Origin of the sequence: Flavivirga spongiicola (assembly GCF_030540825.1) — a bacterium.
Classification (GTDB): Bacteria; Bacteroidota; Bacteroidia; order Flavobacteriales; family Flavobacteriaceae; genus Flavivirga; species Flavivirga spongiicola.
The window spans coordinates 1188428-1246098 of sequence record NZ_JAUOEO010000001.1 but is presented as its reverse complement, the minus strand read 5'-3'; the positions used below and the strand labels follow the sequence as shown (position 1 = coordinate 1246098).

General features: G+C 32.5%; 49 protein-coding genes (1 of these 49 cut by a window edge). 32 read left to right on the top strand and 17 right to left on the bottom strand.

What is annotated here, in order from left to right:
• Positions 1-450 precede the first annotated feature (450 nt).
• The 5 genes from Q4Q47_RS04775 to Q4Q47_RS04755 form a co-directional block, all read right to left on the bottom strand.
• Positions 451-759, bottom strand: coding sequence for a DUF6520 family protein (locus Q4Q47_RS04775; protein ID WP_303305506.1), 309 nt, complete (start codon positions 757-759; stop codon positions 451-453).
• Between the two features lie 85 nt (positions 760-844).
• The gene (locus tag Q4Q47_RS04770; protein ID WP_303305505.1) at positions 845-1987 is read right to left on the bottom strand and encodes a hypothetical protein; all 1143 of its coding nucleotides are present in this window, start codon (positions 1985-1987) and stop codon (positions 845-847) included.
• Between the two features lie 2 nt (positions 1988-1989).
• Complete coding sequence (locus Q4Q47_RS04765) at positions 1990-2439, bottom strand: MauE/DoxX family redox-associated membrane protein (protein WP_303305504.1); 450 nt, start codon at positions 2437-2439, stop codon at positions 1990-1992.
• Positions 2440-3155: 716 nt separating this feature from the next.
• The gene (locus tag Q4Q47_RS04760) at positions 3156-3281 is read right to left on the bottom strand and encodes a hypothetical protein (RefSeq protein WP_303305503.1); all 126 of its coding nucleotides are present in this window, start codon (positions 3279-3281) and stop codon (positions 3156-3158) included.
• Positions 3282-3541: 260 nt separating this feature from the next.
• Positions 3542-4162, bottom strand: coding sequence for a hypothetical protein (locus Q4Q47_RS04755; RefSeq protein WP_303305502.1), 621 nt, complete (start codon positions 4160-4162; stop codon positions 3542-3544).
• A 1117-nt stretch (positions 4163-5279) separates the two neighbouring features.
• On the opposite strand from Q4Q47_RS04755, the gene Q4Q47_RS04750 reads away from it, so the two are divergent.
• Together Q4Q47_RS04750 and Q4Q47_RS04745 are read left to right on the top strand one after the other, a co-directional pair.
• Entirely contained in the window at positions 5280-5561 is a 282-nt protein-coding gene (locus tag Q4Q47_RS04750) for a GIY-YIG nuclease family protein (protein WP_303305501.1), read from the top strand.
• Between the two features lie 36 nt (positions 5562-5597).
• On the top strand, positions 5598-5756 hold the full coding sequence (locus Q4Q47_RS04745) for a GIY-YIG nuclease family protein (RefSeq protein WP_303305500.1): 159 nt from the start codon (positions 5598-5600) through the stop codon (positions 5754-5756).
• Between the two features lie 3847 nt (positions 5757-9603).
• Here Q4Q47_RS04745 and Q4Q47_RS04740 read toward each other — a convergent pair.
• The 5 genes from Q4Q47_RS04740 to Q4Q47_RS04720 form a co-directional block, all read right to left on the bottom strand.
• A complete protein-coding gene (locus Q4Q47_RS04740) occupies positions 9604-12267 on the bottom strand; it encodes an outer membrane beta-barrel protein (RefSeq protein WP_303305499.1) in 2664 nt (887 codons plus the stop codon).
• 1048 nt (positions 12268-13315) lie between these two features.
• Positions 13316-14308 carry a helix-turn-helix domain-containing protein gene (locus tag Q4Q47_RS04735; protein ID WP_303305498.1) on the bottom strand — a complete coding sequence of 331 codons (993 nt, stop codon included), beginning with the start codon at positions 14306-14308 and terminating at the stop codon, positions 13316-13318.
• 286 nt (positions 14309-14594) lie between these two features.
• The gene (locus Q4Q47_RS04730; protein WP_303305497.1) at positions 14595-15581 is read right to left on the bottom strand and encodes a helix-turn-helix domain-containing protein; all 987 of its coding nucleotides are present in this window, start codon (positions 15579-15581) and stop codon (positions 14595-14597) included.
• Positions 15582-15674: 93 nt separating this feature from the next.
• Positions 15675-16055 carry a DUF7793 family protein gene (locus Q4Q47_RS04725; RefSeq protein ID WP_303305496.1) on the bottom strand — a complete coding sequence of 127 codons (381 nt, stop codon included), beginning with the start codon at positions 16053-16055 and terminating at the stop codon, positions 15675-15677.
• A 173-nt stretch (positions 16056-16228) separates the two neighbouring features.
• A complete protein-coding gene (locus Q4Q47_RS04720; protein ID WP_303305495.1) occupies positions 16229-16609 on the bottom strand; it encodes a DUF7793 family protein in 381 nt (126 codons plus the stop codon).
• 532 nt (positions 16610-17141) lie between these two features.
• On the opposite strand from Q4Q47_RS04720, the gene Q4Q47_RS04715 reads away from it, so the two are divergent.
• The 3 genes from Q4Q47_RS04715 to fsa all read left to right on the top strand — a co-directional run bounded on the left by Q4Q47_RS04715 (position 17142) and on the right by fsa (position 23140).
• Positions 17142-19562 (top strand): aminotransferase class I/II-fold pyridoxal phosphate-dependent enzyme, encoded by a 2421-nt coding sequence (locus Q4Q47_RS04715; protein ID WP_303305494.1) that lies wholly within the window; start codon positions 17142-17144, stop codon positions 19560-19562.
• Positions 19563-20210: 648 nt separating this feature from the next.
• Positions 20211-22262, top strand: a complete 2052-nt coding sequence (locus Q4Q47_RS04710) for a transketolase family protein (RefSeq protein WP_303305493.1) — start codon at positions 20211-20213, stop codon at positions 22260-22262.
• Positions 22263-22483: 221 nt separating this feature from the next.
• On the top strand, positions 22484-23140 hold the full coding sequence (gene fsa, locus Q4Q47_RS04705; RefSeq protein ID WP_303305492.1) for a fructose-6-phosphate aldolase: 657 nt from the start codon (positions 22484-22486) through the stop codon (positions 23138-23140).
• A 177-nt stretch (positions 23141-23317) separates the two neighbouring features.
• Here the strand turns inward: fsa and Q4Q47_RS04700 are convergent, their stop codons facing one another.
• On the bottom strand, positions 23318-23743 hold the full coding sequence (locus Q4Q47_RS04700) for a hypothetical protein (protein ID WP_303305491.1): 426 nt from the start codon (positions 23741-23743) through the stop codon (positions 23318-23320).
• 311 nt (positions 23744-24054) lie between these two features.
• Here Q4Q47_RS04700 and Q4Q47_RS04695 point away from each other — a divergent pair, with 311 nt between their 5' ends.
• Positions 24055-26427: a GAF domain-containing protein gene (locus Q4Q47_RS04695; RefSeq protein WP_303305490.1), complete on the top strand. Its 2373-nt coding sequence runs from the start codon at positions 24055-24057 to the stop codon at positions 26425-26427.
• A 124-nt stretch (positions 26428-26551) separates the two neighbouring features.
• Here the strand turns inward: Q4Q47_RS04695 and Q4Q47_RS04690 are convergent, their stop codons facing one another.
• Positions 26552-27112, bottom strand: coding sequence for a pentapeptide repeat-containing protein (locus Q4Q47_RS04690; RefSeq protein ID WP_303305489.1), 561 nt, complete (start codon positions 27110-27112; stop codon positions 26552-26554).
• Positions 27113-27130: 18 nt separating this feature from the next.
• On the bottom strand, positions 27131-28339 hold the full coding sequence (locus Q4Q47_RS04685; protein ID WP_303305488.1) for a Pycsar system effector family protein: 1209 nt from the start codon (positions 28337-28339) through the stop codon (positions 27131-27133).
• Positions 28340-28668: 329 nt separating this feature from the next.
• Between Q4Q47_RS04685 and msrB the strand changes: the two genes are divergently transcribed.
• The 12 genes from msrB to Q4Q47_RS04625 all read left to right on the top strand — a co-directional run bounded on the left by msrB (position 28669) and on the right by Q4Q47_RS04625 (position 41157).
• A complete protein-coding gene (msrB, locus tag Q4Q47_RS04680) occupies positions 28669-29130 on the top strand; it encodes a peptide-methionine (R)-S-oxide reductase MsrB (protein WP_303305487.1) in 462 nt (153 codons plus the stop codon).
• On the top strand, positions 29120-29659 hold the full coding sequence (gene msrA, locus Q4Q47_RS04675; protein WP_303305486.1) for a peptide-methionine (S)-S-oxide reductase MsrA: 540 nt from the start codon (positions 29120-29122) through the stop codon (positions 29657-29659). The genes msrB and msrA overlap by 11 nt, the downstream gene beginning before the upstream one ends.
• Before the next feature lie 60 nt (positions 29660-29719).
• Positions 29720-31126: an FAD-dependent oxidoreductase gene (locus tag Q4Q47_RS04670; RefSeq protein ID WP_303305485.1), complete on the top strand. Its 1407-nt coding sequence runs from the start codon at positions 29720-29722 to the stop codon at positions 31124-31126.
• 36 nt (positions 31127-31162) lie between these two features.
• The gene (locus Q4Q47_RS04665; RefSeq protein WP_303305484.1) at positions 31163-31651 is read left to right on the top strand and encodes a peroxiredoxin family protein; all 489 of its coding nucleotides are present in this window, start codon (positions 31163-31165) and stop codon (positions 31649-31651) included.
• 2 nt (positions 31652-31653) lie between these two features.
• A complete protein-coding gene (locus Q4Q47_RS04660; RefSeq protein ID WP_303305483.1) occupies positions 31654-32187 on the top strand; it encodes an N-acetyltransferase in 534 nt (177 codons plus the stop codon).
• Positions 32188-32203: 16 nt separating this feature from the next.
• Positions 32204-33766: a protein adenylyltransferase SelO gene (locus Q4Q47_RS04655; protein ID WP_303305482.1), complete on the top strand. Its 1563-nt coding sequence runs from the start codon at positions 32204-32206 to the stop codon at positions 33764-33766.
• Complete coding sequence (locus tag Q4Q47_RS04650) at positions 33766-33987, top strand: peptide methionine sulfoxide reductase (RefSeq protein ID WP_303305481.1); 222 nt, start codon at positions 33766-33768, stop codon at positions 33985-33987. Before Q4Q47_RS04655 ends, Q4Q47_RS04650 begins: the two co-directional genes overlap by 1 nt.
• Before the next feature lie 121 nt (positions 33988-34108).
• Positions 34109-35053: an aldo/keto reductase gene (locus Q4Q47_RS04645; protein WP_303305480.1), complete on the top strand. Its 945-nt coding sequence runs from the start codon at positions 34109-34111 to the stop codon at positions 35051-35053.
• A gap of 24 nt (positions 35054-35077) precedes the next feature.
• Positions 35078-35473 (top strand): hypothetical protein, encoded by a 396-nt coding sequence (locus tag Q4Q47_RS04640; RefSeq protein WP_303305479.1) that lies wholly within the window; start codon positions 35078-35080, stop codon positions 35471-35473.
• A 17-nt stretch (positions 35474-35490) separates the two neighbouring features.
• Positions 35491-36012: a peptide-methionine (S)-S-oxide reductase gene (locus Q4Q47_RS04635; protein ID WP_303305478.1), complete on the top strand. Its 522-nt coding sequence runs from the start codon at positions 35491-35493 to the stop codon at positions 36010-36012.
• 11 nt (positions 36013-36023) lie between these two features.
• Complete coding sequence (locus tag Q4Q47_RS04630) at positions 36024-37247, top strand: bifunctional alpha/beta hydrolase/OsmC family protein (protein WP_303305477.1); 1224 nt, start codon at positions 36024-36026, stop codon at positions 37245-37247.
• A 202-nt stretch (positions 37248-37449) separates the two neighbouring features.
• On the top strand, positions 37450-41157 hold the full coding sequence (locus Q4Q47_RS04625; protein WP_303305476.1) for a metallophosphoesterase: 3708 nt from the start codon (positions 37450-37452) through the stop codon (positions 41155-41157).
• Between the two features lie 172 nt (positions 41158-41329).
• Here the strand turns inward: Q4Q47_RS04625 and Q4Q47_RS04620 are convergent, their stop codons facing one another.
• Positions 41330-42172, bottom strand: a complete 843-nt coding sequence (locus Q4Q47_RS04620; RefSeq protein WP_303305475.1) for a hypothetical protein — start codon at positions 42170-42172, stop codon at positions 41330-41332.
• 48 nt (positions 42173-42220) lie between these two features.
• Here Q4Q47_RS04620 and Q4Q47_RS04615 point away from each other — a divergent pair, with 48 nt between their 5' ends.
• The 3 genes from Q4Q47_RS04615 to Q4Q47_RS04605 are packed head-to-tail and all read left to right on the top strand — an operon-like array spanning position 42221 to position 44443.
• Positions 42221-43432 (top strand): BaiN/RdsA family NAD(P)/FAD-dependent oxidoreductase, encoded by a 1212-nt coding sequence (locus Q4Q47_RS04615; RefSeq protein WP_303305474.1) that lies wholly within the window; start codon positions 42221-42223, stop codon positions 43430-43432.
• A gap of 59 nt (positions 43433-43491) precedes the next feature.
• Entirely contained in the window at positions 43492-43890 is a 399-nt protein-coding gene (locus tag Q4Q47_RS04610; protein ID WP_303305473.1) for an endonuclease domain-containing protein, read from the top strand.
• A 13-nt stretch (positions 43891-43903) separates the two neighbouring features.
• On the top strand, positions 43904-44443 hold the full coding sequence (locus tag Q4Q47_RS04605) for a DUF1697 domain-containing protein (RefSeq protein ID WP_303305472.1): 540 nt from the start codon (positions 43904-43906) through the stop codon (positions 44441-44443).
• Here Q4Q47_RS04605 and Q4Q47_RS04600 read toward each other — a convergent pair.
• On the bottom strand, positions 44440-44805 hold the full coding sequence (locus Q4Q47_RS04600) for a hypothetical protein (protein ID WP_303305471.1): 366 nt from the start codon (positions 44803-44805) through the stop codon (positions 44440-44442). The two genes, Q4Q47_RS04605 and Q4Q47_RS04600, sit on opposite strands and share 4 nt — an antisense overlap.
• Positions 44806-44972: 167 nt before the next feature.
• Between Q4Q47_RS04600 and mvaD the strand changes: the two genes are divergently transcribed.
• From mvaD to Q4Q47_RS04550, 10 genes are all read left to right on the top strand, one after another.
• Positions 44973-46064 carry a diphosphomevalonate decarboxylase gene (gene mvaD / locus Q4Q47_RS04595; protein WP_303305470.1) on the top strand — a complete coding sequence of 364 codons (1092 nt, stop codon included), beginning with the start codon at positions 44973-44975 and terminating at the stop codon, positions 46062-46064.
• 9 nt (positions 46065-46073) lie between these two features.
• A complete protein-coding gene (locus tag Q4Q47_RS04590; RefSeq protein ID WP_303305469.1) occupies positions 46074-46427 on the top strand; it encodes a four helix bundle protein in 354 nt (117 codons plus the stop codon).
• Between the two features lie 37 nt (positions 46428-46464).
• Positions 46465-47394: a mevalonate kinase family protein gene (locus Q4Q47_RS04585; protein WP_303305468.1), complete on the top strand. Its 930-nt coding sequence runs from the start codon at positions 46465-46467 to the stop codon at positions 47392-47394.
• Between the two features lie 52 nt (positions 47395-47446).
• Positions 47447-48349 carry a geranylgeranylglycerol-phosphate geranylgeranyltransferase gene (locus Q4Q47_RS04580; protein ID WP_303305467.1) on the top strand — a complete coding sequence of 301 codons (903 nt, stop codon included), beginning with the start codon at positions 47447-47449 and terminating at the stop codon, positions 48347-48349.
• The gene (locus Q4Q47_RS04575; RefSeq protein WP_303305466.1) at positions 48349-49314 is read left to right on the top strand and encodes a carbon-nitrogen hydrolase family protein; all 966 of its coding nucleotides are present in this window, start codon (positions 48349-48351) and stop codon (positions 49312-49314) included. Before Q4Q47_RS04580 ends, Q4Q47_RS04575 begins: the two co-directional genes overlap by 1 nt.
• Before the next feature lie 795 nt (positions 49315-50109).
• Positions 50110-50565, top strand: a complete 456-nt coding sequence (locus tag Q4Q47_RS04570) for a hypothetical protein (protein ID WP_303305465.1) — start codon at positions 50110-50112, stop codon at positions 50563-50565.
• 287 nt (positions 50566-50852) lie between these two features.
• Positions 50853-51698, top strand: a complete 846-nt coding sequence (locus Q4Q47_RS04565; RefSeq protein ID WP_303305464.1) for a pseudouridine synthase — start codon at positions 50853-50855, stop codon at positions 51696-51698.
• A gap of 452 nt (positions 51699-52150) precedes the next feature.
• Complete coding sequence (locus Q4Q47_RS04560) at positions 52151-52519, top strand: hypothetical protein (protein ID WP_303305463.1); 369 nt, start codon at positions 52151-52153, stop codon at positions 52517-52519.
• 672 nt (positions 52520-53191) lie between these two features.
• Positions 53192-53470 carry a hypothetical protein gene (locus Q4Q47_RS04555; RefSeq protein ID WP_303305462.1) on the top strand — a complete coding sequence of 93 codons (279 nt, stop codon included), beginning with the start codon at positions 53192-53194 and terminating at the stop codon, positions 53468-53470.
• 25 nt (positions 53471-53495) lie between these two features.
• Positions 53496-53726 carry a hypothetical protein gene (locus tag Q4Q47_RS04550; protein WP_303305461.1) on the top strand — a complete coding sequence of 77 codons (231 nt, stop codon included), beginning with the start codon at positions 53496-53498 and terminating at the stop codon, positions 53724-53726.
• Here Q4Q47_RS04550 and Q4Q47_RS04545 read toward each other — a convergent pair.
• Positions 53690-55123, bottom strand: a complete 1434-nt coding sequence (locus tag Q4Q47_RS04545; protein WP_303305460.1) for a mannosyltransferase — start codon at positions 55121-55123, stop codon at positions 53690-53692. The two genes, Q4Q47_RS04550 and Q4Q47_RS04545, sit on opposite strands and share 37 nt — an antisense overlap.
• A gap of 111 nt (positions 55124-55234) precedes the next feature.
• Between Q4Q47_RS04545 and Q4Q47_RS04540 the strand changes: the two genes are divergently transcribed.
• The gene (locus tag Q4Q47_RS04540) at positions 55235-56227 is read left to right on the top strand and encodes a hypothetical protein (protein ID WP_303305459.1); all 993 of its coding nucleotides are present in this window, start codon (positions 55235-55237) and stop codon (positions 56225-56227) included.
• A gap of 69 nt (positions 56228-56296) precedes the next feature.
• On the opposite strand, the gene Q4Q47_RS04535 is transcribed toward Q4Q47_RS04540, so the two are convergent.
• Positions 56297-57671, bottom strand: partial view of a cellulose synthase family protein gene (locus Q4Q47_RS04535; RefSeq protein WP_303305458.1) — the 3' portion only. The gene runs 116 nt beyond the window's last position; the window shows 1375 of its 1491 coding nt (coding positions 117-1491); the start codon falls outside the window, past its right edge; the stop codon is at positions 56297-56299.

Below are 57671 nucleotides of genomic sequence, written 5' to 3'. Positions count from 1 at the left end.
TTAAAGAGGTTAAGAACTCAAGAACATCCTTTCCTTTTTTGAAATAGGGCGGGTATGTACGTTAAAAAATGATCTGACGGATTATTTTGGTGAAAAATCCAAATAATAGTCTATGGATTAGAAGAAAATAAGCATAGATTAAATGATTCTAAATCTTTTTTACAATTAATTGTTGTTTTTGAATTAGTCATTTATAGAGACAACTTTTTTGAGGTAAAGCATGGGTAATTGCTATTATAATTTGATTGATCATGTTTTTTAGTCGATAGATTATACTTTTACTCCGAAAAGAGCTCTTTGACGCTCTGTCTCAGAACTTCCTTTTTCTTTTTTAAATTAAAATAAAAATAAAGGAATTTGTCGAAGTATGTCGCTATGGTTTTGCCTTCGTTGGTTTTTAGTAAATAAGGTGCCCAAAAGGGGCACCTTATTCTCAAATTTTTATAAAATTTAAGATCCTATCCTAAATAATACTCTAAGGTTATCACATTGGTTATCCGCATAAATAGTTTTAAGCCCTTGACCTGGTATAAAAAGAGTGCAAACGTCAGCACCTGATGTTTGACAGTTTACATCAGATCCAGGAGGAGTTGTAATAACTTTTGTACAAACAGGAGGCGTATCGTTATTCAGATACCATCCTTCTAAAGGGGTTTGCTCTGCTGCGTCATTTTCTACAGATGTAAAAGCAAGAGAAGCTGTGATAGCTAACATAAGAGCAAAAGCAGGTAAAACGATTTTAAAAATTTTAGATTTCATAATATAGATATTTAAAAATTAATGACCTACTCTTTTTTACAGGTTTTCGGTCTTAGCCCTGACTGCAGTATTTTTTACCGATATTTCAGTGTTTATTTTTTTTGGTATTGGAGTTTAAGTTTTGGGTTTTTTGTTTATTGTTTTGATTGGTTAAGGAAGAAGGTTTTATGTTATTAAAAAGATTCCTTAATTGATAAATAACAATATGATTCCCAATGAGACCTATAAATTTATCATCCAGTACATAAAATGATTTAAGTTTGTTTTCCCCGATATCCTCCACATGAAAGCTAAATTTATAGCTATTATCCACAATATTGTACACATCAATGACAGATGATTTTTTCCATAATATCAGAGATTCTCTGTTTCCAAGCAGTTTGGAATTTACAAATAGGTAATTCCCAGAGGTCGCACTGTATTTATTCACCTTAAGAGCAGGTGCTGCCATTTTTTGTTGATTTTTAGAAGATATAGTACCTATTTTTATTTGAGCTTGGCTAATGGTATCTATAGTCTTTCCAAGAAATTGTAATTCCAGACTGTCATTAGCCACAATATATTGATTGCGATAGCGGTAGGTGTATATCAACTGCTTTCTCTGTCGATTGTATTGAAGAGTGCCATCGACATCAAAAATACCATCTACTTGTTTTTGTAAAAGTTTATGGGAGAGCGTCATTTTAGATGAGTCTGAAAGATGTATGGTACCCAGAGTAAATTCTTGAGTCTTCTTACTTATGGTTCGTATGGCTAAAGTAGTCGAGTCTATGGGTTCAGCATTGGTGAAATAAAGTCGGTTTTCCAATATGGAATAAGCTTTCCAATCTGTAGTGTTTCCTCTAAGGACATAAGGAATGGTGCCGTCCATCAAAAAGAAATAAGGTGATATCACCCGTACCTGTGGAGAGCGAAGTGGCAGGCTATCCTGATCTATAGTTAAATGAATTTCCTGTTTATTTTGGAGTGCTGTGTCTATTGCTATGAGATATAATGGAGACTTTGTGTTGCTCAGGTAAATCTTGTCCTCGGCAGTTCCGGCAATATAATAACCGTTGTATTCGAGATCTAGTTGATGGACTTTGTTTGGAGGGGTAGGCAAGAATCCACGAAGAAAGCTAGTGTCTCGCTGTAGTTCTTTTTGTGTAAAGGCAAATAAAAGAGTCATAAGACCTATACTACCAATGGTGCAAATTAAAAGAGATATATAAAGCTTTTTTTTTGTCATTATTAAGCAAATTTTGGGGTTGGATAATTTTTTTGTCCGTTTATAATGAGTATCCCTGTAAAGGCTAAAAGAACAAAAGCGATGTTAAAGGTTAAATGTTCTGTCCATCCTAGTTTTTCAAGAACCCCCCCACAAGAACAGGGAATATCATTGCTAAAGTTTAAAATAATAAAAATATAAGCGGTGAACATAACCATAAGACTAAAGGCAGCATACATTCCTAATAACCTAAACCGTGGAATAAGTATTAGTAAGGAGATCAGGATCTCAAGGGAGGGTATCACCCAGGCTACGATACCTACAAAAGGTGTAAGCATAGCAGATTGCCCTATCTGAATCTTAAACTCATCAAAAACCAGTAATTTACTCAATGCTGCATATACAAATAGGAGTATATACAGGAAACAAATAAATTCTAACAGAACATTTTTATACTTACTATGAATTTTCATAATCATTAATAATGAGTTGTTTATTAATATTACAAAGGTGCGAGATAAAATTTATTTTTAATGGATAAATACTTGCCTTAGAGGGATTTGTTAGTTCGGCTTACAACTTTAAACGAGTCCTGCAGGACTCGTTTAAAGTTGTAAGCCGAACTAATCCCGCCTCAGGCGGGATCTCTAATTTATATTTTTTATAAATGCTAATAGATAATTTTTTAAGAAACATTCCGAACCTTATAGATAACAAAAGATAGAGTAACTTTTTTATGAGATATTGCTAGGTCGAGATTTCTTGAAAGTTTACCTTGAGCGGAGTCGAAAGGCTCATGCTTCACTCAGCCGAAACGACAAATTGTTACTTTTTATTCTTTTTTAAGTGCTATGTTAAAATGGGAAACGATCAAAATATCACATAATCTTGATGTTTTTGTATTATGAGATTTCTCACTGCGTTCGAAATGACAAATGGTTCTCAAAGTCTATTATCATTTTAATTTTTCAGTTTTAATGACCAAAATGTGTTTTCTGATTATTATAAACTACTATTATGGATTACACTTGTACAAAATAATATTAGCACAAGATCCATTATAGTCTTTACCATATAATTGTTCAGTTTTATTAAGTATGGTAACAGTACAAAGTCCAAGATCATGATCAACAGTATCACATTTAACAGGTTCTACCAGCATACACATGTCGTCAGGCCCATGGTGATACTAAGCTTTGGTAATTGGACAATCTTTTGTTATACCATTTTCAACAGAAGAAAAAGCAAGAGAAGTAATTACAGCTAACATTAAAGCAAAAGTAGGTGAAACGATTTTAAAAAATATTGTTTTCATAATAAATGTATTTAATATATACTTTCCAATGTCATATCAGATACCTTTAGGATGGGATTTCTCACTGTGTTCGAAATGACAAATCGTTGCCAAATAACACAAAGACTCAATCTAGTTGAACACTATTATTTTTCAGTTAAAAAGAAAAAAACCAGAACACACTTGTTTTTTGAAAAGAATTCTAAAAATTTAAGAAAAGATATGGCTCTGGCTTTTTTTGGGGTGTTACAGTAAATCTTTAACACTTCATTACAATATTATTATAAAGTAATTAGAGATAGGTTGTTTAATTTGGAAAAGGATTCGCCTGATTTTATTTGTTTAACAAGATCAGCTCTATCTATACCAAAGGTATTGGATAGGTAATGAAACTTTACGATGTTTTTTTTGAGATCATTAGAAGTGGTTAGAAAGCAATACCAGTGGACACCACAATCGATGATTTTGGCTACCGATTTTGAGCCTTTTTTGTAATCCCTTGAAATATATTGGCTTAATGTATAGCCAAACTCATGATACCCCTTAAAAATAAAAGCCGTTAAAACTTCCTGAGGAAGTAGAAATAGCTCTGGTAATTTTTCTTGATCCGTTTTTATATCGGTTTTTAAAAGCTGCATTAAATTTCCTGGAATATTTATTTTTTGAAAGTCACTTTTTAGGTTTAGCCAATGTAAGTGAGCGCTTTTAAATATGTCGCTACTTGAAGCAGTAAAAGGTTTTTCACCAGTCATTTCGGCTTTTGGAACCCCATTTAAAATCATTTGTTTTACAATAACATGATTTCCATATTGTTTAATAGGATTTTCCATTTCAAATTCCCTGTCATCAAATGCTATGAGTTTCTTGTTGGTCTTTTTATGTGTAAATACGCGTTGTACCATTGCTTTTTTATTATTTGGGGTAACTTCTTACAAAAATCGCAAATAAAACTTATTTAAAAAGGATGATAACTTGTCTTAGAGGGATTAATGAAACCCAATTTTGAGATGTCTGCAAGACATACTCAAAGTCGTAAGTTGAATTAATGCTGAACCCTAAGTGCTGAACTAGTTTCAGCATCTAGTGAAATTCTGTGCTAAATTTGTTTCAGTATTTCAGCATTGAGCTAAATCTCAGATTTACACTTTCGTTATATTTTATTAGTGTATTAAAACTGGGTAGATTAATTTGAAAAGTAAATTCAGGACAACTACAAATTAGTACTACCCAGCTTAGGGGGATTATTGTATGAAATTTAAATCTGTCACAAATGTAAGTGATGCAAATTAGCTTAAAGGGAGATAAAAATGTCTGAGAGGGATTAATTAATGAAACTCAATTTTGAGAAGTCTATAAGACGAACTCAAAATTGTAAGTTGAATTAATGCTGAACTTGTTTCAGTATCTGTCTAAATATCAGGCTTATCCTTTAGTTGTAATTTATTAGTAATTATCTCATCAGAGTCGTTTTTTGAATTATATAAGACTTGAAAATATCAAGGTTTAGCCATTAATTATGTGATTTCTCACTGTGTTCGAAATGACTCAGAATGTAAAATAGAACCTGGTTGTCATGTCGAAACCTGTGTTGAGTTTTAATCGCAAAGAATTCTCCGTAGGCTTGCCTCGGGGTTTCCATTGAAATTATAATTCCCGTGAAATCGAAAGATTCATGAATTCATTATTATAAAATAAAAAACAATGAATAAAGCCGGAAATGCAAAGCATTCACGATTTCCTATTTAATGAGATAAAATGCATGAGTAATCTAAATAACAGAATTTCGGTTTTTGACCATTAGGTCAAAAAGAAACGAGCGAAATACCCCCTACGGCTTGCCTCGGGATAGTTCATTTCAAGAAATTCTTTATTTAGATTATGGAATAATATATTTGTAATTTACTCGAAAAAATGATTTAAAAATAGACCAATGGTAGCTAGTCGAAACAATTGAGACAAAAAGAAGTTCCGATGTCACCCTGAGCTTGTCGAAGGGTCGAAGCACAAATTGAAATTAAAATGAAATTTTATTACGTATATATATTACTTTGTTCAGACAAAACCTATTACACAGGAATGACTAACAATTTAGAAAGAAGAATTAACCAACATGAGTCTGGTTATAGAAAAGATAGCTATACCAATTTGGGCGTAAAATGCCGTATTAAAGCCGATGTTATATTAAAATCTAAAAACGCTGTGATTAGATTGCATAACATCATTACGGAATTTATGAACAAGGCATTTAGATTTAAAAAGAACGAGGCGACATGCGGGATTTTACGCCTAAATTGGTATTAAACGTATTCAAGACGACCAATCAAACTAAAATGGTATTTGCAGTGTACTAACCCATCGGAAGCTATTAAAATTGAAAAACAAATTAAAGGGTGGTCTCAACGAAAAAAAGAAGCGCTAATTGATGAGAATTGGAATGATTTAATTGAGTTTTCTAAAAACTATACTGAATATGAACATCCAGATAAGCGAGAATAGTCCTCGACAAGCTCGGACTGACATTCCGTTATTTAATTGTGGGTTTAACTAAATGAAAAAAAAGAATTTAGATTGATATAAATGACTCAGAGTATAGAATTGTCTTTTTTGATTCACTTAGAAATTGAGGTCGATTAAAGTAAGAAAATACAAATATTTTCTTTATTTATTAGGCATTATAAATATAAATTCGTACCTTATTTGAAGTTATAGGATAAATTTCAGCTACGCTCAATCCCCAAGAATCCCTATAAAAAAAGGCGATCGGGCGCAACCGAAATTAGATATCAGACTAAACAAAGATCGATGATAAGACTTAACTTAAAAGGATTAAAACTTGTCCGAAAAGGATGTCTTATAAGTCTGGTTTTGTTAGTCCACGCCTATGGCGTGGCAGGAAAACTCTATTTTGAAAAGTTGCGAAGCAATGCATTCAAAATAGATAGTTGAACTAATCCCGCTTTTCCAGCGGGGTCTTTAGATTTAACATCTTTTATGTTAAATATATTAGGTGTAACAGTCTATGTGTAGGAACATGTTTTTTGAGTTTTGACTTAAAAAAAATGATTAGATTTCTAAGCAAAACTTAATATAATATTTTATTAGTGAAACTCAATTTTGAAAAGTTGCGAAGCAGTGTCTTCAAAATTAGTAGTTGAACTAATCTCGCTTCATGTGCTGAACTTGTTTCAGTATCCAGCGAGATCTTTTGTTTCGGCTACGCTCAATCTGTAGAATTCCAATAAAATGGGGGACTGGGCGCAACCGAAGTCAAAAAGACAAAAATTACTAACCGTAACAAATATCGATGATAAGATTTAATTTAAAAGGATTAAAACTTGTCTGAAAAGGATGTCTTTTAACTTGGTTTTATTAGTCCACGCTTATTGCGTGGCAGGAAAACTCTGTTTTTAAAAGTTGCGAAGCAACGCATTCAAAACAGATAGTTGAACCTGTCCCGCCCAAGGCGGGGCTAATCCTGCTGGAAAAGCGGGATCTTTGGGTTTAATACCTTTTATGCTAAATATTTAGGTATAACAATCTATGGGTAGCAGTATGTCTTTTTGTTTTGACTTCAGGGAACACTTGTATTTATAGCTGAATATTAATGAATATATTATACTTTTTTGCCATTGCAGCGAAAAGAATCAAATCTGTCTGGCCGGCATGAAAGTATAGACTTACTAAAATTCTGTTTAAAATGCTATGGAGAAACCCCAACCACAGATAAAAAGAACTCGCTCTATGATCTTAGTTTATTTTTTATGATCTCTGTTCATTTTTTTCTTGATAAAAAAACCCTTCGACTTTGCTCAGGATAAAACGAGCCAAAAAAATCAAGTCAGATATAGGAAATTGCTGCACACCATTCGCTTTGAAAGCTACATGCTTCAAGCTGCGCTTGGCACTTCCGCTTTATGCTCATTATTTCTGAAGTCTGACCGAGTTTCTATTCGGCTTATTGACTTCGATTATAAAATTTGGCCTCCAAGTTTATTTATGATAGAAATGTTTCTCGGTCAATAGTGTCTTAAAGGTTTTTTAAAGTGTTCTTTTGAGGGTAGTAATAATGCTCCTTTATGAGTTGAAAATTAAAATGGAGATGTTTTTTATGATCTCTGTTCATTTTTTTCTTGATAAAAAAAAGAACCAAAAAAATCAAGTCAGACATAGGAAATTGCTGCGCACCATTCGCTTAGAAAGCTACATGCTTCAAGCTGCGCTTGGCACTTCCGCTTTACGCTCATTATTTCTGAAGTCTGACCGAGTTTCTATTCGGCTTATTGACTTCGATTATAAAATTTGGCTCCAAATTTATTTATGACAGAAATGTTTCTCGGTCAATAGTGTCTTAAATGTTTTTTAAAGTGTTCTTTTGAGGGTAGTAATAATGCTCCTTTATGAGTTGAAAATTAAAATGGAGATGTTTTTTATGGCCTCTGTTCATTTTTTTCTTGATAAAAAAACCCTTCGACTTTGCTCAGGATAAACCGAGCCAAAAAAATCAAGTCAGACATAGGAAATTGCTACACACCATTCGCTTTGAAAGCTACATGCTTCAAGCTGCGCTTGGCACTTCCGCTTTACGCTCACTATTTCTGAAGTCTGACCAAGTTCCTATTCAACTTAATCGAAAAGAATTCCTCGAGGCTCTGTCTCGGGGTTTCCGTTGAAATTGTCATTCCCGAGAAGGCGGGAATCTAAATACAGAATTTTGATTTTTGACCCAAAGGCCAAAACTTTGTGCTCAACTTGATTGGGTATGAAATGAACGAAATACCTCTATGGTTCTGCTTCGAGAATAGTTCGTTTCAAAAAATTCTTTATTAACTTCAATTATAAAATTTAGCCTCCAAATTTATTTATGACAGAATTTTTATCAATGCTAAATTCTTTTTGAATTTCACTCGAAATTATTTTATAACTTTTAAATATTATTCACGTTGACTTATGAATATTTGAAACAAAAAAGAATATTTTTTGTTTCGGCTACGCGCAATCAGTAGAATTCCAGTAAATGGTGATTGGGCGCAACCGAAGTCAAAAAGACAAAAATTACTAACCATTACAAATATCGATGATATAGTTTAATCCAAATGGATTAAAACTTATCTGAAAAGGATTTAACCCGCATTATTCATTAGAAAATCTATTACGTCTTGAAACTACTTCAAAACCTAGTGCTTCGCTATACTTTTTGATTTAACCATAGTGGTGCTATGCTGAAATCAAGAAAGTATTAGGCTTTATTGTATTTACAAGTCTCATGACGAAGTTCTAATGCATAATGCGGGTTTAACGATATTATACTGGTTTTGTCAAAAAGAATGAGGTCATTCTGAGGAGTATCAGAGTGCGACTGCCTGCATTGAGCGTAGTCAAAATGTGAGAATCTGTTTGTGAGTTTACTTCAATTTATATTTTGAGTTCAATAGCATCCTAAACGTTTTGTAAGGTTTTATTTAAGAGTTGTATTATTAGTTTGTTGTGAGCTAAAACTTAAAATAGAAGTTTATTTTTTATAATCTATGTTCATTTTTTTCTTGATAAAAAAACCCTTCGACTTTGCTCAGGATAAACCGAGCCAAAAAAATCAAGTCAGACATAGGAAATTGCTGCGCACCATTCGCTTAGAAAGCTACATGCTTCAAGCTGCGCTTGGCACTTCCGCTTTACGCTCATTATTTCTGAAGTCTGACCAAGTTCCTATTCAACTTAATGATTTCAATTATAAAATTTAAATTTATTTAGGACAGAATTGTTTTGAGTTCTCAATAAAAGATTGTTACACTTTAGCTTGTCTTGAGTACTTCGGCTTCTCAGTATAAACTAAAAGCCAAAAAGGTTCAGTGCAGACTTATTGCTCCTCCCTGTCTGTTGGCAGTTATAATATACCCACAAATATTAATCTGTTAATAAAATAATCAAAACATGAATCGTAGATAAAACGCCCTAGGGTTTGTAGGCGAGCGTCAAATGTTTGAAGATGGCGTTAAAAAAGAAATGCTGTTTGAGCTTTGCCAAAAGAAAACAAACGATCAGGGAAGGTTGTTTGGGAGATAGCGTTTGCAAGCTAGAAATTAACATAGTGCGAGTTCATTTCTTTTAGACATTAAAAACTCATTTGACCGCCGAAAAACCCAAGGCTAGACTTTTTTGTTTCTTTTTTGGGCAATGCAAAAAAGATCTGGATAAAAGAAATGAACTAATGATTCAATGTATTAAGAGCATAAAAATAAATGTTCTTATAAAAGATCTGGATATACCATAGCTTCTGACAGACGGCTTCACAATGACGATTGATTTGACGTGACGTCTTGTTTGAAGATATAGATGAGCATATTCTCTAAAAATTATTAAACTTCCAACTAAAACTTAGCATAAAGTACTGTTTAAGAACCTTGCTTTGAGAATCCCGGATATAATTTTGAGTGGCGATACGTCTGGCGTTTGTGTTTTGATTTAATAAATCGTAAACTTTTAAAGACAAAGTCCCTTGGTCTTTGAACATAGAATAGGCTAAGGTCGTATTCCAAAACCAGGCACTTTTTTGAAAACCTTCAGCAACATTTGGATTATAATTAAAACTAATGTCGTGCCGCCATTCAAATTTTTTAGGAACAAATGTTGTTATTTGTAATCCGGCCGAATGATTGATAAACTCCTGATCTTTAAAATCGTCCAGATCAAATGTAGTTTTGTTAAACGATAGTCTATAATTTGGCACCACCCTCATAATAGCATCCCACGCAAAGGTGATCCCTACATGGGGTGTTAGAGCTGTATTGTTTGAAGCATATTGTACGGCATTATTAAAGTTAACCGCTCTGTTTGTACTTGCAGACAGACCTACACTATATTTAAGTGTTTTTAAACTGTCTATTTTCACCGTTTTATTATAGCTACTGCCAACATTTAAACTATACCCTCCATTTACATTAGCATAGCTTGTGTTTCGTACAAAATTGTCATCAATAGTTGTTTTAGTAACTACTTGATTGTTGCTTAAATTAGCATAGGCGTGGCTAAAGAAACCACTGCGTTTTTGAAAGTTGAATGTATTGTACCCAAAATAAAAACTATGCGTATTTGTCGGTTTTAAGTTAGGGTTTCCAATTATCGTATTTAAGGGGTTAGTGACATCTTGAAAGGGATTTAATTGCGATAATTGTGGCGGCGTGTTATCTAAACCATAGCTGGCGTATACATATGATTTTGGGTTAAATTGATACTGAAAATGAGACCGTAGCTCTATGGTTTCAAAATCACGTGTTAAACTTAACTGGGGTCTTAAAAAATCGATATGCTCTAAAGTTCTATATACATAACCTACTTCAGAACTGGCAGACCATTTTTCTTTTTTATAAGTGAGTCTTAAAGCAGGTGTGCTTCTTGTGTTCGTATATTCAAAATCTGTACTTAGGGCTTCATCAAATAAAGTGAAATCTTGTGTGTCCGGATCAAAAGCGTAAGTACGCTTTATATTTTCCTGTTTGTCGTTTCTGTAATTAAATTTAAGATCTAAAAATAATGCTTTTGCTATTAACGGCCATCTGAGGGATACATTGGTATTGAGTCCTTTTGATTTTTGGTCGCCATCCGTAAATTGATTTCTATTAATGGTTTCCGGATTCGTTCCAAAAATAGCGGTTTCAGAATTTAAATAGTTTTCAGACTCTGTAACGTTATATTTATTTGAGATATTGAATCTTAAATAGGTGCCGTTGTTACCAAATCGTTTTGTAATACTTAAACGATTACTGAAATTCTTATTTAAAGTCTCTGAAAATGAAGATGTACTGGATTGATTTGTTAAAGTGTTTTCTTCATTTCTGGATGCCTCATTTGAAGTGCTTTCTGTTTTGTTTTTGGTACCATTAAATGATGGGTTTATATTGATTAAAAGTGTAGAATCCACTTCAATGTTGAACCCTAAACGAACATTATGATTATCCCCTTCATGATATGATTTTGTATTAGAATTGGAATGATATCTTGAATCGGGGAGAATATTTTCTTGTTGTATGGTGCTCTCATTTTCTGTACGGCTATTAGAGAAAAAATAATTAGCAGAGATGTCACTCTTTTCTTTTAATTTATCGACATAATTGACGCCATAATTTTGAGATACTGTAATGCCTTGTCCGCTGGTAAGGCCACCTCCGAAACTAAATCCGGGCGAATTGATATTGTTCCCTCCTGTAAGGAGACTAATACGCTGATCATTATCAAAAAGATTAAGCATACCGGCAAACTTATTACGCTTATTGGTTCCTGCACCAGCTGCAACTTGTCCAAAAACACCATCATTATTTTCTTTTTTTATGACGAGATTGATCGTTTTTTTCTCTTTATCTCCTTCGTCTCCGGCAAAAGCTTCGGCCTTGGTTTTTGTATCTGTAATTTGAATGTTCTCAATGATTTCTTTGCTTAAATGCCTGGTCGTTATAGTGGGATCATTGCTGAAAAAAGGTTTTCCATTGACTAGAATGTTATCCACTTCTTTACCATTTATAGTTATTTTCCCTTCTTCATTAATGTCTACACCTGGTAGTTGCTTTAATAAATCTTCAACATTGGCATCTTTTTTAGTTTTAAAAGCCGCCGCATTGAACTTTAAAGTGTCTTTTTTTATGACCACCGGAGGGCTAACTTTTATAAAGATTTCTTCTAATGCATTAAGATCTGTTTTCAGTCCAACGGTGTTTAAATTAATGGATTCCTGATCTAAATGAATAGTTTGATAATAGGTTTGATATCCAACATAAGAGATGTAAAAGTTTAAACGGGTATCTGCTGTTTTGCCTTCCAAAGAAAACTTGCCATTTTTGTCTGAAATGGTATAGGTAACTAATGAGCTATCCTTAACACGTTTTAAATAAATAGTTGCAGCTTCTAAAGGAGTTTTATCAGATTCTGCAATTAAAGTTCCGGAAATTTTAAACGGTTTCGTTTGTGCGAAAGATATGGTTTGATAGAGCATTGTTAGTACAAAAAAACAATATTTCACACGTTTAAATTTTAGTTAATTGTTTTGTAATGAATTAATTACATGATCTGTATGGCACATCGTTCTTACATTAAAAATAAAAATCGTTTTGTTAGCAACCATTTTATAGTTATAGTAAACAAAAGCACATATGTTCTATTTGTCTTCTCGAACCTTTTGTCTCCAGTTTATGCTGAGTGCAGTCGAAGTACTCAAGATAAATTAAAGTAGAGAGGTTGTTGACTTTCCAGATATTAAATAGACCTCGACTTTAGTCTGTCTTGAGCTAAGACGAAAGGTTCTATCTGACATAGATATAGTTAACATGTTGAATTTGAGTAAAATAATAGTCAAGCTCAGGTTAATGGGTAGCAATATGATTATCAATTGATGCTATGAACTTGGTGTCCAATACTTTATATTTTGTTCTTTTCAAAATCAGTTACGCTTAATCTCCAAAACCCTAATAATGGAGACCATACGCAACCGAAGTTGAAAAGACAACTAACTAACTAACAACTATAGAACAAATATCGAAGATAAAACTTAACTCAAATGGATTAAAACTTGTCTGAAAAGGATGGATGTAGTATGTAGTTGGCAGTAGGCAGTGTTCAGTTTGTTAAAGTGTGGTTTGAAATCCAGAGTCTATTTTCAAGCCTTTGCTTCTTAGCGAGACATGGAGTATTTAGTGTTCAGTCTCAGTGTTCAGTTGGTGGTTTTAGTGGTAAACAGTAGATAATTTGATATTTAGAAGACGGAAGACGGAAGACGGAAGACGGAAGACGGAAGACGGAACTTAATACTTTTTATTTTGATTTGGAATTTAGTATTTTGAGCTAGAAGCTAGAAGCTAGAAGCTAGAAGCTAGAAGCTAGAAGCTAGAAGCTAGAAGCTAGAAGCTAGAAGCTAGAAGCTAGAAGCTAGAATCCAGAGCTTTGTAAATAATACTTAATACTTTTTACTTCGTGACCATTTGGGATTTAATATTTTAACCAACAACCAACAACCAACAACCAACAACCAACAACCAACAACCAACAACCAACAACCAACACCTAACAACTAACTACCCTAACACATCACCAGATTGTTTTCTTAAATCCCTTGGAGTAAAACCATATTTTTCCTTGAAAGCCTTAGAAAAATGGGGCGCACTTATAAAGCCTGTTGCATGTGCCACTTCTTTTATGGACGTATCCGTATGTTGAATTAATATACTGGCTTTTCTTAATCTTTCATTTATTAAAAAGCGAAAAACGGTTTGCCCGTATAATTGCTTGAATCCATACTTTAACTTGTATTCATTGGTTCCAAAGATATGTGCTAATTCTATCAACGGAGCAAGTGGTTTATCTAAATTGTTAATAATATGATCATGTACCTTTCGGATTTTTCTAATATCAGAAAAACTTAGGTTTAACCGTTTACTTTTATTACCGGTCTGGAAGTGCTTAGTTGCTTTATTTTTATCCTTTCCGGAACTCACCATTTTTCGTAATTCAGTTTCCCTTTCCGTACTGTTTTTAATAATATCTATAGATGTAATCACAATTCTTTCCAATTGATTGACCGGATCAACAAATTTACTTACCAGGCAATTTGCTGTTAGAATTAACTGTTGTTTGGTTTTAAAGGATAATACAATAAATTCCTCATGAGCATCTAGGTTTGTATGAGCTAACTTAGATTTCAAACCATTCCAGGCTAATTTTGAATCCTGAGTTAGAAATGTAGAAAACACTTCTTCTAGTAACTCATCATCATCAAAAAACAGCACTTGTTTTATATGAGAATTAAAAGCAATAATGGTGTCTTCCAAATCTAATACAAAGAACATTTGAACCACGTGCTTGTAAGTTTCATTTAGGTTTGCATAACCTTGATGGATAAAAGAGGATTTTACTTCCTGAAAGGTCATGTTGACCAGTGCGGTAAGGGCTTCAATATCATCATCCAAATTGGATCTTTCAATATTGTATGAAAAATTTCCACTGGCAAATTCCATAAGCATGGTATGGATTTGTTTTATTCTTTGCTTATTAGTCTCATCGTTGTACATAAATATATAGGTTTATTTATTGAACTCATTTTGACTTTTTCTATTTCCTAAAACCTGCCTGCCGGGAGGAATGGCTAAAATTCGCACTTATTTCGTTACTTTTATTATCCATAGCGATGCTATGCCTTTCAAAAAGTGCCTAATCTGGACAAATTTTATCTCATTTTCGGTTAAACATTAAAAGTCAAAATGAGTTCATTGTTCGAGAGATTTAATACTATTTTAAACTGAAAAAAATAAAAATTATTTCATTAAAGAAATAAAATTTATGTAAAATTCTTACTAATTATTCCAAATGGTCATTGGGTCGTTTTCTCAAATCCCTTGGAGTAAAACCATATTTTTCCTTAAAAGCTTTAGAAAAATGGGGCGCACTGATAAAGCCTGTTACATGTGCCACTTCTTTTATGGACGTATCCGTATGCTGAATTAATACACTGGCTTTTCTCAGTCTCTCATTTATTAAAAAGCGAAAAACGGTTTGCCCGTATAATTGCTTGAATCCATACTTTAACTTGTATTCATTGGTTCCAAAGGTATGTGCTAATTCTACCAATGGAGCTAGTGGTTTGTCTAAATTGTTTATAATATGGTCATGTACTTCTCGGATTTTTTTAATATCAGAAAAACTTAGGTTTAACTGTTTGCTTTTATTACCAGTCTGGAGACGTTTTGTTACTTTATCTTTTCCCAAACTCACCTTTTTTCGTAATTCAGTATCCCTTTCCGTACTGTTTTTAATAATTTCAATCGATGTAATCACGATTCTTTCCGATTGATTGACCTGATCAACAAATTTACTTACCAGGCAATTTGTTGTTAGAATTAACTGTTGTTTGGTTTTAAAGGATAGTACAATAAATTCCTCATGAGCATCTAGGTTTGTATGAGCTAACTTAGATTTCAAACCATTCCAAGCTAATTTTGAGTCTTGAGTTAGAAATGTAGAAAATGCTTTTTCTTGTAACTCATGATCATCAAAAAACAGCATTTGTTTTATACGAGAATTAAAAGCAATAATAGTGTCTTCCAGATCTAACACAAAGAACATTTGAACCAAATGCTTATAAGTTTCATTTAGGTTTGCATAACCTTGATGGATAAAAGAGGATTTTATTTCCTGAAAGGTCATGTTGACCAGCGCTATAAGAGCTTCAATATCATCATCCAAGTTGGATCTTTCAATATTGTAAGCGAAATTTCCACTGGCAAACTCCATAAGCATGGTATGGATTTGTTTTATTCTTTCCTTATTAGTTTCATCATCGATCATGATTACTACATTTAGGTTTATTTAATGTTCAATAGATTTAATATTATTTTTAACAAGAAAAATAAGAGGGATATACATCCACGTTGGTCAAAACTATCTATGATTGTTTAGAAATTCTAGAGCTTCCTCTTTTTCGAAAAACGTCTGAATCTTGATAGTGGGGTTACTGGTTTTAATATAAAAATTTAAGATGGCATTGTTTAATGGATTATTGACCAATATTGCCACAGCTTTCATCAGTACTGAGCCTTCAAGTGCAAAGTAGTCTCTTGCTTTTTTATTTAAGCTTTTAATGCCTCTGGCGTCACAAAAGATTAAAAACTCCCTGCCTTGTTGCAATGAAAGTCGGTCTTCTACAACTTTCATGGCTACAGACAGGTCAATAGAGATTCCTTTTTTATAAACAAAATAAAGGATGTCCTCTTCAATCCAATACTTAGCATACTTATTTTCTATTTCTATATGGGCTATCAAACTATTTTAAAATTTAGGTTAAAAAAATACGAATAAAACTGAAATTACAGATGTCATCATCATTTTGTGTTGATTTAATTATTGATGCATTTATATACAGTTAAAAACTGGAAAAATCAATGACTATTTTATTTGAAAGCGGGAAGAGAGTATAAGCTTTACAAATTTATATACTATTCACTATTGAGGTTATTTAGAAACTCTAAAGCTTCTTCCTCTTTAGTAAAGACCTGGGTCGTGATAGCGGGATTACTAGTTTTAATATAAAAACCAGATATGGTATTGGTCAATGGGTTGTTGACTAATAAAGCAACAGCTTTGATTAAGACCGAACCTTCTATGGCCAAGTAGTCCCTTGCACTTTTATTTACGCTTTTAACACCTCTCATATCACAAAAGATTAGAAATGCTTTACCTTGTTGCAATAAAAGTCGGTCTTCTACAACTTTCATGGCTGCAGACAGGTCAATAGAGATTCCTTTTTTATAAACAAAATAAAGGATGTCTTTTTCTGTCCAAAACTTCGCGTATTCGTTTTCTATAAGGTCTTTCAAAGTATTTTAAAATTTGGGGGTTTCGAAAATTTCATAACTTATTTAAATTTAAATATACGTATTATTATTAATTATTTGTATTAATTTAATTCATTTAAGAGAGAAATGCCTTTCTTGTAAAGTGAGACAAGTTACAACAAAACAAACTATTATAAAACAAATATAAATACAATTATTTTAAATTAGCTGGGGTAAAACCGTACTTTTTAACCCCTTAGGAATAATTTTGATGTACTTTTTACTTTACAATTTAGAAAGTATTTTTTTTAATCTCAGGAAGTTTCAATTATTTGTATCTCAGTTGGTTAGTGGCTTTGTTCCCGAGTTATTAAAAATGTAATATATTTTTTTACCCAAATAAAACTTACCTGAGAGGGATAAAAACTTATCTGTAAGGGATTTTTTCTTGAATCCTAAGAATTATAATAAGGTTAGGTTATAAATTTTCATAGTTTTATATGCTTCCATGAATCGAATTTATGGGTTTCTCTAACTTCATCTAAATTTCGCTAACCTTCTAATGTACCATTAAATGGCAAAAATTAAGCACAATAACTTTTTGGATACCGTTAATGAGGTATTTACAGATGCAAAAAAACAAGGCGTATTACATTTATACGCAGAGGGAGATAGTTTTACGGGTAGAAAAATAAGAGTAAAGCAAAAAGATCTTTTTCATTTCGGAACAACAGGCTATTTAGGTCTGGAACAGGACAAGCGTTTAAAAGAAGCTGCCATGGATGCTATTTATAAATATGGAACACAGTTTCCGCTTTCTAAAAGCTATATTTCAAATCCGTTATATCGCAAACTTGAAGAGAAAGTGACACAGTTGTATAATGCTCCTGTTATTATTACAAAAAATAGTACGCTTGGGCATCTTGGAGTTATTCCCAGTGTTGTTAATGATGGAGATGCTATTATTTTAGATCATCAGGTACATTGGAGTGTGCAAAGCGCATCTAATGTGCTTAAAACCCGTAGTGTACCTATTGAGATGATTAGACACAGCCATCTGGGCATGTTGGAAGATAAAATAAAAAAATTATCTTCTAAATACAAAAAGATCTGGTATATGGCAGACGGTGTTTATTCTATGTATGGAGATGTTGCTCCCATAAATGAGCTTATGCAGCTATGTAATAAATATCCACAATTACACCTGTATTTAGATGATGTTCACGGAATGAGCTGGGCAGGTAGAAATGGAACGGGTTATGTACTTAGTAAACTGGATGAATTACCCGATAATGTATTATTGTTTGGAACGTTAAGCAAAACTTTTGGAGCTAGTGGGGCAGTTGCTGTATGCACTGATAAGAAAAGATACCATAAAATTAAAACCTTTGGAGGCCCTTTAACTTTTTCAGCTCAATTAGAACCTGCTTCTGTTGCTGCAGCTATTGCGTCCGTCGATATTCATCTTTCTCCTGAGATTTATATGCTTCAAAATGAGTTGTTAGAGCGCATTACGTTGTTTAATACATTATTAGCAAATACAGATTTGCCTTTAGTTGAACAAAATAATTCACCGGTATTCTATATAGGTACTGGAATGCCTATTACTGGATATAATTTTGTGAATAGATTGATGAAAGAAGGGTTTTTTGTGAATTTAGGAATATTTCCAGCAGTACCCGTAAAGAATACTGGCGTGAGAATTACTATTTCCAGACATAACCAGGCAGAAGAAATAAAAAGTCTGGTAGATGCTATGGTTTATCATTACCCAAAAGCTTTAGAAGAGACCTATACCACTCCGGATAAAGTACGGATAGCTTTTAAACTACCCATTTTAAATGAGGTGCCAAAAAAGCAGATCGTTGAAGAATTTTGTATTGGATATGAAAACACCATTCAACACATCGATAAAGATGAATGGAACAACCTTATGGGGAAACAAGGCGCTTTTGATTGGGATGGCCTACTTTTTCTTGAAAACGTTTTTACGAAAAATGAGCGTGATGAAAATAACTGGGACTTTCACTATATCATAATTAAAGATGAAATGAATACCCCTATACTAGCTACATTTTTTACGTATGCTCTTTGGAAAGAAGATATGCTTGCACCAATTTCTGTTTCTATTAAATTAGAGAAAATACGAAAAAATGATCCTTATTATCTAACTTCTAAAGTGTTGGGTATGGGGTCGCCGTTTACGGAAGGAGAACATCTGTATTTGGATAAATCTCATCCACATTGGAAATTAGCAATGAAACAGATGTTAGATAAAATTGAAGATCTGGAGCAACAATGTAACTCAAATTGGTTGGTGTTAAGAGATTTTGAACACGATGATGAACTTAGTCAATTATTTCATCAACAAGGGTTCATTAAGACAGTAATGCCTGATTCGTGTCAAATACTTGACCTTTATTGGAAAACCATGGATGAATATCCGGAGTCATTATCCACACGCTCCAGAAAACACTTTAAAAAAGATATCAAACCTTATGAAGACCATTTTAAGGTCGTATACAATGATGGACCTAATCGAAAACAAATAGATCAATTTTACGAGTTGTATAACAATGTGAATAAGCATAATCTTGCTTTGAATATGTTTCCCTTACCGAAAAAGCTGTTTACAATGATGTCGCAGCATCCTAATTGGGAGTTTTTAACGTTGTATTTAAAAGAGGCATTTAACGAAGGGAACTCACATGTTCCGGTGGGGGTTATGTTTTGTTACAAAAATATGGGAGAGACATATACGCCTGCCTTTATTGGTATGAATTACAATTATACCGATGAACATCAGATTTATAGACAGCTATTGTATCAAACAATCAAACGAGCTACCAAACTTGGGTTTAAAAAGATAGATTTTGGTATGACAGCATCCTTTGAGAAGAAAAAAGTGGGAGCGACTATTATTCCTAAAGCGGCCTATATACAGGCAAAAGATAACTTCTCTATAGAGTTAATGGGAGTCATGGAAAATAATTAGCCTTTAGGAGTAAATGTTAGTTAGTTGTCAAGAAAACTTGAGAAATCTTATAATTATGAGATTTACTGCCTGCCGGGGAATGTCAGTAAATTATGGATAGAATGTGTCAATTTTGTCATTCCGACGAAGGAGGAATCCCATTAGGCAAATCAGATTGTGAGATTCTTCGACTCCGACAACTGTCGGAATGCTCTGAATGACACTGCTCCCATGAAAAATGAAGTCATTATGTCATTCAGAAGGAGGAACGACTGAAGAATCTGAAACTCCTTTTCGTTTCATTGGTTATTAGTATATAAGTATTAGTATATAAGCGTAATAGTTATATGTGTATCCTTTGTTTTCATTTGATCCGAACATGATGAGATTCTTCGCTGTGCTCTGAATGACAAAACATATTATTTTTATTCATAGAACATATTATTTATAGTTATTACTTAAGAGAAAGTATACGTTTAACAAACATATTAACAGTTGTTATTAAATTATTCAATTTTAATAATACCTAACAGGTTAAAGGTTATATATTTGCAAAATATATTTTTCCACTATGTTAAAGGAGAATTTTTTAGATAAAAATCTATGTTTTTCTTTAATTAATTTTTGGGAATCTATTAAGTAAAATTAAACGTAAACCATAATTTTAAAATGAACAGAACAATTGATCAGCAAGCGGCAGATAATATTAGAGCATTAGCTGTAGCTATGGTAGAAAAAGCGAATTCAGGACATCCGGGTGGTCCTATGGGAGGTGGCGATTTTATGCACATCTTATATTCTGAGTTCTTCAATTACGATCCGTCAGATATGACATGGCCGTTTAGAGATCGATTTTTTATGGATGCTGGGCATTTATCTACTTTAATGTATGCACAGTATTACCTTTTAGGGAATTATGAGAAAAAAGATATTGAAAACTTCAGGCAATGGGGGTCTGTAACACCTGGACATCCAGAAGTAGATGTTGCCAGAGGTATAGAAAATACGTCGGGACCATTAGGACAAGGACATACTATGGGTGTTGGAGCTGCCATCGCAGCAAAGTTTTTACAGGCACGGTTTGGAGATTGGATGAACCACAAAATATATGGCTTTATTTCTGATGGAGGTATTCAAGAAGAGATCTCTCAAGGTGCTGGTAGAATTGCAGGTCATTTAGGGTTGAACAATTTTATTATGTTCTTCGATTCTAACGACATTCAGTTATCAACATCAACAGATGAGGTGACTACCGAAGATACAGCCATGAAGTATGAAGCTTGGGGCTGGAAGGTTGTTACTATCGATGGACATGATCATGATGCTATTAGAAAGGCTTTAACAGATGCAAATAACGAAACTGAAAAACCAACCTTAATAATAGGTAAAACTATTATGGGGAAAGGTTGTGTAACTGCAGACGGAAGTATGTTTGAAGGGTACTGTGAATTACACGGACAGCCGATTAGTAAAACAGGAGCAGATTATACAAAAACCTTATTGAATTTAGGTGCTAATCCTGATGCCCCTTTTGATAAATATGAGGATGTAAGTGCGTTTTACGACACATTAATAAAAGAGAAAACAGCAAAAGCGGCTGAAAAGAAAGCAGTTATTGAAGCTTGGAGACAAGACAATAAAGCACTTTCAGATAAATTAGATCACTTTTTATCAGGAGAGCTTCCAGATTTAGATTTCGAATCTATTGAATATAAAGCTGGATTAGCTACCAGAGCAGCATCTTCTAGTGTACTTGGGTATTTAGCAGAGCATGTTGAGAACATGATTGTATCTTCGGCAGATTTATCCAATAGTGATAAGACCGACGGGTTTTTAAAGAAAACGCATGCATTACAAAAAGGAGATTTTAGTGGATCATTTTTACAGGCTGGTGTAGCCGAGCTAACCATGGCATGTATTGCAAACGGTATCGCACTACACGGTGGTATTATTCCAGTAGTAGCAACCTTCTTTGTGTTTTCAGATTATATGAAACCAGCGATTCGTTTAAGTGGTATTCAGGAATTAGGTGTAAAATACGTTTGGACACATGATGCATTTCGTGTTGGAGAGGATGGTCCTACACATCAACCGATAGAGCAAGAAGCGCAAATAAGATTGTTAGAGAAACTAAAAAACCATAGTGGTAAAAATAGTTTCTTAGCATTACGTCCTGCGGATTCAGCAGAAACAGCTGTAGCATGGAAAATGGCTTTAGAAAACAGTAATACCCCATCAGGTTTAATATTATCAAGACAAGGGGTTAAAGATATTCCAGCTAATGATTCATCAAGATATCAAGAAGCTTTAGCAGCAGAAAAAGGAGGATATTTAGTGAAAGAAGTTGAGAACCCAGATGTTGTTTTAATTGCTAACGGATCGGAAGTTTCAACCTTGATTGAAGCTGCAAAACTACTTGAAGAAAGAGAAAATATTAAAGTGAATATTGCTTCAATAATTTCTGAAGGCGTGTTTAGACTACAATCTAAAGACTATCAGGAAAGTATTATTCCAAAGGGAAAACCGTTATATGGCTTAACAGCAGGTTTACCAGTGAATTTACAAGGGCTTGTAGGCGAAAATGGCAAGGTTTTCGGAGTCGATCATTTTGGTTATTCAGCACCTGCAGGTGTTTTAGATGAGAAGTTTGGTTTTACAGGAGAAAAAGTATGCCAAAATGTAATTGAGTATTTAAATGAGACATCTATGGCTAAAATTTAATTATGTTATACCATTTTACATTTGTATTTGTCGTTAAAGAAAATGATGATTTTTTTCTTTATATGAATAATAAAAATAAAGCATAGCCTTTGTTATGGTTTCTTTTTCTTTTGAAATAGAAAGGAAAAAAGGGAGGTTTATTACGGTAAATACAAATGTAAAGTGGTATTAGCCCTTTGAAAGAAATAGATTTAAACAGATAAAATAATAAATACAAGCAAATGAAATTTTTTATAGATACGGCCAATCTCGGTGATATTGCAGAAGCTCAAGCTTTAGGAGTTTTAGATGGTGTGACAACAAATCCATCATTAATGGCAAAAGAAGGTATTACAGGAGCTGAGAATATTTTAGCACATTACCAAAAAATTTGTGATTTAGTTGATGGCGATGTAAGTGCAGAAGTGATTTCTACCGATTTTGAAGGTATGGTATCAGAAGGAGAAAAATTAGCAGCTTTACACCCACAAATAGTTGTGAAATTGCCATTAATAGCAGATGGGATTAAAGCCTGTAAATACTTTTCAGATAAAGGAATAAAAACCAATGTAACTTTGGTTTTTTCTGCAGGGCAAGCATTGTTGGCTGCAAAAGCGGGAGCTACTTATGTATCTCCGTTTATTGGTAGATTAGATGATATTTCTACCGATGGCTTGAATTTAATAGCTGAGATTAGACAAATTTATGATAACTACGCTTTCGATACTCAAATTTTAGCAGCATCTGTGCGTCATACCATGCACGTCATAGATTGTGCTAAATTAGGATCTGATGTTATGACAGGACCCTTATCGTCAATTAAAGGGTTGCTTAAGCACCCGTTAACTGATATAGGTTTAGCTAAATTTTTAGAAGACTATAAAAAAGGAAATCAGTAAATAGTTTTCTTTTAACCGTATAAGGTAAAAGAGGCTATTAGAAAAGTCATTACAATTACGTTGTCAGGTTGAGCTTGTCGAAACCGATATTCATTCCAAAAGAGAAAAAATATTTCGACAAGCTCAATATGACAAACGTTTTTCTTTTCTAATAGCCTTTTTCTTTTTGAATTGGTATTACTGATCTTCAGAAGCAAATTTTCCGTAAACTAAACTCGCAAGAATACCCATGATTGCAAAATGAATAACATAAATAATGGCATTTATAATCGTTCCGGGTAGGTCTAAAATATTAGATGTTGAGTGATCAATAAGCCCACTACCAAGGCCTATTAAAATACCAACCCATATACCAAATTGAGCACCATGAGAAAAGCTGTATGTACCTCGGTCCCATTTTGAATATATAGTTGAAAATGCGAATCCTACAATTAAACAACCAACAGCTAGCAAAGCCATGTCTGGCATTTCTTTCATAAGGCCAGAGGTAACAGTATGATCTGTCAGCATGGGATCACCTATAATTCCCCAAAGTACCCAGCCGCCAAGAAATCCCCAAATGGTGGTAATAATCGTTGAAATTAAATTTGTTTTTGAAAACATAATTTTAGTTTTAATTGGTTAATATTCAGATAAATATATGTAAAATTATGACATCTTCATTTATCTTATAAAGACTTTTTAGAGAGCCTCATCATAGTTTTTTATTAGCTAAAGGTTTTTAAATAGTGACAATTCAGCCGAATTTAATCAAAAGAATTCTCCGAAGCTCAGTCTCGGGGTTTCCGTTGAAATTAGATAAAAGATATAATAAATTTAACATTTAAACTTGTAACATTTTTGATGTTATCAAGTCTAGTTTATATCGACTAAAGCAATAATTTGTAACTTTGTATTCTAAGAGAACCCATACTATGGATATTAACGATAATATCGAATCGCCTTTAAATTTAAAAGTGAGTTTTGATTTGCTACTTAAGCATTATAAAGCTTTAGCTAAAAGTGATGATGAATTTGTAGCAGCTAGAGCGAAGCGTATCTTAAATACGGCTCATGCATATCCTGAATTAGAAGAAGGTTTTAGCGATTTTTCAATATTAAAAAAAAGAGAAAAAGAGATAGCAGTCATTCTTGAAGATTCTTTTAGTCCTATTCTAACTAAAAATGAAATAAAAACAGCATCCGTTCCTTTTCACAATTTGATTTTTAATTCATCCGAAAGATTTAAAAGTATTATAAAAACTGCTGGTGACGATTTTGAGCTTCAAATGAAAAATATGCCAGAAGATGATACATATATTATTGCATGTACCATTATTTTAAATTTTTGCTATGGCTATAATTTGAATTTTAAAAGACCATTTTATTACGAAATACCTGATGCTAATGGGATACTTCGTTATTATAAAATACTATATAATGCAGATTTTTGTGAAATTGTTCCAACAGAGATTGCAAAAAAAATTACTAAAGCAGATTATGATGAATTATTGGATAATTTTGAAAACATAGAGCTTTGGAAAGAAAAGTTTCCTCCTAATAGCTATATATTCAAAGGGTTCGTTATATCAAATATTTTTGATGTTACAGACGATCAGTCCATATCTAATATTAAGTCTAATCTTATAGGGGAAGACAAGCGGAAAGAAGAAGGTTTTATTGAGGAATTTCATGAAGTTTTCAGATCTCTTTTAGGAATAAATGATTTAAAAGTTGGTTTTTCAATCTTTAATGAAGAAGAACAAACATTTGAACGTGTTTATGGTGTTGGTATGCATAGCTTTTTACTGAACAATTCGGAAAACGCTAGTTGCAAAGGTGCTTTATGTGGTTGGTCATATAATAGGCTGCTAAATGAAAGTAAATATTTTTCGGTGTCAGATGTAGATAAAATGTTTAAATTATCTAAAGGAAAAGCACCACATATAGCTTCATTACATGAACAAGGTATTAAAAGTGCGATTTTTGCACCTATAGCTAATGATAAAGGTTTAATGGGGATACTGGAAATAGTATCTAATAAGCCACAAGTGCTTAATAGTATAAATGCCAATAAGTTAATAGATGTTATGCCTTTTATTGTATCGGCAGTCGAACGATCAAAAAGTGATGAAGAGAATTTAATAGAAGCGATTATACAAAAAGAATGTACCTCAATTCATCCAAGTGTACATTGGCGATTTGAAAAAGAGGCGAAGAATTTTATTAAGTCAGAAATGAGTGGTGAACAAGCTATTTTTAAAAAGATAGCTTTCGAGAACATCTACCCACTTTATGGACAAATTGATATTAAAGGATCGTCAGAGGCACGAAATAAGGCCACACAGCAAGATTTAACACTTCAATTAACAGCCATTAAAAGAATATTTAAAAGTGCTTCAGAAATAGAAGGCTTACCAATTTATGATCAATTTATATATCAGACCGATAATTATCTTAAAGGTTTAGGTGACCATTTTCAAGTAGACAGTGAACAACAAATCTCTGAGTTTTTTAAACGAGATATAGAACCGGTGCTTAAACACTTATATACAATAGATGAATTAAAAGAGCAAATTGATGCCTATTTTGATAGTATTGATGATAAAGTAAATATGCTTTATAGACATAGAAAAGAGTATGATGATACTATTGCAGTGATTAATAAAGAAATGGCATCCCTTTTAGATGCAAAACAAGTAGAGGCGCAACAAATGTATCCGCATTATTTTGAACGTTTTAAAACAGATGGGGTAGAACATAATATGTATGTTGGAGAATCTATTACTAGAGAGGATAGTTTTAACCTTATCTATTTATATAATTTACGTTTGTGGCAATTACAGGTGATGTGTGAAATGGAAAACTCATATTATCAAATGCAATCAAGCTTCCCGGTATCGCTAGATGTCGCATCTATGATATTAGTATTTAATCAGCCCTTATCTATAAGTTTTAGAATGGATGAAAAACAGTTTGATGTGGACGGGACTTACAATGCCCGTTACGAAATTGTAAAAAAACGAGTAGATAAAGCTTACATAAAAGGAACCACAGAACGCGTTACTCAAAAAGGAAAAATTAGTATTGTATATTCTCAAAAACAAGACGAAAGAGAGTATTTAAGATATATTAAATTTTTACAATCCAGACATTATTTAGATACCGATATTGAAATCCTAGAACTTCAGGATTTACAAGCTGTTACAGGGCTAAAAGCGATTCGGGTAAGTGTGTTATATCATAAGGATGAAAACGATAAGGCATTCTATACTTATGAAGACTTAATGAAGGAAATTAAGGCTTAAATTCCTGCGGAGGCAGGAATCTGTTACCTCTAAATACTACTTTCCTTAGTGTAACGATGCAATTCGCAATGCGTGGAAAAATGTCTCCGTTTAATATTTAATGAGATTCCTGCCTTCGCAGGAATTAAGTTATTTTAATTTGATACTTACTCAGTAATCCTGCAATATTTTCTTTTGAAAATTTAGCATGCTTCATTCTGTTGTTTTCGGGGTCTAGCGATATATTGTAAGCTGTATTAAAGTTAACACGCTCCAGTGTTGTATTTTGAAAAAGAGCATTCTTTAAATTACAGTTTTGAAAAGTAGCTCCTGTTAAATTGGTTTCAGTAAAATCTACTCCTGTTAAATTACAGTTTTTAAAAAGCATTTTTTTTAAGGTTAGATTATAGAATACGGAAAGTTCTAGATTGCAATTATCAAAAGAAATAGATAAAAATAAATCGTCACAGTTATTAAAATGAATGCCTAATAATTTGCAATTAGAAAAGGAAACATCATTAAGTACCGAGTGATTTATATTGGTTAAACTAAAATGGCAATCGGTAAACTGACAGTCTGTAAAAGACATGTTTGATAAATCGACATTCACAAAATTACAGTTTGTAAATCTACAATCTTCATATTCTCCCTTGTCTAAAGGTTTTTCTGAATAGTTTAGATCTTCAAAATCTTTATTTTCAATCAATGGTGTTTCGAAATTTAATTATACAGCAGTAGTACCAGAAAAAAATTGAAATGCAATAGCAAAAGAAAGAACACTCACTATAATACCTACCATAAAAACGCTATAGGTGAGTCGTAGTATTTTATATTTTTTATCTAAAACCAATCCGAGAAAATATAGATCTTTTTTCATAGAAGAATAAAGATAATCTCTATCCTGCATCATTTCACCCATGGCCCATTCAAAGTCTTTAAGGCTCATTTTATGAAAGTTACCAAAAAACAATAAGTTAACTTTTTTATTAGCAACATCATTTTTAGTAAACTTACCGCTTGTAACATTTGGGCGAGTAGCTAAAATGGATAGCACAATAGATATAACTGTAAACAATACAAAAATAATTGTGGGAACAATTAAATATTGGTTTGAAGGATTGTCTAATTTTGAAACTAAGTTAGAAAGGACTAAAGATACAATTATAGCATTAACCGATAATAAAATATTAGCCTTCGTATCTGCAATATTACTTAAAGTGATGTGGTTCTTAAGAGTCACCCTAAACATGGTTTCAATACCTCGTTCTGGTAATGCGACTTTGTTTTTTTTTAAACTTAACTCTTCTTTTTTATACTTTAATTTGGTGCTGTCCTGCTTTAGCTTATTTTGAGCTTTTAATAACTGTGCTAGGTTTTTACTCTTTACTTTATCCCACTTTGCGGAAGCTTCATTAGTATAGAATCTATGATCATTAGATAGAAAATCAATATTCATACTTAGCCATTCTTCATCACTGAGTGTCTTGTTGCAAGCAAGCTCCCATTCTTTTCTAAGAAGCTCGGTAATGTCGCCAAATTTTTTGCTTCCTATATGAGCACAATCGGCATCCCTTATTGTTTTTTCCAGTTCATTTTTTGGCTCGTATTTCATTTTAGTAGCTAAAATCAAATCGGATATACTTTTTATATCGTTTTCAGACACGTTGTGCTCTTTTAGAAAAGCGTCCGCAATTTTCACACTTTCAGCTTCATGATTATCTATGCTTTTGGTGTAACCAGTGTCATGAAACCAAGCGCTTAATAGTAAAAGTGATTTGTCTGTTTCTTTTAAATTTGCAAGCTCAGCCAGTTCATTAGCTTTTTTGACTACATTTTGTGTATGTGATAAATTATGATAAACAAACTTGTTATCAAGATTATCATTTAAATATTGAATGACATATTTTTCTGCTTCAGCAATAAGATTGTCCATAGAAAAGAAATGATTTTCAGTAAAAATACTAAACTTTAATTAATGAAGAGTAAACGCTATATTTTGTCGTATATTTCAATGTTACTTTACATTTATGTTTATTGACTTTTAGCTTGAAATTAATAGATTTGAATATGTTTCAGAGACCTATAAAATCACTTGTCCGAGTAAGCATATGATGCAGGATCTTATGTAAACAGCCTCATTTTCCTTACGTCGAACTCAGGTTGTAAGGAATTAAACTTAGATTAGACTAGTATTAAGGTAAAAGCATATTAATATTGGACTCATCTTGAGTTTTTAATTTAAAAAAGAAAGGAAACATTATTATGCTAACTTGGAAAGAAGTAATCAACTTTTCTGTAAATGGAAATCCAACTCCAGACAGACGTGTTGAAAAAACAGATGGAGAATGGCGCACTCAATTAACCCCAGAACAATTTAGAATTACCAGACAAAAAGGCACGGAGCGCCCTCATAGTGGTGCACTTTGTAGTACACATGATGCAGGTAAATATAACTGTGTCTGTTGTGATGCGCCTTTGTTTGATTCTACTATTAAATTTAGTTCAGGAACGGGTTGGCCCAGTTTTACACAACCTATTAAAGAAAATGCTATTAAGTATGAAAGAGATACAGCATTTGGGATGGTACGAGTAGAAGTGATGTGTAATACCTGTGATGCGCATTTGGGGCATGTATTCCCAGATGGTCCAGACCCCAGTGGGTTACGGTATTGTATAAATTCTGAATCTATGCAATTGGAAAAGGAGACAATCAATGGCAAATAAAAATTTAGAGTTAGCCACATTTGGTGGTGGTTGTTTTTGGTGTACAGAAGCTGTGTTTCAAGAAGTAAAAGGTGTAGAAAAAGTAGTGTCTGGTTATTCTGGAGGGAATGTTCCAGGACATCCAACATATCGTGAAATTTGTTCAGGATTAACAGGGCACGCGGAAGTGATACAAGTAATGTTTAATGCTCATACAATTTCTTATGAAGAGCTGTTAGTTATTTTCATGACAACTCACGATCCCACAACCTTGAATCGACAAGGAGCAGATAGAGGCACACAATACCGATCGGTGATTTATTATCATAATGAAAAGCAAAAAGAGATTGCTGAGATTGTTTTAAAGGAAATGACTCCTTATTATGAAAATCCTGTGGTTACAGAAATTAGTCCTTTAGATGTGTTTTATGAAGCCGAAAGAGAACATCAAGACTATTACAGCAATAATCAAGAACAAGGCTATTGTAGTTTCGTTATTACGCCTAAATTGGCAAAACTGCGTAAGCTTCACGCAGATAAATTAAAATAGAAATAAATAGATTTCCAAACAGTATGTGTTTGGAAGTCTATTTTTTAAACACTAAAACTAATGAATGATATTTTACTTTATGGAGCCGATTGGTGTCCAGATTGCAGAAGAGCTAAAGCTTATTTAAAGGAAAATAATGTTGCATATACCTTTATAGATGTAGACTTAGATAAGGAAGCAACAGCTAGAGTAGAAGCAATTAATAATGGAAAGCGAATTATTCCAACCCTTATAATTAAAAACAAATCGTATACAAATCCTGATAATGTTGAGTTAGCTTCAGTTTTAGGAATTAATGAAACAGGCAGAGTACAACTATTTGGGGCCGATTGGTGTCCAGATTGCAAGAGAGCCAAAAGCTTTTTGAGAGATCATGGCATTAACTTTGAATTTATTGATGTAGATAAATACGATTGGGCCACTCAAAAGGTTGAGGAGATTAATAATGGGAAACGAACTATTCCAACCATTTTAATTGATGATATTCCATATACAAACCCAGATAATGTTAAGCTAACAGAGTTGCTTTCAATAAACGTTGAGAAGGAACATAAAATTTTTGATACCATAATTATTGGAGGTGGAGCAGCAGGATTAACAACTTCTATATATGCGCAAAGAGACCGTTTTGACACCTTGATATTAGAAAAGTCTACTATTGGAGGAAATGCTTTTTTGACTGAAAAAATTGAAAATTACCCAGGATTTCAATCTATTTCAGGCCCTAAATTAATGGAGAAAATGGAAGAACAAGCAAAAACATACGGAGCCGTTATTAAAACAGGAGAAGAAGTTATTGCTATTGAAAAACAAGATGATATATTCTCAATAAAAACAAAAAGCACAACATTTTTAGGAAAATCGGTTGTATTATCTACGGGTTCTACATATCGGAAATTAGGTATTCCTAATGAAGAAGAGTTAATAGGCTCTGGAATTCATTTTTGTGCCACTTGTGACGGTGCTTTTTATAGAGACAAGGATATTATTGTGATTGGCGGTGGGAATTCGGCATTAGAAGAAGGTATCTTTTTAGCAGGATTCTGTAAAAGTGTCAAAATAGTACATCGATCTGAAAATTTTTCCGCATCAGAAACCTATGTAGAAAAATTGGATACTATAGAGAATATTTCGACATATATGAATAAGAATTCACTAGAGTTTATTTCAGATGAAAAAGGACTATTTAAAGGTTTAAAAGTAAAAGATAATGACACTAATGAAGCATCTGTTATAGAGGCAGACGGTGTATTCATTTTTATTGGGTTAATTCCAAATACACAATCGTTTAAAAATATTGTAAACCTTGATAATAGAGGGTTTATTCAAACTACAGGTTTAGCAGAAACCTCAGTAAATGGCATATTTGCTGCAGGTGATTGTAGAGAAGGCGCCATCGCTCAAGTAGCAGCTGCTACTGGAGAAGGGGTTTTGGCGAGTTATGGGATTAGAAATTATTTAAAATAAAGAGTGGTATAAATATTTAAAAGAAAGGGCAATAAAATGTCAAATCAAGCAGAAGAAAAACAAGTATTTAAAGCTCCGGAATTTGATGTGAATCAATGGGTTGACGCTGAGGGGAATAAAACAGAAGCCATTAAGCTTTCAGACTTTAAGGGCAAATTCAAAGTAGTCTATTGTTTTCAAAGTTGGTGTCCAGGATGTCATAGTAAAGGTTTGCCAGATTTAAAGAAAATGGTGGAAGCTTTAAAAGATAACGATGAGGTTGCTTTCTTAGCAGTACAGACTGTTTTTGAAGGACATGATTCCAATACTTATGAAAAAATAGTAGAAACCCAAAAGCAGTATGATTTAAAAATACCATTTGGACATGATCCAGGAGATTATGGAAGGTCAGGATCTAATATCATGTTTAATTATAAAACAGGAGGAACACCATGGTTTTTATTTATAGATAAGCATGATAATGTCGTGTTTAGCGATTTTCATTTAAACCCAGACGCTGCTATAGAGTTTTTAAAAACACTTTAAAAATGAATCGTATTCCAACCATAAAATTATATGGAGCTGCGGGTTGTCATAAAACAAATTATTATAAAATTTTATTAGACAAAACTGAATTGCCATATCAGTTTTTAGATGTAGAAAAAAATAAAGACCATGCCGAAGAATTGCGTAACCTTTATGAAAATAGAAAGCTTAATTTTCCAACTATAACCATTGGTGAAAAGAAATTAAGAAATCCGTATAAAGAAGATTTAGAAAAATGGCTAAATAAACTAATCCCGAGTAGGTTAGATATAATTCACGATAAAGAAAATAAGCGTTTTACATTAGATATTAATGGAGAAAACGCAAAAATAGATTACCAGTTACGTGATAATAAAATGTATCTTATACACTCTGAAGTGCCTTATCATTTAAGAGGACGAGGCATTGGCAAAGTATTGGTAGAAAAAACATTAGAACAACTTACTAATGAATGTTACAAGGCTGTAGTGGTTTGTAGTTATATAAAAGCCGTTGTTTCTAGAAGTGAGAAGTGGAATAAAATTATTGAATATTAGATAGAAAGACAACATAATGCAACTTAACGTAAAAGATACATTTACAAAAGAATTACCAGCAGATCCGACTCTTGAGAATTCTAGAAGACAGGTAAAAAAAGCTTGTTTCTCGTATGTAACACCTAAAAAAACGAAAAAACCAGAATTGCTGCATGTTTCTCCCGAAATGCTATCTGCTTTAGGTTTGTCTGAAAAAGAAGTTAATAGTGCATCATTTCTAAAGGTGTTTACAGGGAATAGTGTATTGCCAAATACAACACCTTATGCCATGTGTTATGGAGGACATCAATTTGGTAATTGGGCAGGACAATTAGGGGATGGTCGCGCGATTAATTTGGCTGAGGTTGAGCATAATAATAAACTATGGGCAATACAATTAAAAGGAGCGGGAGAAACACCATATTCGCGTACAGCTGATGGTTTGGCAGTATTGAGGTCTTCTGTTCGTGAGTATTTGTGTAGTGAAGCGATGCATCATTTAGGTGTGCCTACAACAAGAGCATTGTCATTAGCATTATCAGGAGATGAAGTATTGAGAGATATGCTATATGATGGAAATGCGGCTTATGAAAAAGGGGCTATTGTTTGCAGGGTAGCAACAAGCTTTTTACGCTTTGGTAATTATCAAATATTTGCAGCAAAACAAGATGAAGAGACGTTAAAAGCAGTTGTAGATTACACAATTAAGCATCATTTTGCACATTTAGGGAAGCCTTCTAAAGAAACGTATTTAAAGTTTTTTGAAGCTGTTTTAGATAGTACTTTAGAGATGCTTATTCATTGGCAACGTGTTGGTTTTGTACATGGTGTTATGAACACAGATAACATGTCTATACTTGGGCAAACTATAGATTATGGACCCTATGGCTGGTTAGAAGGCTATGACCATAATTGGACACCTAACACTACAGATAATCAATTTAAACGCTATCGTTATGGAGCGCAGTTGGATATTGGGCTTTGGAATTTATATCAGTTAGCAAATGCATTATATCCATTAATAGGAGAAGCAGAAGGGTTAGAACGTATTTTGAAGTCTTATAATAAGAAAGCACAAGACCAATATTTAGAAATGATGCGAAGTAAATTAGGTTTGTTTTCTTATGAGAAAAGTGATGCCGAATTAATATATAGTTTAGAAGAAACTTTACAATTAACAGAAACAGATATGACCATTTTCTTTAGAACTTTGAGTAACTTTTCTGCTAATAATTCTTCAAAAGGATTAAGTGTAATTGAAAATGCTTTTTATGTACCCAATGAAGTATCAGATACAATACGACAAAAATGGAACACATGGTTCAAGCATTATGCAGAACGTTTGCAAAAAGAAGAAACAACTTCTAAAGTACGAAAGGAGAAAATGAACCAAGTTAATCCTAAATATGTACTTCGTAATTATATGGCACAATTGGCAATAGATGATGCTAATAAAGGCGATTACAAATTAATTGATGAATTGTTTCAGTTACTTAGAAAACCATATGATGAGCAACCAGAGAACGAAAAATGGTTTGTTAAACGGCCAGATTGGGCAAGACATAAAGTAGGATGTTCCATGTTGTCATGTAGTTCATAATGGGAGTTTTACAATATATAAGAAGCATCCCGATAGGATATTCTGAAGTTATATATAAAGGAGAAAAGTATGGTGTGACTAGAGCAGAGTTCAATAAAGGAAATAGTATTAAACTATATGCAGAAGAACTTGGAGGTAAAGATTTTATTAGTTTGAACTATTACATTACAAGTTTATCTGAAAGTTTAAAACCCTGTGAAACATCCATGACAAAGTTTTAATTTAAAGGTGTATTTTATTAGATGTTATATGCGTCCTAAAATATAATATAAATCATCGCATAAAATGTCAAAACAAAAAGTAATTCATTTTTTAAAAAATAGTAAACTATTATAATAACGCATGCAACTAGGTCTAGGAACAGCTGCTTTAGGCAGACCACAATATATTAATTTACGTCAAAAAGGGTTTATTAATCCAGATTTAAAAACGTTTAAACAACAAAGTTTTTCTGTTTTAGAAAAAGCATACGGATTAGGTGTTAGGTATTTTGATACAGCGCCAGGTTATGGTTTAGCAGAAAATTTATTGTTAGAATGGCTACAAACAAAAAAAGATAGCGATATTCAAATTGCAACAAAATGGGGATATACTTATGTGGCAAATTTTAATGCTAATGCTAAAGTACATGAGGTTAAAGAACATAGTTTAGAAAAATTAAATGAGCAATGGAAAGTTTCAAAGGCATTCTTGCCTCATTTAAAAGCGTATCAAATACATTCTGCAACTCTAGAAACGGGTGTTTTAAAAAATGAAGCTATTTTAAACCGATTAGCATTTTTAAAGAATGAATATGAAATAGAAATTGGTATCACAACAACGGGAGATAATCAAGTCGAGGTTATTAAAAAAGCTTTAGATGTTTTAGTAAATGGGAAGCCACTTTTTGATGCATTTCAGGTAACTTATAATATGTTAGATCAAAGTTTAGGCGTCATATCAGAGACACTTTTAAATCAAGACAAGAAAATCATTATCAAAGAAGCTTTGGCTAATGGAAGGCTCTTTAGAAATAGGCGTTATAAACATTATGATAAATTATATGGGGTTCTGGAAGAGTTTGCAAGAAAATATAATGTTGGAGTAGACGTAATTGCTTTGAAGTTTTGTCAACAAAGTATAAATAAGAGTATGGTTCTAAGTGGAGCTTCAAATGATGACCATTTAAAATCTAACCTTCAAATGAATACAATTACTTTATCAGAAGAAGACTTAAACAGGCTTAAAAGCTATAGAATAGATTCAGCTAATTATTGGGGAGAGCGAAAACAACTAACCTGGAACTAAAACAAACAATAATAATTCAGAAAAATGAACTGGTATTTACCAATAAAAATAATTCCAAGATTAGGTATGCTAATCTTGTCGACCGTTACTCAAATGTTAAACTTGAGTTCAGAAATTAATAATTTAATGACTCGAAAATGCTCTGTATTTCAACATGAAATTTCTAAACATAAAATAAAGCAATTAAGCCTATTAACAAGAACGAATTCTTTATTATGTTTAACAACAGGGAGTTATGTGTTATCGGTTATTTTTTGGAGGATTTTTGAAAGCGAATCTATTGTTAGTATTTCCAATATTACTTTATATACAGGAATCGTTTTTGTTTTTATGGCAATTACCTTACTTATTACTTATGCGTTTAAAGCTGTAAAAATTAGAAAAGACCGATTAGCAAATAATCAAAATTTACATTCTTGAATTATTCTTAGAAGTATATGAAATTAACAAAAATAGCCTTAGGAGGTGGTTGTCATTGGTGCACAGAGGCTGTATTTCAATCGTTAAAAGGCGTTGTAAAAGTTGAACAAGGTTATGTGTCTTCAGTCGAAGAAAATAGTAGTTTTTCAGAAGCTGTCATTGTACATTTCAATACTGAAGATATTTCATTAAAAACACTTGTTGAAATTCATTTACATACACATAAAAGTACAAGCAACCATTCTATGCGAAGTAAATACAGGTCTGCTGTTTACACATTTTCAGAAGCACAAAAAGAGGAGTTGGAATGCGTTATTGAATATTTTCAGAAAGACTTTGACTATAAATTAATTACTAAAGTCTATCCTTTCCAATCTTTTAAAGCTTCAAGAGAAGCTATTCAAAAGTATTATCAAAAAGACCCGAATAAACCCTTTTGTAAAACATTTATTGCCCCCAAATTAAAGTACTTGGTACAAAAATTTTCTTATCAAATTAACCAAAGTAAAGTAGCACATATAGCTACGACTACAGTATAAAGATTTTAAAAATGAAAAGCTCAAAATTAAATATTCAAAATAATAAAGGTTTAAAACTTCAGGCATATCTAGAGTTACCGGCAAATCAAAAACCAAATTACTTTGCCATTTTTGCACACTGTTTTACATGTACAAGTTCATTAAGTGCCGTAAAAAATATTAGTAGAGCTTTAACGAACTACGGTTTTGGAGTCGTAAGATTCGATTTTACGGGTTTAGGTAGAAGTGAGGGGGAGTTTGCAGAGAGCCATTTTTCTGCCAATGTAGATGATTTGATTGCCGTAAGCAATTATATGAATTCTAACTATGAAGCGCCTTCACTATTAATCGGTCATTCGTTAGGAGGCGCAGCAGTATTGTCGGCAGCTTCCCAATTAGAAAACGTTAAAGCAGTTGCAACTATTGGAGCACCGGCCACGGTAAGCCATGTAACACATTTATTCTCCCATGGTATAGATGCCATTAAAGAGAAAGGTGAGGTAGAAGTTAATATTGGAGGACGCCCTTTTAAAATTAATAAGGACTTTGTTGAAGATTTTGATAAAACCGATTTGCCTTCTATTGTGAAGAAATTACGAAAACCATTATTAATTTTACATGCACCCACAGATACCGTTGTAGGGATTAAAAATGCAGAACAGTTATACCATCATGCACATCATCCAAAAAGTTTTGTAACGCTTGATAATGCCGACCATTTATTATCAAACCCAAGTGATAGTAAATATGCGGGAAATGTAATCGGTACCTGGGTTCAACGTTATTTTGAATTTAAAGAAAATAAAATGCTTGAAACTAAAGGGGAGCAGTTAGTAGGGCATTTAAATTTGATTGAAGACCATTTTACAACAGCCATTCAAACTAAAAACCATACGATGATTGCAGATGAGCCTAGTTCTATTGGTGGAGATGATTTTGGGCCTTCACCTTATGAGTACCTCAATGCAGGCTTAGTCGCTTGTACAGCCATGACCTTAAAGATGTATGCACAGCGAAAGCAATGGGATTTACAGGAGGTATTTGTTTATGTAACGCATTCAAGAAAGCACAGTGATGATTTAGGTTTAGAAATAGAAACTCCTACTTACTTGGATCATATTAGTAAAAAGCTGAAATTTGTTGGTGATTTGGATGAAAAACAAAAAGAACGTTTAAAAGAAATTGCATCGAAATGTCCTGTGCATAAGACTATTGCAAGTGAAGTTGTTTTTAATACCACCATCATAAATGATTAAATAGCATTTAATCGAAAAAGGATTCCTCGATGTTTTGCGTCGAGCCTGCCTGCCGGAAAAGGCAGGGTTTCCGTTGAAATTGTCATTCTCGTGAAATCGCAAGATTCATGAATTCATTAATATAAAATAAAAAACAATGAATAAAACGGGAATCTGAATAAACCTTTTATTTATTATCTTTAATCACTCACAAAACCCTCATATGCATACTAAATATAGAACCATCCTAACTTTAGTCATCATGTTTATATTCAGTGCTTGCGCTACATATAAACCACAATATAAAAGCACAAATACAAGCTCTTCTTCTCCAGAAAAAGAGATTATACATTCGTTTTATTTAATTGGAGATGCTGGAAATTCAGCTTTGGGGTCAGAATCTGAAGCATTACGAGATTTTAAGGTTGAATTAAATAAGGCAGCAAAACAAAGTACCGCATTGTTTTTAGGAGATAATATTTACCCAAAGGGGATGCCTAAAAAGAATGAAGAAGGTAGAGCGTTTGCAGAACATCAAATGGTCGTGCAAACAAATGCTGTTAAAGATTTTAATGGAGAGGCTATTTTTATTCCGGGAAACCATGATTGGTATAGTAACGGGTTAAAAGGTTTAAAAAGACAAGAAGAATATATTGAGAAAGCTTTAGGCAAAAATACGTTCTTACCTGAAAATGGTTGCCCTATTGAAAAAGTTGAGATTAATGATCATATAGTCATGATTATTATCGATTCTGAATGGTATTTAACCAATTGGGATAAACACCCAACTATAAATGACGATTGCGAGATAAAAACAAGAGCCAAATTTTTTGAAGAATTGGAAAGTTTACTAAAAAAAGCACGAGGTAAAACCACGGTTATTGCTATGCATCATCCCATGTTTAGCAATGGGCCTCATGGTGGGCAATATGATTTTACCTCTCATATGAAACCCATTCCCGTTTTAGGAACCTTAAAAAATATTCTTAGAAAAACCACTGGTGTTTCTCCAGCAGATCTTCAAAATAAAAGATATAATACTTTTAAAAAACGGGTTGTCACCTTAGCTCAAGAAAATGAAAAATCAATTTTTGTGTCTGGGCACGAACATAGTTTACAATATTTGGTAAAAGATAATTTACCGCAAATTATTAGTGGGGCAGGATCAAAAGCAACTGCAACAAGAAATGTTTCAGATCAATTTTCATCCAGTGATGCAGGTTTTGCTAGGTTAGATGTATTTAAAGATGGATCTTCATATGTGCGATTTTATTCAGCAAAAGAGGACAAAATAATATTTCAAACAGAAGTGATTTCTGCCGATAAAGAAGAAAAACATCTTAATTATAATACGACGTTTCCAAAAGAAAAAATAGCATCTGTTTATACGGAAGAAGAAGTAACTAAAAGTGGATTTTACAAATCTTTTTGGGGAGAACGTTACCGTAAATATTACGGAACCAAGTTGAATGTGCCAACGGTAAAATTGGATACGTTATTCGGTGGACTTTCACCATATAGAAAAGGAGGAGGACATCAATCGAAATCTCTTCATTTAATAAATAAAGAAGGGAAAAGGTATGTCATGCGGGCAATTCGAAAAAGCGCCACAGTATATTTGCAAGCCATGGCCTTTAAAGACCAGTATATCGAAGGTCAGTTTGAAGGCACAGCTACCGAAAGTTTAATACAAGATTTTTACACAGGGTCTCACCCATATGCACCGTTTGTTACTGGAGGGTTGTCTGATGCTGTTAACTTGTTTCATACCAATCCTGTATTGTATTATATCCCTAAGCAAAATGCTCTGGCAGATTTTAATAAGGATTTTGGAAATGAATTATACATGATTGAAGAACATGTTTCTGATGGACATAGGAACCTTGAAAGCTTTGGAAATGCTAATAAGATAGAGAGTACCGACGATTTAATGAAAAAACTTCGTAAAGACGAAAAATATATAGTTGATGATGACATGTATTTACGGGCGCGCTTGTTCGATATGGCTATAGGCGATTGGGATAGACATGTAGACCAATGGCGTTGGGCAGAGTTTAAAGATAAAAAATCAGGTCAAGTTATCTATAAACCCATTCCAAGAGATCGAGATCAGGCATTCTCTATTATGGGAGACGGTGCTTTAATGAAATTGGCGACCAGAATTATACCGCCATTAAAATTAATGGAAGGCTTTATGGATGATGTTAGAAATGTTAAAGGTTTTAATTTTAGCCCATTTTCATTAGATATGACCTTGCTTAATAAAACCAAAAAGAAACAATGGGATGAGCAGGTCGCATTCATTCAAAAGAATTTAACAGAAGAAGCTATTGATGAGGCTTTTAAGGCATTTCCAGAAGAAGTGAGAGATGAAACGATTACTAAAATAAAAAGCACATTGCTGTCCAGAATTAAAAATTTACCAACAATTGCAGATAGATATTATAAGGTACTAAACAAATTTGCGGTAATAAAGGGAACAGATAAAGATGATTTGTTTGAAATAGAACGAATGATAAATGGTGAGACTAAATTAACAGCATACCGTATTAAAAATGGAAAAAAAGATACAGTGTTTTTTGAAAGAACATACAAAAGAGAAGAAACGAAAGAAATTTGGATTTATGGTTTAGATGATAAAGATGTCTTTAAAGTAATTGGGAAAGGTGACCATTTAATAAAACTTCGACTTATTGGTGGGCAAAATAATGATACATATACTATTGAAAATGGTAAAAAAGTAGCTCTTTATGATTTTAAGTCTAAGAAGAGCGATTTTACGACTAATAAAGGGAGTAAAAATCTAACAGATGATTATGAAACCAATATATATGATTATACAAAGCCAAAAAATAATACCAACCAGTTTATACCTACATTAGGAGCTAATCCGGACGACGGATTTAAAATAGGCTTTATAAATACACTCACTAATTATGGGTTTGAGCGCAATCCGTTTAGCTCGCAACACACGTTTTCCGGTGCTTATTATTTTGCTACAAGCGGATTTGATTTTGAATATAATGGTGAATTTGCCAATGTCATTGCTTCTTGGAATTTGGCTTTAAATGCAAAATATACCAGCCCTAATTACTCCATTAATTTCTTCGGATTTGGTAATAGTACACCCAATTTAAATGCGGATGATGAAGCTAATTTTGATATGGATTACAACCGTGTAAAATTAAGCACGTTAAAATTAGCACCCTCATTAAATTGGAGGGGAGATTTAGGTGGGCATTTTAAGCTAGGGCTGAGCTATGAGTCTATTGAAGTAGAAGAGACTAGTGATCGGTTTATAAACACGTTTTATACAGCAAATGGCCAGGATAATCATAAAGATTTTATAGGAGCAGACGCTACTTATACTTTTGAAAATAAAGATAACGAGGCTTTTCCAACTTTAGGAATGCAAACAAGTTTACAGTTTGGGTACAAATCCAATATAGATGATTCAGTTGGGTTTGCCTATTTTATTCCAGAACTTGGTTTTGATTATAAATTGGTTTCCAGCGGACAACTTGTTCTGGCTACCATGGCAAAGGCCCATTTTATTTTTGGTGATGATTATGAGTTTTATCAGGCTGCAAGTATTGGAGGTGATGACGGGCTTCGTGGATACAGAAACCAAAGGTTTTCTGGCGAAAACTCATTTTATCAAAGTACGGATTTACGTTTAAACCTTCGTAAAGTTAAAACAGGGCTTTTACCATTAAATATTGGGATCTATGGTGGTTTTGATTATGGACGTGTTTGGGTTGAAAACAATATGGTTTTGAATAATAATCCTGGCTTTAATTCTAATACTTGGAACACATCTATAGGAGGTGGTATTTTTGCAAATGCAGCAGATATTATAACGCTTAATTTATCAGCATTTAATAGTGACGATGGTTTGCGCTTAGCTTTTAAAATGGGATTTGGGTTTTGATTTGTCATCCTGAGTTTTTGTACGGAATTTGTTTAGAGTTTGCTCAAGTTTAATACGTTAATTGAAAGCTGTGTCTGGTCGAGCGCAGTCGAGACCTATTTATTTAATAACCTTTTGACTATGCTCAAGATAGGCTAAAGCCGAAGTACTCGAGGAGACAAATAGAAAATAACTATTCCAGCTTAAACTTATACAAATTCCCGCCATCACCATGCGCCCTTTCGTCAGTAATGTAAAGGGTGTTTTTATCTTTAAAACAAATGCCTTCTTTTTGAGATACATTTTTAAAGTCATATGATTTAAGAGTGCCATTAAAAAAATCGTCTGAAGTAAAATTGCTAAAAACCAAAAATGATTTTTGAGTTAGTAAAACCATTTGTTTTCCATCATCGCTGATATCAGCTGAGGTTACCCAGCAATATAAATCGTCGCAAGAACTAAATGTACTAACCAACTCTGCTATATGATTCCCTTTTTTAGCGGGGATTTTATATAAATGTGTTTTACCAAAATCGTTTTTTACCCGACTTTTAGTAAATAAATAGAGGCTATCATTATAATGGAAGAAAGCTTCACAATCAAAATATAACTTTTTCTTTTTTGGAGGAAACTTTTTCTGGTTTGCATATTTAAAGGATATACGTTCAACGTTAATTTTTCCAGAGTTTTTTAAAGCGTTTGCATTCACTTTTAAAATGCTTAGGTTTTTGCGTTTGTTTAAGTTATTTCCAAAATCACCTATATAAAGATTACCTTTTTTGTCTGACGTTAGATCCTCCCAGTCGTGATTTTTTGCATCTATTTTCAACTCTATTTTTATACCCCCTTTTTTATTTAAACCATAAACCTTTGAAGCATTTCCACCATCATTTAACATCCAGATTAAATCTGAATTTGGAGTTGTTTCTGTTCCGGAAACTTCGCGTAAGGTTTCAGGTAAATCCGCAATTATATTTTTACTTTCCGGGTTACAGGAAGCTGCTAATAGTATTAATGATAAAAGAAATTTATTCATTTAGGCTGTGATCGTTTATAATGTTAAATTTACACAGTAATTTTTAATATGAAAGCATACGACGTTATTATTGTTGGTGGTGGAGCAGCAGGTTTTTTTGCAGCCATTAATATTGCTGAGCAAAACCCGAGTTTAAAAGTAGCCATTTTAGAACGCGGCAAAGAAGGGCTTCAAAAAGTAAAAATATCTGGAGGCGGACGTTGTAATGTGACGCATGCGGAATTTATACCTTCTGAATTAGTACAAAATTATCCGAGAGGTGAAAAAGAATTATTAGGACCTTTTCATCAGTTTATGACGGGTGATACTATGGAGTGGTTCGAAAAAAGAGGTGTGCCATTAAAAATTGAAGACGATGGACGTATGTTTCCTGTGTCAAATTCATCTCAAACCATCATTGATTGTTTTTTAAGTGAAACAAAAAAACATGGTGTTACCGTCTTATATAATCATTCGGTGAAATCTATTAAAAAGAAGCAAGACATATGGGAATTAGACACAACCGAAGACGCGTTTGTTTCAAAAAAAGTATTAATAGCAACCGGTAGCAATCCGAAGATTTGGAGTTTATTGGAAAGTTTAGGACATGCTATTTTACAACCAGTTCCTTCATTGTTTACTTTCGATATTAAGGATCCTCGAATTAAAGATATTCCAGGTGTTGTAGCTCAAAATGTAGCCATTAAAGTTGTTGATAGTCATTTAGAGTCAGAAGGACCATTGCTTATTACCCATGTAGGAATGAGTGCTCCGGCAATTTTAAAACTTTCGGCATTTGGTGCTTTAGAATTGGCAAAACGCGATTATAAATTTCAAATTAAAATCAATTTTATAAAACAAAATTTTAAAGATTGTTTAGATGATTTAAAGGAATTTAAACAAAAATCAGCAAAAAAGATGGTATTTAAATTTGCTCAATATGAATTGCCAAAAAGGTTATGGCAACAATTTGTATTAGCATCCAATATTTCAAATACAACAACTTGGGCAGATATAAACAGACAACAATTAGAAGCTTTAGCATTACAATTAACTGAGGCCTTATTTAAGGTTACTGGTAAAAGCACCTTTAAAGAAGAGTTTGTTACTGCTGGAGGTGTTGATTTAAAAGAAGTTAATTTTAAAACCTTTGAAAGTAAGCTTTGTGAAAACTTGTATTTTGCTGGCGAAATTTTAAATATAGATGCCATTACAGGCGGGTTTAATTTTCAGAATGCATGGACAGGGGCTTATATTGCTGCTAAGTCTATTGCACGATAGTATTTCCCCTCTAATAAGAGGGGATTAAGGGGTGTGTTCTTATTAATTTATCAGTATATATGAAAGTATATTATAATCCAAAACTTAAAGAATTAGCTCGACAACTTCGCAATAATTCAACAAAAGCCGAAATAAAGTTATGGACTTACTTGAGAAGAAATCAAATGCATAATTATGATTTTCATAGACAAAAACCTATCGATGAGTTTATTGTAGATTTCTTTTGTAATAAATTGCAGTTAGCTATTGAATGTGATGGTTGTTCTCATGAAATATTAGAAGTTTATAATAAAGATATTAAGAAAACAAAACAATTAAATGAACTTGGGATTCATGTATTGCGCTTTTCAGACTATCAAATTTTGAAAGATATTGATAACGTTTTTCGTGCCATTGAAGATTATATTTTTAAATTTGAAGAAAATAATTTTACACCTCCCTCAATCCCTCCTTGTTAGGAGGGAAGTTATTATGAAAACATACATCGCACTTTTAAGAGGAATAAATGTTAGCGGGCAAAAAAAAGTTCCCATGGCAGAGTTGAGAGAGTTACTCTCTAATTCTGGCTTAAAGGAAGTACAGACTTATATCCAAAGCGGGAATGTGATTTTTAAATCAACAGAAGAGGATTTACAAAAGTTAGCGTTTAAAATACATAATGCTATCAAAACACATTTCGGTTTTGAAGTACCAATTCTTGTTAAAACCCATCAAGATTTAAAGGAGGTTTTTGATAATTGCCCATTTCCTGAAGAGAAAAAAATAAACAGTTATTTTACGCTGTTGTATAGCGTTCCAGACATAGATTTAATCAACGAAGCTGCAAAAATAACATACCCAAATGAAGAGTTTGCAATCACGAATGACTGTATTTATTTTTATTGTTCTACAGGTTATAGAAAGGCAAAATACAGTAATAATTTTTTTGAGCGTAAACTGAAAACAACAGCAACAGCAAGAAACTATAAGACGATGATAAAGCTTTTAGAATTGTCTTTAAACGTATCTTAATTTCTGGTGAATTCCATTAAAGGGCCATCTACTTCTGGGTGATCTGATAAGAATAGATTTCCATTTTTAAAATAGTAATCATACTCTACCGACAGAATCGTTATTTTACCTTTTTTTAATGAAAAATTGTGACTTCCTGTATCTAGTATTTGTAGAGGTTCATCAGGATTATTAACTACACTTACCTGGTTGCTTGATAAATTAAAATTCCAAATATGTTCTCCTTTTTGAAAGTCCACGGGAGCACATTCACATGTGACATCTATTAGATGCCAGATTCCATTTAATGAGTCTGTGTTATTATCACTCGAACAAGATGAAATAAATCCAATAAGGGCAAAAAGTAGAGCAATTTTTTTCATTATATTTTTCATGGTTTATTATTAGATACAAAAGTATTTATTTGGTTGCGTCAAATTATAATTTGCAAATAGGTGACCAATTGGATATTTCCTATTTTTGCCAAATATTAATTATCGATATTATAGAGGTCTATTTAAATGGTCTTTGTCGGTAGATTTAAATTAGAATGCAAGAAACACGATTTATTCCTAAAGCCTATACAAGTTCTATTGAAAACGGAAGTTTTACATGGTCATCACCAAGTAACATTGCTTTAGTTAAATATTGGGGTAAAAAAGAACACCAAATTCCAGAGAATCCATCGGTTAGTTTTACACTCGATAATTGTAAAACAACAACAACTTTGAGTTTTTCTAAAAAAGAAAGTTCAGATGATTTCTCGTTTGATGTTTTTTTAGATGGAGATAAAAAAGATGATTTTAAACTGAAAATTGAAGCTTTTTTCAAGCGTATAGAAGCTTATTTACCATTTTTAAGAGACTATTATTTTAAAATCGAAACATCTAATACCTTTCCTCATAGTTCTGGCATTGCATCTTCTGCCAGTGGTATGAGCGCTTTAGCTTTGTGTTTAATGAGTATAGAAGAAGAATTAGACGTAGACCATTTTGATGATTATTTCTTTCAAAAAGCATCTTTCTTAGCACGTTTAGGCTCAGGAAGTGCCTGTAGAAGTTTGGAAGGTGATTTAGTAGTTTGGGGGAAACACGACGAGATTGATGGAAGTTCAGATCTATTTGGAGTCAAGTACCCATTTGAAGTACACCAAAACTTTAAAAATTATCAAGACACTATTTTATTAGTTGATAAAGGCGAAAAACAAGTAAGTAGTACGGTTGGTCATAATTTAATGTACGGTCATCCATTTGCACAAGAACGTTTTAAACAAGCTCATGAAAATCTATCTAGCTTAATAAGCGTATTTAAAGAAGGCGACTTAGATACATTTATAGAAATTGTTGAAAGTGAAGCGTTGACACTTCATGCGATGATGATGACCAGTATGCCATACTTTATCTTAATGAAACCAAATACCTTAGAAATAATAAATAAAATATGGTCGTTTAGAAAAAAAACAGGCTCTAAAGTATGTTTTACTTTAGACGCTGGGGCTAATGTTCATGTTTTGTATCCTAAAAATGAAAGTAAACAAGTTTGTGGGTTTATTAAAAATGAACTAGTTGCATATTGTCAAAATGGGCATTATATTTGCGATAGAATTGGTTTTGGAGCAAAGCAATTAACAATTGAAAATTGATAATTGACAATGAAGAAGGATAATGTTGTTAAATCCAAAAGCTATCGTTTTGCAGTTAGAATTGTTAATTTATATAAGTTTTTAGCTGAAGAAAAAAAGGAGTTTGTAATCTCTAAACAATTATTGCGATCAGGAACATCTATTGGAGCAAATGTTAGAGAAGCAGAACATGCCGAAAGCAAAGCAGATTTTATTCATAAATTATCAATTGCTTTAAAAGAAGCTAACGAAACGGAATATTGGCTAGATTTACTGAATGAAACGGATTATATAAATAATTCTGAGTATCTTAGTATTCAATTAGGTATTAAGGAACTATTAAGATTATTAATAAGTATTATTAAAGCCTCAAAACAACGTTAATTGTCATTTTTGCATTGTCAATTTTCAATTATATGATATGAAAGGACCGCTTTTTTACTCAAAAATATTACTCTTCGGAGAGTATGGAATCATTAAAGATTCCAAAGGACTGTCTATACCCTATAACTTTTACAACGGTGCTTTAAAGACAGATGAAAACCCTTCTAATACGGCTATCGAATCAAACGCAAGTTTAAAGGGTTTTGTTAGTTATTTAGAAAATATTAATCCTGAATTAGTAACTTTTGATATTACGTTGTTAAAACAGCATGTCCATGCTGGTATGTATTTCGATTCTTCTATCCCACAAGGTTATGGTGTTGGAAGTAGTGGCGCTTTAGTTGCTGCTATTTACGATAAATATGCTCAAAACAAAATTACAGTTTTAGAGAATTTAACACGAGTGAAGTTGTTGAAATTAAAAGCCATTTTTTCAGCAATGGAATCTTTTTTTCACGGAAAATCTTCTGGATTGGATCCATTGAATAGTTATTTAAGCATTCCAATTCTTATCAATTCTAAAGATAATATTGAAGCAACAGGTATACCTTCTCAAAAGAATGAAGGTAAAAATGCGGTTTTTTTATTAGATAGTGGCATTATTGGAGAAACAGCACCTATGGTGAGCATTTTTATGGAAAACATGAAGCAGGAAGGTTTTCGTAGCATGCTCAAAGACCAATTTATAAAACATACAGATGCTTGTGTTGACGATTTTTTAAATGGAAATATTAAATCATTATTTAAAAACACAAAGAGCTTGTCAAAGGTCGTTTTAAACCATTTTAAGCCTATGATTCCTCAACAGTTTCACGAGCTTTGGAAAAAAGGTATTGAAACAAACGAATATTATTTAAAGCTTTGTGGTTCTGGTGGCGGCGGTTATATTCTTGGGTTTACAGAAGATATCGATAGAGCAAAACAATCACTTAGTGCTTATAAATTAGAAGTCGTTTATAACTTCTAAACTTCGCTTATCATTCTGAACATGTTTCAGAATTTCAAATATTAAGTTTTTTATGTTAAACAGAAAACAAAAACATATTTTACTCAAGTTTTTTAGTTTATTTTCTGTTGTAAGAGGTTATAATATTTTAATCATTGTTATTGCGCAATATTTAACATCCATCTATATTTTAGCACATAACAAACCGCTGAATCAAGTCGTTTTCGATCTTAATTTATTTATGATTGTTTTAGCTTCATCTGTAACAATAGCGGGAGGATATATTATAAATAATTTTTATGATTCAGAGAAAGATTTAATCAATAGGCCCATTAAATCCAGATTAGATAGATTAGTAAGTCAAAATACTAAGCTCTCATTTTATTTTGTTTTGAATTTTTTAGCGGTTATTATGGCTAGCTATGTTTCCTTTAAAGCTGTTGTATTTTTTTCTATTTACATTTTTGGTATCTGGTTTTATTCCCATAAGCTAAAGAAGCTTCCATTTATTGGAAATCTAACCTCAGCTATTTTAACCATTACGCCATTTTTTGCCATTTTTATGTATTATAAAAATTTCGAAACGGTCATTTTTGTGCATGCGATGTTTTTGTTTCTAGTTATTTCTATACGAGAACTCACTAAAGATCTGGAAAATATAAAAGGAGATTTGGTTCAGAATTATAAAACCATTCCAATTACATATGGTGAAAAAGCTTCTAAGTACATGTTAACTTTTTTGTCTGGTTTAACCTTAATTCCAACTTATTTGTTATTGTTTAAATATGAAGTAGGGCATATGTATTTATATTTTTATTTAAGTACATTATTATTACTCGGATTCCTGGTATTGCTTTGGAAATCTAAAACGAAAACACATTACCTTATTCTTCATAATACGTTAAAATTCATCATTGTATTAGGTGTTTTTAGTATTTTGCTGATTGATATTACTGTCGTTTTAAATAGAATTTAATGGAGGAAAATATACTTAAAGTAGCACTTGCGCAAATTTCACCAGTTTGGTTAAATAAAAAAGGCACTCTAAAAAAAGTGGAGCAATCAATTATAGATGCAGCCAAAGAAGGCGTAGAGTTGATTGTTTTTGGCGAGGGCTTAGTACCAGGTTATCCATTTTGGCTAGCGTTGACGGGAGGTGCAGAATGGGATAAAGCAGTAAATAAAGAATTACATGCACATTATGTATTTCATGCTATTTGTATAGAAAAGGGAGATTTAGATTCTATTTGTGAGCTATCAAAAAAACATAAAATAGCTGTTTATTTAGGTATTATAGAACGTCCGTTGGATAGAGGAGGACATAGTATTTATGCCTCTTTAGTATATATTAATTTAGAAGGAAGTATTCAATCGGTACATAGAAAGTTACAACCAACTTATGATGAGCGTTTAACATGGTCTCCTGGAGACGGTCATGGTTTGCAAGTACATCCATTAAAACAATTTACGGTTGGTGGATTAAATTGTTGGGAAAATTGGATGCCGTTACCAAGAGCTGCTTTGTATGGCTTGGGTGAAGATTTGCATATTGCTGTATGGCCAGGGGGTGATCATAATACAAAAGATATCACGCGTTTTATAGCCCGAGAATCACGTTCGTTTGTAATATCGGTATCTAGTTTAATGACTAAAGAAGATTTTCCAAAAGACACACCACATTTAAATCAGATATTAGAAAAGGCTCCAGATGTTTTAGCTAATGGAGGAAGTTGTATCGCAGGACCAGATGGTGAATGGGTTGTTGAACCTGTTTTGCATAAAGAAGGTTTGATTATACAAACAATCGATTTTAATCGTGTGTTGGAAGAACGTCAAAATTTTGACCCTGTAGGACATTATTCAAGACCAGATGTAACGAAGTTGACTATAAATAGAGAACGGCAGTCAACGGTTGTATTTAAAGGAGATTCTAAAGAATAGATATACTGTCTTTTAATCGAAAAGAATTCCTCGAACCTCGAGATTTCCATTGAAATTGTCATTCCCGTGAACCTGCCGCCTGCCGCTACAGTGTACCCACAAACTTTTATGAATAACATGTAATAATTTTAAAAAACTAGCCACGAATACACAAACCTGTCTATCAAGTAGGTCACACTAATATTCCTGTCTATCGACAGGTTTTGCAAACTAAAAGTCTGATTTGTGCTCATGTTGAGTATAATAATCCTCAATCTCAAGTGGTTCTATTCATGCATATTTGTGAAATTCGTGACTTAGTACTAGTAGATCTTCAAGGTTTAGAGAGCAATCACAATTTATAGTGAGAATAATTGCTTAAAAAGATGTGGGTACACCGTAGCCAAAGGCACGCAGGAATGGGAATCTAAATATAGAATTTCTGTTTTTTGACCCAAATGTAAAAGCTTGTGCTCAACTTGATTGGGTATGAAACAAGTGAAATACCTTTATGGTCCTACAGAGGACTGTTGGTTTCAAGAAATTCTTTATTTAAAAAAACAATTCTTTTTACTTTTTTTGCTACAAAGCAATAATTGGCTATATTCGTACACTATGTAGGTTATTGATTACATATCAAATAATGCATACAATGTCTTTTTTTGAAGTTTTTAGTATGTGAAATGATTGTTTTGCAAAAACTAAAAAAGTTGTTGAGTATAAGTTTCATTTTATAGAGCAGCGATTAAACATACTTTCTTATAAAAAATCAAAAAGTAATATCTAAAATAAATTTTAATCTAAAATTATTTAATTATGAATGTAACAAGTTCAAAAGATGTATTGAATAGCCCACCTGGAAACTTAATAAAGATTAATTCTGCTTCATTGAGCGGCGAGATATCCTTTTCACACAAAAGTTCAAAGACTCCATTACCTCCTTTAGTTGAATCATTTATAATTAAAAATAATCAAATTCAAATTGATGTTATTGTTTTTATTGATTCTTCATTTCCGACACCTAATTTTAATGTTTATCAACTTTATTGTATAAATAATTCTGGAGACCCTAAACTACAATTTTTTGTAGATTATGATTTAAAAGAGACATATGCCAATAACTTTAATGCTTATCAAGTGACATTTGAAGCTACAAATAAAGGTATTCCTGCTGGTATAAAATTAACTGATATAAAAACCATTGAAGCTTGCTCATGGAATGTAGACCCTGTTACATCAAGAGGAACAGAAACTATAGTGCAATCCAATTAATAAAATTAAAAGTAATTTCAAAAAGAATTTAAGGAATGTAAATACATATAATAACTTAGGTTATTTGTATGTGTTTGTGATGGCTAACTCCAAATTTTGATCGGTATTTGTTGTTGATTGATTATGAAGTGGTTATGCACCATATCATTTCTATAAAAGAGTTTCAATATTTTGTTGATTAATGTTCAGATTGTTTTAAATAGGATCTGAATAATAAAAAGTCTATTTGTTATTTTGGTGATTGAAAGCTGTTAGTCTTTCTGTATCTTTGCAAAAAATTTAGAGTAATGAATAAGCAACAAGGTGGGCAAAGAAAAGGAAAGACTTCAGTAGAAAGTTCTAAAAAAGACTTCAAGAAAAGTTTTGCGAAAGGAAATACGCCTTTTAGGAAGAACGAGGCTCAGCAAAATAAAAAACCATCTAATCCTAACGAGATTAGATTGAACAAGTATGTGGCTAATTCTGGAATGTGTTCTCGTAGAGAGGCTGATGTTCATATTGCTACTGGCTTAGTTTCTGTAAATGGGAAAGTGATTACAGAAATGGGTTACAAAGTTAAAATAGGTGATGAGGTTCGTTATGATGGTGCTCGTATTAACCCAGAAAAAAAGGCCTACGTATTGCTTAATAAACCAAAAGGTTTTGCTACTACAACTAGTGAAGGGAAAGGTAGAACAGTTATGGACTTAGTTGCCAATGCAACAAGTTCCAGAATAAAACCAATTGGCCGTTTAGGTAGAAACTCTAAAGGCTTATTACTATTCACCAATGATGACACTGTTGTAGACAAGTTTACAAACTCTAAAAATGGTGTGCCTCGTTTATTTCATATAGAATTAAATAAAAACTTAAAGCTAGAAGATTTAAAAAAAATCCAAACTGGCTTTAAAGTAGAAGGAAAATTAATTACTGTTGAAGCGATTAGTTATATTGATGGCGCTTCAAAAAAAGAAATAGGCCTTAAAGTTAAAAATACAGGAAACACAATCATCCGCACCATATTCAATTATTTAAAGTATGAGATTGAAAATTTAGATTGTGTTGCCATTGGTCATCTTACCAAAAAAGACATCCCTCGTGGCTCATGGAAGCATCTTACAGAGCAAGAATTAAATACTTTACAGATGCTTTAGCAATTAACTGCTTAGGTTTTATATTAAATCTATAATAATTTTTACATGAATGGTTTTGTGAATTATCGCTGATAAATAATGTCATGTCATTTTTACTTTGAAATTATAATATAAGCCAGGCTATAAATAATTACTTCATTTTCTTATAGTTACGTTTCTAATTGTTTTGAATAGCGAATTAGAAATATTAAATATTAAAACCTCTACTTAGTGTCTAAAACGAATCAAGTAGAGGTTTGTTTTTTTGTAAAACATTTAATCCAGATTGAGCTGTTTTTTTGTTAATCTTTAGTTAAAAATCGTTTTGTGAAATCTAAAAAAAAAGTTGAGGCGTACCTAATAATATAATAACTACTAACGGTTTTAGACGTAAAACTGTTTGTGTATTATGAACTTAACCGGCAGGTTAACTCCTGTAAATTATTTTATTTTAATTTTTAAATTTTATCAAAATGAGAACAAAGTTTTTATTTATGTTATGCAGTTTTATGATGATGTTTTTTACATTATCAAGTTTTAAGACAGAAGTACCTTTGAATGGAGAGTTGATTATTCAAGATTCTAAGGAAGTAGATGGTGTTTACGATGGCCATGAAGATAGTACATATCGTTTTACAATTCGAAGCAATGGCGAAACGGATACATTGTCATTCCAGAAAATTGATGATGCAGTTTTAAGCGATTTCGATTTAAACTCTCAAACTTTAGTTGGTGTAAGTTTTAAGATAACTTATACAACCGAAGTTGTAGTAACCAAGAGTGCTGATGGAACTGATGTAAAAACAGAAGTTAATACAATTACCAAACTGGAAAAGCTGTAAACAGCACTAATAGATAGTTTAAGCTACCTTTTTATGGGTAGCTTTTTTTATGAATACAACCCAAAAAATGAATTCGTCTTCACTTTTTGTTTAAACCCAGATTATGATAGAAAATCTATTACAGTCTGAAACTGCTTCAAAACCTTTAACTTTTCTATATTTTTAAGTTTTAACAGAGCGGAGCTATGCTAAAACTTAGAAAGTATTAGATATTATTGGATTTTCAACCTTCATAACGAAGTTTTAATACATAATCTGGGTTTAAACGAAAATGAGATAAAACCTGTTGAGAAGAGTTCATTATAGACAATTGAAATTAAATTGTCTTTAGTTTCAAAATTTTTCATAAAAATAATTTTAAAAAAACTTTAAATTAAATTTTTTATATTTCATTTGTATTAGCATTTAGCTGAGCATTATGAAATATGTTTACATATTCGGGCTTTTGAAAATTAGGAAGTCAAATTCAAAAGCAACTTATAGGATAAGTAACCGAATTTTAGAGCTAGCTTCCCATTATTCCAGAATATCTACCCTGCATAGATATAGATTTTCACTACTTGTTTTTGAGAGAAAATTCCCATTAAAATTTGTTTATTTGAATCAAATTCAGAAATTAATTTGTATATTAACACTACCAAAATATATTAAAACTTAACCGATTTTAAGAAAATGAAACGAATTATTGTAGATTATCAAAAGCTTAATAAGGATATTTTAAATCTTTTAGTTGAAAAATTCCCAGATGGATATGATGATGACCACATCATTTCATTTAGAAATGCACACAATGATTTAATTGAAGCTGTTGAAGTAAAAACTGAGGATACTATCTATTTGGTTAAAGTAGGGACGTATTTAGCAAAAGCTATGGCAGATTTTGGAGATGAAGAAAATACCGATACTACAAATCCACCAATACCAGATGCAAATTTTGATGAAGAAGAGTAATACTTATCTATTAAATCATTTGTAAATGGAAACAGCAATTTTTCAACAGTACGAAGACGGTTTTTACACGTTTTTGTTTGATGATGGGGTACAGTTAGATTTTGAAGAAATTCACCCTAAAGCACTTTATCATTACGATTTAAAAAATGATAACTCCTATATTGGGAAATCTTTTAAATTAAAGTTTATAGAAGATTTTGATGATACAGATCAAGCTATTTATAGAATCCAGCGTTTAGAACTAATTGGGGAATGACTCTTTTTTATGAAGACTTCCCAAATAAAGACTCCATAAACAATAACGTATTCTAAACCAATAACCCACAGGTTTTCAGATTTGTCTGCTTTATTAAGGTTTATATAGGCTAAGTAACTTAATATAATAACACAACTCCAAACCAATGGGAATTTATATTTGGTAAATATTGATAGTATTAAAAGGGTTGCTACGTACCAGGGATGGACAGTGGTGGTGGTAAAGTAGTAAAAAGATAATACCAATAACATAGCAGTTATAAGTTCAATAGTTGTTTTGTTTTTCCTGAAAAAGGTCATTATTAAAACGAACAATACTACAATAATGGGTGTTATCTTACCAATAATGGCAATTTCGTTATAGCCTCTAAATAAATACCCGACTTCTCTGGCTATGTAATAAATACTAGCATTAAATTCAAAATTTTGAAACCATAGGCCGACCGTTTGCGCATAGTTATTTATAAATTCTGGTGAGTAAAAAGGTGCAAATAATAATAGCGTTGTAATTACAACAATGGTGTAAAATGATATCAATTTTGTCATTCTGAGCCATAACGAAGAATCTTTTTTGTCGTCTAGAATTTCAGAACTTATTGGAGTCGATGTGAACCACTTAAAAAACAAAGGCAAAAATATTAGCGGAATTAATTTAACAGAAATCGATAATGCTAAAACGACCGCAGCCCATTGCCATTTATCAGAGTATAATAAATACAAGCTCCAGATAAGGAAAAATATCATAACCCCTTCAAAGTGTAAGTTTCCTGTAAGTTCAATAATTATAAATGGATTTAAAATATACCAAAAGATATTATGAGCAGGAATATGGAGTTTTTTAAGTAGTTTTTTACCAAAATAGAGCGTACCAAAATCGGCAGTAATAATAAGCAAACGCAACCCAATGACAGAACTAAGTATACTTTGTCCTGGAAAAAGATTAGCAAGCACAAAACAGAATTGATTTATTGGCGGATAGTTGGTGAAGTGACTAGAATTTAGAGGCCCCATACCTTCATATAATTCAATTTGATTCGGAAAACCTGATAGAATTCCTAGACTCATTTGATAATCAGGAGTAGTTAGATAAGGATTAAATCCTATTAATGTCATTTGTCCATCCCAAATAAAGCGATAAAAATCTTGTGATAAGTTAGGTATGGCTAATATAAATACCGCTCGAAACCCAAAAGCAATCCATGTTAAAAGTGAGATATTATGTTTTAGAATTTGAACCAATTTGTAGAATAGAAAGAACAAAGCAGCATATAGCATAATAAGCTTTGTATAGTCTGTTCTAATTAAATTGTAGGCAAAGGTTATATAAAATAACAAACATGACACACCTAGTAATAATGGTGCCCTATTTAGTTTAAAAAAAGCTGAGCTTAAAAGCATGTACCAAATATAATATTATTTGTTGGTCGGTTTTAAAATAGATTTACTTACTTGAATGTTATAAAATAATAAAACCAATAAAACGTTATTGAATAAATAACTTACCTACTCATGAAAAATCCCACTTTTTATTTGACTACTTTTTGCTTTGCTTTAAACTTTATAACCGCATGCTCATCTAATAATTCTGATGATAAAATTGATGATCCTGATCCAACAGCTAATATAGATACTGTTGAAAATATTCAGATTTTTCCAGTAACGCATCCTTTAAATAAGGATATTTCTGATAGCCCTGTTGATGCGAACTCAGATTTAATAATCAATAATATTGGTACTGGTAAAGGACTTTTTTCAGATTTTGGTAGCGGTGAGTGGCAAGGTGCTCCTATCGGAGTTCCTTATGTTAGTGTTGATGGGAGTCAACCCAAAGTGCCTATAACTTTTAGAGCTAATAGCTATGATGGAAATTATGGAGACGAAAGTGACCAAGGACCATTTCCTATTCCTCTAAATGCACCTATAGAAGGCAATGGAGCAGGTGATAGTCATGTTATCTCTGTTGATGTAGAAAATGGTATGTTATACGAATTATATAATGCCTCTCAAGTGGGTGACGGTTTTGAAGCTTCTTCAGCAGCTGTATATGATTTAAACAAAATTGAATTTAGACCAGATGGTTGGACTTCTGCAGATGCTGCGGGTTTACCTATATTTCCATTATTAGTAAGATATCCGGAAATAGAAAAAGGTGTCATAGATCACCCTATACGTTTTACTATAGGTAGAAGTAAGATATATGAAGGTTATGTGCACCCTGCGAGGCATCTCGTTTCTGGAAATACAAGCAACGAACTATTACCTTTTGGTGGTAGATTAAGATTAAAAGCAGATTACGATATCAGTAGTTTTTCTGAAACAAATCAAATCATTCTTACCGCCATGAAAGAATACGGATTGATGCTTGCAGATGTTGGATCTGATATGTTTATAACAGGCGCTCCTCATGAAAAATGGGATAATGATGACCTTAAGAACTTAAAACAAGTCACTTTAGATAATTTTGAGGTTATTGAGTTAGGGGATATTAATTTGAACAATTAATTGTTTTATTGTAGGTATTTTTGTCCTTGAATTGGAATAATAGTTACTATTTTTTTAGGAAAAATACTTCTACACCTTAGAAGTCAAAGACTTAATAAATACATAGCCAAAACCTAAAAATAGCATAAGATGAAAGGGGAAGAGCCCAAAATCACCACCTTGATCACCCACAATAAAGGCACTGTACATACCAAAACCGAAGTAGGCCATAAGTAACCCTTCGAAAATAACGTGTGCCGATACTGTTTTTTTAATGTATTTGTTGTTTTTCCAACTGTCTTTTAATGTGTTGATGTTAAACTTCGGTGTTCTTATAAATTCACTCTTTTTACCCAAATGCCCTTCTAAAACAGCAATAGAATTGTGCAATGAAAAGCCCATAGCTATTGAGAAAAACACAAAGAACATGCCTATATAGCTTATAAAGTTTTTTATACCACCTCCATAGATTTTTTTATACATAATCCAGTAACAAACAAAAAAGATAATAGTACTTAGTACAAAAAAGCTCATCACATAAAAATAGGGTTTTAAATGGGCGTATTCGTTTTTTATATATAGCATGGGAATACTTAGTACAGCGACTATTAGGATGTTTAAGAACATGGTACTGTTAAGTAAGTGTAATAGCCCGTGCACTTTCGTTTTAGCCGATATGTTCTGGTTTTTTAGCACCTTCCACATCATTTTTCTGAAATTTTCTGCACCGCCTTTGTTCCATCTGAATTGTTGTGAGCGTGCTGCACTTATAACTACTGGAAGCTCGGCAGGTGTTTCTACATCTTCAAGGTATTTGAATTTCCAATTTTTTAATTGAGCGCGGTAGCTTAAATCAAGGTCTTCGGTTAGGGTATCTCCTTCCCAATTACCTGCATCTATAATACACGCTTTACGCCATACCCCAGCGGTGCCATTAAAATTAATAAAATGCCCTTTACTGTTTCTACCGACTTGCTCTAGCGTAAAATGGGCATCTAAAGCAAAGGCTTGAATTTTTGTAAGAATGGAATAGTTACGGTTAATATGCCCCCAACGGGTTTGTACTACGCCAATACTTTTGTCTTTAAAATAGGGAACTGTACGTTTTAACCAGTCTTTTTTAGGAAGAAAATCAGAATCGAAAATGGCAACAAACTCGCCTTTGGCAACTTCCAGCCCTTCTTTAAGTGCACCTGCTTTAAAACCACTACGATCGGTTCTGGTGATGTGTTTAATATCTAATCCTGTAGCCTTTAAGGTTTCTATTTGTTGGCGTGTGGTTTCTATAGTTTCATCGGTAGAATCGTCTAAAACCTGTATTTCTAACTTGTTTTTAGGGTAATCTATTTCTGCAATGTTGTCTAGGAGACGTTCCATAACATACATTTCGTTATAGACAGGTAGTTGTATCGTTATATACGGAATTTCGTCCGGATTTTTAAGATCGAATTTTGAGCAATCATCA

What these genes read in the sequence shown, in the direction of transcription:
- Q4Q47_RS04775 (WP_303305506.1), bottom strand. Translation starts at nt 759, where the DNA reads ATGAAATCTAAAATTTTTAAAATCGTTTTACCTGCTTTTGCTCTTATG.
- Q4Q47_RS04770 (WP_303305505.1), bottom strand. Translation starts at nt 1,987, where the DNA reads ATGACAAAAAAAAAGCTTTATATATCTCTTTTAATTTGCACCATTGGT.
- Q4Q47_RS04765 (WP_303305504.1), bottom strand. Translation starts at nt 2,439, where the DNA reads ATGAAAATTCATAGTAAGTATAAAAATGTTCTGTTAGAATTTATTTGT.
- Q4Q47_RS04760 (WP_303305503.1), bottom strand. Translation starts at nt 3,281, where the DNA reads ATGAAAACAATATTTTTTAAAATCGTTTCACCTACTTTTGCTTTAATG.
- Q4Q47_RS04755 (WP_303305502.1), bottom strand. Translation starts at nt 4,162, where the DNA reads ATGGTACAACGCGTATTTACACATAAAAAGACCAACAAGAAACTCATA.
- Q4Q47_RS04750 (WP_303305501.1), top strand. Translation starts at nt 5,280, where the DNA reads ATGAAATTTTATTACGTATATATATTACTTTGTTCAGACAAAACCTAT.
- Q4Q47_RS04735 (WP_303305498.1), bottom strand. Translation starts at nt 14,308, where the DNA reads ATGTACAACGATGAGACTAATAAGCAAAGAATAAAACAAATCCATACC.
- Q4Q47_RS04730 (WP_303305497.1), bottom strand. Translation starts at nt 15,581, where the DNA reads ATGATCGATGATGAAACTAATAAGGAAAGAATAAAACAAATCCATACC.
- Q4Q47_RS04715 (WP_303305494.1), top strand. Translation starts at nt 17,142, where the DNA reads ATGGCAAAAATTAAGCACAATAACTTTTTGGATACCGTTAATGAGGTA.
- Q4Q47_RS04710 (WP_303305493.1), top strand. Translation starts at nt 20,211, where the DNA reads ATGAACAGAACAATTGATCAGCAAGCGGCAGATAATATTAGAGCATTA.
- fsa (WP_303305492.1), top strand. Translation starts at nt 22,484, where the DNA reads ATGAAATTTTTTATAGATACGGCCAATCTCGGTGATATTGCAGAAGCT.
- Q4Q47_RS04700 (WP_303305491.1), bottom strand. Translation starts at nt 23,743, where the DNA reads ATGTTTTCAAAAACAAATTTAATTTCAACGATTATTACCACCATTTGG.
- Q4Q47_RS04695 (WP_303305490.1), top strand. Translation starts at nt 24,055, where the DNA reads ATGGATATTAACGATAATATCGAATCGCCTTTAAATTTAAAAGTGAGT.
- Q4Q47_RS04685 (WP_303305488.1), bottom strand. Translation starts at nt 28,339, where the DNA reads ATGGACAATCTTATTGCTGAAGCAGAAAAATATGTCATTCAATATTTA.
- msrB (WP_303305487.1), top strand. Translation starts at nt 28,669, where the DNA reads ATGCTAACTTGGAAAGAAGTAATCAACTTTTCTGTAAATGGAAATCCA.
- msrA (WP_303305486.1), top strand. Translation starts at nt 29,120, where the DNA reads ATGGCAAATAAAAATTTAGAGTTAGCCACATTTGGTGGTGGTTGTTTT.
- Q4Q47_RS04670 (WP_303305485.1), top strand. Translation starts at nt 29,720, where the DNA reads ATGAATGATATTTTACTTTATGGAGCCGATTGGTGTCCAGATTGCAGA.
- Q4Q47_RS04665 (WP_303305484.1), top strand. Translation starts at nt 31,163, where the DNA reads ATGTCAAATCAAGCAGAAGAAAAACAAGTATTTAAAGCTCCGGAATTT.
- Q4Q47_RS04660 (WP_303305483.1), top strand. Translation starts at nt 31,654, where the DNA reads ATGAATCGTATTCCAACCATAAAATTATATGGAGCTGCGGGTTGTCAT.
- Q4Q47_RS04655 (WP_303305482.1), top strand. Translation starts at nt 32,204, where the DNA reads ATGCAACTTAACGTAAAAGATACATTTACAAAAGAATTACCAGCAGAT.
- Q4Q47_RS04650 (WP_303305481.1), top strand. Translation starts at nt 33,766, where the DNA reads ATGGGAGTTTTACAATATATAAGAAGCATCCCGATAGGATATTCTGAA.
- Q4Q47_RS04645 (WP_303305480.1), top strand. Translation starts at nt 34,109, where the DNA reads ATGCAACTAGGTCTAGGAACAGCTGCTTTAGGCAGACCACAATATATT.
- Q4Q47_RS04640 (WP_303305479.1), top strand. Translation starts at nt 35,078, where the DNA reads ATGAACTGGTATTTACCAATAAAAATAATTCCAAGATTAGGTATGCTA.
- Q4Q47_RS04635 (WP_303305478.1), top strand. Translation starts at nt 35,491, where the DNA reads ATGAAATTAACAAAAATAGCCTTAGGAGGTGGTTGTCATTGGTGCACA.
- Q4Q47_RS04630 (WP_303305477.1), top strand. Translation starts at nt 36,024, where the DNA reads ATGAAAAGCTCAAAATTAAATATTCAAAATAATAAAGGTTTAAAACTT.
- Q4Q47_RS04625 (WP_303305476.1), top strand. Translation starts at nt 37,450, where the DNA reads ATGCATACTAAATATAGAACCATCCTAACTTTAGTCATCATGTTTATA.
- Q4Q47_RS04620 (WP_303305475.1), bottom strand. Translation starts at nt 42,172, where the DNA reads ATGAATAAATTTCTTTTATCATTAATACTATTAGCAGCTTCCTGTAAC.
- Q4Q47_RS04615 (WP_303305474.1), top strand. Translation starts at nt 42,221, where the DNA reads ATGAAAGCATACGACGTTATTATTGTTGGTGGTGGAGCAGCAGGTTTT.
- Q4Q47_RS04610 (WP_303305473.1), top strand. Translation starts at nt 43,492, where the DNA reads ATGAAAGTATATTATAATCCAAAACTTAAAGAATTAGCTCGACAACTT.
- Q4Q47_RS04605 (WP_303305472.1), top strand. Translation starts at nt 43,904, where the DNA reads ATGAAAACATACATCGCACTTTTAAGAGGAATAAATGTTAGCGGGCAA.
- Q4Q47_RS04600 (WP_303305471.1), bottom strand. Translation starts at nt 44,805, where the DNA reads ATGAAAAAAATTGCTCTACTTTTTGCCCTTATTGGATTTATTTCATCT.
- mvaD (WP_303305470.1), top strand. Translation starts at nt 44,973, where the DNA reads ATGCAAGAAACACGATTTATTCCTAAAGCCTATACAAGTTCTATTGAA.
- Q4Q47_RS04590 (WP_303305469.1), top strand. Translation starts at nt 46,074, where the DNA reads ATGAAGAAGGATAATGTTGTTAAATCCAAAAGCTATCGTTTTGCAGTT.
- Q4Q47_RS04585 (WP_303305468.1), top strand. Translation starts at nt 46,465, where the DNA reads ATGAAAGGACCGCTTTTTTACTCAAAAATATTACTCTTCGGAGAGTAT.
- Q4Q47_RS04580 (WP_303305467.1), top strand. Translation starts at nt 47,447, where the DNA reads ATGTTAAACAGAAAACAAAAACATATTTTACTCAAGTTTTTTAGTTTA.
- Q4Q47_RS04575 (WP_303305466.1), top strand. Translation starts at nt 48,349, where the DNA reads ATGGAGGAAAATATACTTAAAGTAGCACTTGCGCAAATTTCACCAGTT.
- Q4Q47_RS04570 (WP_303305465.1), top strand. Translation starts at nt 50,110, where the DNA reads ATGAATGTAACAAGTTCAAAAGATGTATTGAATAGCCCACCTGGAAAC.
- Q4Q47_RS04565 (WP_303305464.1), top strand. Translation starts at nt 50,853, where the DNA reads ATGAATAAGCAACAAGGTGGGCAAAGAAAAGGAAAGACTTCAGTAGAA.
- Q4Q47_RS04560 (WP_303305463.1), top strand. Translation starts at nt 52,151, where the DNA reads ATGAGAACAAAGTTTTTATTTATGTTATGCAGTTTTATGATGATGTTT.
- Q4Q47_RS04555 (WP_303305462.1), top strand. Translation starts at nt 53,192, where the DNA reads ATGAAACGAATTATTGTAGATTATCAAAAGCTTAATAAGGATATTTTA.
- Q4Q47_RS04550 (WP_303305461.1), top strand. Translation starts at nt 53,496, where the DNA reads ATGGAAACAGCAATTTTTCAACAGTACGAAGACGGTTTTTACACGTTT.
- Q4Q47_RS04545 (WP_303305460.1), bottom strand. Translation starts at nt 55,123, where the DNA reads ATGCTTTTAAGCTCAGCTTTTTTTAAACTAAATAGGGCACCATTATTA.
- Q4Q47_RS04540 (WP_303305459.1), top strand. Translation starts at nt 55,235, where the DNA reads ATGAAAAATCCCACTTTTTATTTGACTACTTTTTGCTTTGCTTTAAAC.